37 protein-coding genes are annotated in these 57671 nt (G+C 31.3%); 14 read left to right on the top strand and 23 right to left on the bottom strand.

Going from position 1 to position 57671, the window contains the following annotated elements; genetic code table 11:
* Window positions 1-400: 400 nt before the first annotated feature.
* Window positions 401-1420 (bottom strand): hypothetical protein, encoded by a 1020-nt coding sequence (locus IKS50_RS07325; protein ID WP_292847704.1) that lies wholly within the window; start codon window positions 1418-1420, stop codon window positions 401-403.
* A 305-nt stretch (window positions 1421-1725) separates the two neighbouring features.
* Here IKS50_RS07325 and IKS50_RS07320 point away from each other — a divergent pair, with 305 nt between their 5' ends.
* Complete coding sequence (locus tag IKS50_RS07320) at window positions 1726-2358, top strand: 4'-phosphopantetheinyl transferase superfamily protein (RefSeq protein WP_292847701.1); 633 nt, start codon at window positions 1726-1728, stop codon at window positions 2356-2358.
* Between the two features lie 12 nt (window positions 2359-2370).
* Here the strand turns inward: IKS50_RS07320 and IKS50_RS07315 are convergent, their stop codons facing one another.
* Window positions 2371-2958 (bottom strand): TetR/AcrR family transcriptional regulator, encoded by a 588-nt coding sequence (locus tag IKS50_RS07315; RefSeq protein WP_292847698.1) that lies wholly within the window; start codon window positions 2956-2958, stop codon window positions 2371-2373.
* A gap of 364 nt (window positions 2959-3322) precedes the next feature.
* Between IKS50_RS07315 and IKS50_RS07310 the strand changes: the two genes are divergently transcribed.
* Window positions 3323-6859 (top strand): C1 family peptidase, encoded by a 3537-nt coding sequence (locus tag IKS50_RS07310; protein WP_292847695.1) that lies wholly within the window; start codon window positions 3323-3325, stop codon window positions 6857-6859.
* A gap of 150 nt (window positions 6860-7009) precedes the next feature.
* Here IKS50_RS07310 and IKS50_RS07305 read toward each other — a convergent pair whose 3' ends face one another.
* The 4 genes from IKS50_RS07305 to IKS50_RS07290 are packed head-to-tail and all read right to left on the bottom strand — an operon-like array spanning window position 7010 to window position 9931.
* The gene (locus IKS50_RS07305; protein WP_292847691.1) at window positions 7010-7303 is read right to left on the bottom strand and encodes a hypothetical protein; all 294 of its coding nucleotides are present in this window, start codon (window positions 7301-7303) and stop codon (window positions 7010-7012) included.
* 53 nt (window positions 7304-7356) lie between these two features.
* Window positions 7357-9258 carry a PP2C family protein-serine/threonine phosphatase gene (locus tag IKS50_RS07300; RefSeq protein ID WP_292847688.1) on the bottom strand — a complete coding sequence of 634 codons (1902 nt, stop codon included), beginning with the start codon at window positions 9256-9258 and terminating at the stop codon, window positions 7357-7359.
* The gene (locus IKS50_RS07295) at window positions 9258-9635 is read right to left on the bottom strand and encodes an ATP-binding protein (protein ID WP_292847685.1); all 378 of its coding nucleotides are present in this window, start codon (window positions 9633-9635) and stop codon (window positions 9258-9260) included. Before IKS50_RS07295 ends, IKS50_RS07300 begins: the two co-directional genes overlap by 1 nt.
* A complete protein-coding gene (locus tag IKS50_RS07290; RefSeq protein ID WP_292847682.1) occupies window positions 9632-9931 on the bottom strand; it encodes an STAS domain-containing protein in 300 nt (99 codons plus the stop codon). The genes IKS50_RS07295 and IKS50_RS07290 overlap by 4 nt, the downstream gene beginning before the upstream one ends.
* A gap of 153 nt (window positions 9932-10084) precedes the next feature.
* Between IKS50_RS07290 and IKS50_RS07285 the strand changes: the two genes are divergently transcribed.
* Both IKS50_RS07285 and IKS50_RS07280 read left to right on the top strand, forming a co-directional pair.
* Window positions 10085-19603, top strand: coding sequence for a non-ribosomal peptide synthetase (locus IKS50_RS07285; protein WP_292847679.1), 9519 nt, complete (start codon window positions 10085-10087; stop codon window positions 19601-19603).
* Between the two features lie 8 nt (window positions 19604-19611).
* Window positions 19612-21339, top strand: a complete 1728-nt coding sequence (locus IKS50_RS07280) for an MATE family efflux transporter (protein ID WP_292847676.1) — start codon at window positions 19612-19614, stop codon at window positions 21337-21339.
* A 67-nt stretch (window positions 21340-21406) separates the two neighbouring features.
* Here the strand turns inward: IKS50_RS07280 and IKS50_RS07275 are convergent, their stop codons facing one another.
* A complete protein-coding gene (locus IKS50_RS07275; RefSeq protein WP_292847673.1) occupies window positions 21407-22156 on the bottom strand; it encodes an alpha/beta fold hydrolase in 750 nt (249 codons plus the stop codon).
* A 283-nt stretch (window positions 22157-22439) separates the two neighbouring features.
* On the opposite strand from IKS50_RS07275, the gene IKS50_RS07270 reads away from it, so the two are divergent.
* Window positions 22440-22919, top strand: coding sequence for a hypothetical protein (locus IKS50_RS07270; protein WP_292847670.1), 480 nt, complete (start codon window positions 22440-22442; stop codon window positions 22917-22919).
* A gap of 128 nt (window positions 22920-23047) precedes the next feature.
* On the opposite strand, the gene IKS50_RS07265 is transcribed toward IKS50_RS07270, so the two are convergent.
* Window positions 23048-23776 (bottom strand): DUF11 domain-containing protein, encoded by a 729-nt coding sequence (locus tag IKS50_RS07265; RefSeq protein ID WP_292847667.1) that lies wholly within the window; start codon window positions 23774-23776, stop codon window positions 23048-23050.
* Between the two features lie 450 nt (window positions 23777-24226).
* On the opposite strand from IKS50_RS07265, the gene IKS50_RS07260 reads away from it, so the two are divergent.
* The 3 genes from IKS50_RS07260 to IKS50_RS07250 all read left to right on the top strand — a co-directional run bounded on the left by IKS50_RS07260 (window position 24227) and on the right by IKS50_RS07250 (window position 26478).
* The gene (locus IKS50_RS07260; RefSeq protein WP_292847664.1) at window positions 24227-24409 is read left to right on the top strand and encodes a hypothetical protein; all 183 of its coding nucleotides are present in this window, start codon (window positions 24227-24229) and stop codon (window positions 24407-24409) included.
* Between the two features lie 23 nt (window positions 24410-24432).
* The gene (locus IKS50_RS07255) at window positions 24433-25236 is read left to right on the top strand and encodes a DUF2207 family protein (RefSeq protein WP_292847661.1); all 804 of its coding nucleotides are present in this window, start codon (window positions 24433-24435) and stop codon (window positions 25234-25236) included.
* Between the two features lie 135 nt (window positions 25237-25371).
* Window positions 25372-26478 (top strand): site-specific integrase, encoded by a 1107-nt coding sequence (locus IKS50_RS07250; RefSeq protein WP_292847658.1) that lies wholly within the window; start codon window positions 25372-25374, stop codon window positions 26476-26478.
* 21 nt (window positions 26479-26499) lie between these two features.
* On the opposite strand, the gene IKS50_RS07245 is transcribed toward IKS50_RS07250, so the two are convergent.
* From IKS50_RS07245 to IKS50_RS07215, 7 genes are all read right to left on the bottom strand, one after another.
* The gene (locus tag IKS50_RS07245) at window positions 26500-26892 is read right to left on the bottom strand and encodes a type II toxin-antitoxin system VapC family toxin (protein WP_292847655.1); all 393 of its coding nucleotides are present in this window, start codon (window positions 26890-26892) and stop codon (window positions 26500-26502) included.
* Window positions 26893-26895: 3 nt separating this feature from the next.
* Window positions 26896-27174 (bottom strand): hypothetical protein, encoded by a 279-nt coding sequence (locus IKS50_RS07240; protein ID WP_292847652.1) that lies wholly within the window; start codon window positions 27172-27174, stop codon window positions 26896-26898.
* A 247-nt stretch (window positions 27175-27421) separates the two neighbouring features.
* Window positions 27422-27739, bottom strand: coding sequence for a DUF2149 domain-containing protein (locus IKS50_RS07235; protein ID WP_292847649.1), 318 nt, complete (start codon window positions 27737-27739; stop codon window positions 27422-27424).
* A gap of 6 nt (window positions 27740-27745) precedes the next feature.
* Window positions 27746-28384 carry a MotA/TolQ/ExbB proton channel family protein gene (locus tag IKS50_RS07230; protein ID WP_292847646.1) on the bottom strand — a complete coding sequence of 213 codons (639 nt, stop codon included), beginning with the start codon at window positions 28382-28384 and terminating at the stop codon, window positions 27746-27748.
* Window positions 28385-28644: 260 nt separating this feature from the next.
* On the bottom strand, window positions 28645-35208 hold the full coding sequence (locus IKS50_RS07225) for a PKD domain-containing protein (RefSeq protein ID WP_292847643.1): 6564 nt from the start codon (window positions 35206-35208) through the stop codon (window positions 28645-28647).
* 167 nt (window positions 35209-35375) lie between these two features.
* The gene (locus tag IKS50_RS07220; RefSeq protein ID WP_292847640.1) at window positions 35376-39143 is read right to left on the bottom strand and encodes a PKD domain-containing protein; all 3768 of its coding nucleotides are present in this window, start codon (window positions 39141-39143) and stop codon (window positions 35376-35378) included.
* Between the two features lie 76 nt (window positions 39144-39219).
* On the bottom strand, window positions 39220-40344 hold the full coding sequence (locus IKS50_RS07215) for a hypothetical protein (protein WP_292847637.1): 1125 nt from the start codon (window positions 40342-40344) through the stop codon (window positions 39220-39222).
* A gap of 650 nt (window positions 40345-40994) precedes the next feature.
* On the opposite strand from IKS50_RS07215, the gene IKS50_RS07210 reads away from it, so the two are divergent.
* The gene (locus tag IKS50_RS07210) at window positions 40995-43031 is read left to right on the top strand and encodes a right-handed parallel beta-helix repeat-containing protein (RefSeq protein WP_292847635.1); all 2037 of its coding nucleotides are present in this window, start codon (window positions 40995-40997) and stop codon (window positions 43029-43031) included.
* Window positions 43032-43044: 13 nt separating this feature from the next.
* On the opposite strand, the gene IKS50_RS07205 is transcribed toward IKS50_RS07210, so the two are convergent.
* From IKS50_RS07205 to IKS50_RS07180, 6 genes are all read right to left on the bottom strand, one after another.
* Complete coding sequence (locus tag IKS50_RS07205; protein WP_292847632.1) at window positions 43045-43944, bottom strand: tetratricopeptide repeat protein; 900 nt, start codon at window positions 43942-43944, stop codon at window positions 43045-43047.
* Window positions 43945-44555: 611 nt separating this feature from the next.
* Window positions 44556-45503 (bottom strand): tetratricopeptide repeat protein, encoded by a 948-nt coding sequence (locus IKS50_RS07200; RefSeq protein ID WP_292847629.1) that lies wholly within the window; start codon window positions 45501-45503, stop codon window positions 44556-44558.
* A 227-nt stretch (window positions 45504-45730) separates the two neighbouring features.
* Window positions 45731-50344, bottom strand: a complete 4614-nt coding sequence (locus tag IKS50_RS07195) for a chitobiase/beta-hexosaminidase C-terminal domain-containing protein (RefSeq protein ID WP_292847626.1) — start codon at window positions 50342-50344, stop codon at window positions 45731-45733.
* A 237-nt stretch (window positions 50345-50581) separates the two neighbouring features.
* Window positions 50582-50872, bottom strand: a complete 291-nt coding sequence (locus tag IKS50_RS07190; protein WP_292847623.1) for a hypothetical protein — start codon at window positions 50870-50872, stop codon at window positions 50582-50584.
* Window positions 50873-50888: 16 nt separating this feature from the next.
* Window positions 50889-51128 (bottom strand): hypothetical protein, encoded by a 240-nt coding sequence (locus tag IKS50_RS07185; RefSeq protein ID WP_292847620.1) that lies wholly within the window; start codon window positions 51126-51128, stop codon window positions 50889-50891.
* Between the two features lie 17 nt (window positions 51129-51145).
* Window positions 51146-51589 (bottom strand): hypothetical protein, encoded by a 444-nt coding sequence (locus tag IKS50_RS07180; protein WP_292847617.1) that lies wholly within the window; start codon window positions 51587-51589, stop codon window positions 51146-51148.
* An 811-nt stretch (window positions 51590-52400) separates the two neighbouring features.
* Here IKS50_RS07180 and IKS50_RS07175 point away from each other — a divergent pair.
* Window positions 52401-52598, top strand: a complete 198-nt coding sequence (locus IKS50_RS07175; protein ID WP_292847614.1) for a hypothetical protein — start codon at window positions 52401-52403, stop codon at window positions 52596-52598.
* Window positions 52599-53050: 452 nt separating this feature from the next.
* On the opposite strand, the gene IKS50_RS07170 is transcribed toward IKS50_RS07175, so the two are convergent.
* Window positions 53051-53755 carry an ion transporter gene (locus tag IKS50_RS07170; RefSeq protein WP_292847610.1) on the bottom strand — a complete coding sequence of 235 codons (705 nt, stop codon included), beginning with the start codon at window positions 53753-53755 and terminating at the stop codon, window positions 53051-53053.
* Window positions 53756-53898: 143 nt separating this feature from the next.
* Here IKS50_RS07170 and IKS50_RS07165 point away from each other — a divergent pair, with 143 nt between their 5' ends.
* Together IKS50_RS07165 and IKS50_RS07160 are read left to right on the top strand one after the other, a co-directional pair.
* Window positions 53899-54078 (top strand): hypothetical protein, encoded by a 180-nt coding sequence (locus IKS50_RS07165; protein WP_292847607.1) that lies wholly within the window; start codon window positions 53899-53901, stop codon window positions 54076-54078.
* 145 nt (window positions 54079-54223) lie between these two features.
* The gene (locus IKS50_RS07160) at window positions 54224-55000 is read left to right on the top strand and encodes a DUF389 domain-containing protein (RefSeq protein ID WP_292847604.1); all 777 of its coding nucleotides are present in this window, start codon (window positions 54224-54226) and stop codon (window positions 54998-55000) included.
* Between the two features lie 50 nt (window positions 55001-55050).
* Here the strand turns inward: IKS50_RS07160 and IKS50_RS07155 are convergent, their stop codons facing one another.
* A complete protein-coding gene (locus IKS50_RS07155; RefSeq protein ID WP_292847601.1) occupies window positions 55051-55704 on the bottom strand; it encodes a site-2 protease family protein in 654 nt (217 codons plus the stop codon).
* A 231-nt stretch (window positions 55705-55935) separates the two neighbouring features.
* On the opposite strand from IKS50_RS07155, the gene IKS50_RS07150 reads away from it, so the two are divergent.
* Entirely contained in the window at window positions 55936-57087 is a 1152-nt protein-coding gene (locus tag IKS50_RS07150) for a TMEM175 family protein (protein ID WP_292847598.1), read from the top strand.
* A 26-nt stretch (window positions 57088-57113) separates the two neighbouring features.
* Window positions 57114-57581, top strand: a complete 468-nt coding sequence (locus IKS50_RS07145) for a hypothetical protein (RefSeq protein ID WP_292847595.1) — start codon at window positions 57114-57116, stop codon at window positions 57579-57581.
* The last annotated feature ends 90 nt before the right edge of the window (window positions 57582-57671 follow it).

Genomic DNA, 57671 nt, shown 5'->3' with positions numbered 1-57671 from the left:
TTTTTGATTTAAATTCTTAAATTGGGAGTGTATAAAATTTAACTGATAGTATAACTTTTATTTATTGTATATAAGTTGTTACTATCTTTATTTTACATATATAAGAATATATTAACTAATTTTTTAAAATAAATCTAATAGTATTTCCTTAGTTTTACATTGATTTTAAAATAAGGTTTAGTATTGCTTAAAATTTAAAATGTTAATCAGAAGTTATGGTGGTTATACTTCAGTTAATCTCTGTCATTGAATTTCATATTTTTTTAATTTTTCATGAAATTTTTTCAAAACTCGGGCTAAAATTCTTAAAAATAAGCAGGTAATTTAAAATGTAAAAATAAAAAAAGAAAAGGACTAGGAAAAAATCCTAGTTAATTAAACATAATAATTTCTTGTTATATTATAACTGTACAGGAAATCCGGTACCTATGAAAGCCAAATCTTCAATGTTACCTCCCTGTTCATGCATAACTTTTATTTCAGTAAAGAAAAGGAAATACTGCAGTGAAGTAAACTGGCTGTTATCTGTTTTGATTGATGCATGCATCATTTGATTAACGGTATCTTCTATAGATGCGGCAGTGACATTGTAACCGCAATTCTGCAATGTATGGGTAGCAATCAATATTGTTTCTTCAATGCTTGTATGATTCCTGTAAATTTCTAAAATCAAATCAAGATATGAGTAACGAAGATTTGGAATGTCAATAAAAGCCTTTCCATTCTTTTTATTGAAGAGGTCTATGTATTTTTTGGATTCGTTGTTGATTGACTTGTGTAATTCATCTGCTTTGTGCATTTCATTCTTATAGTAGGAACCGTTCATTTCTTTGGAACCTGTATATACTGATCCGTCAATCATTTGGTACATCATGGCTTCCACTTCACTGAAGGATATTTTTAATCCGTTATCCCTTAATACGTGGGTTGCGATTATTACAGTGTCTTCAAATGAGTAGTGTTTGTAAATCTCTAAAATCAAGTCCATTTTAGAGAATTGTTTACCGTTTGACATTGTTTTTAAATGATTATTTTGGAAGTATCTGTTATATTTTGCAATGTCTTTTTTAAGAGAATTCTGATTTTCAGGACTTAAATCAATAGGTTTTGGATTTTTTACACCAACGGTTGGAACTACTTTTTGGTCTAAAGGATTTTGATTTGAATTCCCAGTTGCAGCGGTGGAACTGTTGCTATTGACAATAGTGCCATTAACATCTGCATCATTTCCAACAGAAATAATGCTGTTATCATGGGCGTCATTTTGAACAGTATTATTTATTTCATCTACACTACATTGATGATCAATTGCATGAATGGATGCATCATCAATGGTACCATTAATATCGGTTGCTGAAGCAATGCCAACACCGATAATTAAAATCAATAATGAGATTGTGATTAATGCAAATTTTTTCATATTAAAACCTTTTTTATTTTTAGAAACTTGTATTTTCTACTGTTACTTTATTCAAGACCATATATAAAGTTTTTCGAATGTAAGTGCTCACTTGCATCTTAAAATAATAAAATAAAGAAAAATAATGATTATTTTAAAGAAATAACTTATTTAAAAAAGTAATATTTGTTTTAATCACTATAAAATCATATTTAAAATTTGAATTATATGTAAACACTTAACTATTTAAATTATTTCAAATAGAGTCTATTTAATGGAACATGCCTTGAATGAAGTTGAGAGACATTATTGTATTTTACGATAACATGATTAGATTAGCTTATTGTAATGTGGAAAATCTGGATTTGGAAAATGCTTACGATTTGGTTTCCAAAAATCGTCAGGAAAAAATCGATTTTTACAGATTTGAAAAGGACAAAAAGCTAAGTGCCGGAGCTTATCTGCTTTTGAAAAAATTATTGTCGGAAGAAAACATCACAGATCCAATCTTTAAAACTGAAAAATACGGCAAGGCATACATATCCAATCATGAAAACATTCATTTCAATTTAAGTCATTCCGGCAAAATGGTTTTATGCGCAATATCCGATAAGGAAGTTGGAGCAGATATTGAATATATTGACCATGCAATTGATTTAAACATAGCTAAACATCACTTCTACAACGGCGAATATGAAAACATCATGAATGCCAAAAACAATTATGAAGAATTTTTCAAATACTGGGTTTTGAAGGAAAGCTACATGAAATATACTGGTCTCGGTATGAATCTGCAACTGGACAGTTTTGAAATAATGATTGAAGATACAATCAGACTAAAAAATGACAAAAATAATTTAAAATTTAATCTGTTTGACATTGAAAACTATAAAATTGGAATTGCCAGCCACTACGATGCATTGGAGTTACGGGAAGTAACTGTTGATGAATTATATTAAAAATAAATTTGGTTATGGATTTATTCCTTCAAACATTATATTTATCAGGTCATCTGCGTAATAGTTTGTTTCAAACTCAAGATTCTTATTATATATCTTCCATAATATAACTGACTGGAATAGCATGCCAAAACACATTATCGCCAATGCTTTCGGATTGACTTGTCTAATTATGCCTTTTTCCATTTTCAATTTGAAAAATTCTTCCAATTTATTTAATATCACATCAGTGATTTCAGATATTAAAAGTTGATTCTCAGGATTTTCTCTTACTTCTTCCATAGCTACTCGAATTATACTGAAATCTTCATCTGAAAGACTTAAAATGCCGAAAAAAGAAATTTTGAGATATTCTTCGATTCCTTCATCTTCCCCAAATTCAAATATCTCCTCTAATTTGCTAATTAGTAACTGCAGATAATAATTTTTTGTAATCTCAACCAAATTGTTCTTATTTTGAAAGTTTCTAAAAATTGTTACTTCATTCACGCCCGCTTCGGCAGCAATCTTTTTAGTTGTTGCTTTTGTAAATCCTTCCCTTTGAAGAATTTCAAATGTGGCCTTAATAATCTTTTCATCAGTGCTGCTAAATTCTTTCATGGCTATAAATATATTGCTAATAATATATATAATCCTATATTGCACAATCCACAGTTTTTAATATTATCTCCCTTCAAATTCATTGTTTTTAGCAAATACAATTTATTATTTGCTTTAAGATGTATTGAGCACTTACATTCTAAAAACTTTATATGTGGTCTTTTATGATGTAATGAAAAAAACATACTTCACATTACACAATGAAAAAAATTAGATTAACAAATCTGCCTTATTAGAATAGTCTAGTTTGAGTATCAATATAACTTGGCTCTGAAACTTCTTTTACAACATTACTATATTTAATTTTGCTTCTAAAATTTATATGTAGGGTAATGCATATACTTTATATGGAGGTTAATTTTTTATGAAAAAAGGGAAAATGATGGTCATTTTGCTTTCTACATTGATTGTGCTGATTTCTATTAGTGCAGTCAGTGCAAATAATGCAACGCAAGATACTCTTGAAATAAATGATTCAACAACTATGGCCATTGATAACAATGAAATTTTAACTGTTGAAAATGAAAATGCTTCATTAACTGCTTTAAGTTCAGATATAAACAATTCCGATGATAAATTGGACATTCAAAGGAATTATGTTTATGAAGACGGAGATGATACTGATGGGGTTATTGTTAAAAAGGATAACTTTGTCATTAACGGTAATAATTATGTAATTGACGGTAAGAACAAGACAAGGCTGTTTAAAATTGATGCAACTAATCTCACAATCAATAATCTTGTTTTGAAAAATGGAAACTTGCCTTCAATGATTTTGGGAAAAAACATCGTTACAAACAATGTGACATTTATAAATTGTAGGGGCATGCGTGGGGGAGCATTATATATCAGTAATTCTACCTATGCCAGTTATAATGATAAATTCATAGACAATTATGCAAATTTTGGTTCAGCAATCTATTCTTCATTGTCAAATGTAAGCGTCAGCAATGGAATTTTTAAAAGTGAAGATGACATTAATTGGAGTTTGATTTATTCATACGGCTCAGATATGGAAATTGCAAATTCCACTTTCACCAACACCACCTCTAAATATGCAACTGCCATTTACAATATCTATGGAAACCTTACATTATGGAAATCAAGATTTGTCAATTTATTTGCAATGAATACTGCCGGAGCAATTGCATCTAAGGAAAGATACAATGACATTATTGAAGGGTGTGAATTTATTAATGTTTCATCATCCAAAAATGGTGGAGCAATATTTTTTGATGGTGGAGAAGTTCAGGAAGGCAATGCATTAATCAGCAGTGCCTTGTTTGAAAATTGTTCATCAGAATTTGGAGGTGCCGTCCTTTCATTGGCCATGGCTCTTGAAATCAGAGATTCAACATTTATCAATAACTCTGCCGATTATAAAGGGGGTGCATTTTTCACTTCTGCAATGGAAGGAAAAATTATCAATTGTAGTTTTAAAGACAATTATTTGAAGGTTCCAATTGATTATCTGACATACGGAGGAGGAGCCGCATACATAGACAACTCAATAATAACTGTTAATGACTGCAAATTCATTGATAATCAGGCACTCAATGGTGCTGGATTATATTTCTATGACTGTGAATATCATATTGACAATTTGGAGTTTAACGGAAACGGCAATGCAATCATTACTTTTTTCGATGACAGCTGTGAGAAAGGTAAATTATTCGGAAACGATACTATATTGAAAAGTGATTTTAACAATGTATATTATCCAAGTGTAGTAAGCGGTATTGGAAAACAGTTGGCTTTAATAAACAATACAGTAAACATCACAAATATCCCTTCGAGATATAGTCTAAAAGATGAGCATTTGCTCACTCCTGTTAAAAATCAGGGAAATATGGCTTCATGCTGGGCATTTGCAATTGTTGGCTCTTTAGAGTCTGCTCTTTTAAAGGCAACAAATGTTACATATTGTCTTTCAGAAAATAATGTTCAAAATTCAATGCTGATGTATTCCCTGTACGGATCAAATTCAGTATATGAAGCTGCAGACAATATGGTGGGTTTAGGTTATGTTTTAAGTTGGTTTGGAGTATATCCATATAATTATGATGATTACGATGAACTTGGAAAAATTTCACCAATAATAACTTCTCCTGAACATATTCATATTCAGGATGTTGTTTTGGTGCCATATGCTCCTGGAAATTTGGATAGCGCAGCAACTGTCAAACAGGCCATTCTCAAATATGGTGCTTTAACAGGTAATTTATTATTTGATGACGAGTACTATAACGAAACAACATATGGATATTATTATCCTGAATTTGAAAATGCAAACCATGCAATATGTGTTGTCGGATGGGATGACAATTACTCCAAAGACAATTTCAATACTCCTGCCCCAGGTGATGGCGCATGGATTATTAAAAATAGCTGGGGAACTGAATGGGGGGATGAAGGATTATTCTATGTCTCATACTATGATCAAACATTAAATCCATCCCAAGACCACTATGGTCCTGCCTCTTTTATCGGTTTTATCATTGAAAATACTCTTCCGTACAACAATAATTATCAGTATGACTTCAGCGGAATTTCGGACTATCAGGAAGACTTCAAAGAATATATTTATCTGAATTATTTTGAAGCTTATCAGGATGATGTAATAGCAGGTGTTGGAACCTATTTTGATGATGAAAACGTTTCATATAAAATCGAGGTTATTGTAAACGGACAATTGGTTTACACTCAAAATGGCGTTTCACCATTCTTTGGGTATCATACTGTCAAATTGGACAAATATGTATCAGTAAAAAAAGGAGATAACTTTTCCGTTGCAATAACTTCCGATTCACTTCCTCTGTGCCTGTTTTCAAGAGCTCATTATAACGAGGCAACTTCACAATCATATATGGGAGGTTATTGGGAGGATGAGTCTGTAGGAGGTTCAGTTTGCTGTTTAAAAGTATATACTTTATCCAATCCTTTCATTACAGAGAATATTGCTGAATGTTATTCTCAGGATAAGGTATTTGCTGTTAATGTTAGTGAAAGCAATGTTACTGTGATGGTTTCTGTAAACGGAGTCAATATTACAAATATTTCAGATGAAAATGGAATAGCCAATTTCAAGCTGCCTTTATTAAAGCCAGGATTTTATACAATCACAACATATGTCAACGGCACAGCTGTCATCAACACAATCAATATATCAAGCAGTATAGGTGTTGATGAAAAAATCACTGTCGGCTACAATTCCAATTCAAAATTCACTGTTAACTTTTATGATGCTGGATGCAAGGTAATAAGCTCAGTAACCATTCCTATATATAATCATATAGGCTCATATAAAATAACTTTCAAAAATTATCTCACTTCAGAAACTGTAACTTCAACAGTCAATGTTGTATCCAGACTCAGTGGCAATAAAAATATCAATATGTTCTACAATGGCCAAAATACCTATTCAGTTAAGGTATTCGGTGCGGATGGCAAGGTTGTTGGCAAAAATGTAATTGTCACCATTAAAATCAATAAGAAAACCTTCAGGGTAAAAACCAATGCAAATGGTATGGCAATTTTAAAAATACCTAACACAATAACTCCCGGAACATATACAATAACTGCTACATATGCCGGTCAAACTGTTAAAAACACTTTAAAAGTGAAACAGGTGCTTACCAGTAAAAAAACAGTTAAGGTCAAAAGGACTTCTAAAAAACTGGTTTTAAAAGCAACTTTAAAACAGGGAAAAAAGGTAATTAAAGGCAAAAAAATAACATTCAAATTCCAGAGTAAAACCTACAGTGCAAAAACCAATGCTAAAGGTATTGCTAAGATAACCATCAAAAAGAATGTTATTAAAAAGCTTAAAAAAGGCAAATCTTATGCAGTTAAGATAACATATCTTAAAGATACAATAAAAACAACAGTAAAAGTTCAATAAGGATTTTTAATCCTTATTTCTTTATTTTTTAAATGCTTTGTCATTGTGTACTATTAAATATAATTCTTAATTCTTATCTTACTAGATAAATTATTTCAGCATGATTTAATAGCTATTCAAATTCGGCATCATGAACATTTTTCCAAAAAATTAAGTAAAAACATCAAATAAAATTCCTAACAAAGTTGGCTGAAAAGTACGCATAAGAGGTAGAACTTTTTCGTGAGTTTCAATATAGCTAGGATCCGAAATTTCTTTTACAACATCACTATCTTTAACATCACCAATCAATAGCAGTGAATCCGGATCATACAATTTTTGATTTCTTTTAACCAGCACCATGTTACTGTTTGCATAGTTGTAAAAGAAATAATGTATATTATGAGGATTTTGTAAAATGTTTTTCAAGTTAATTTTAAATATTCCAGTATAACATCTACACAAATTTTCTTATAAAATATTGGCACAAAACTATTTTACTTTATGCTAATGTTTATTTAATCCTCTTTGATTTTTAGGTACAATAAGGTCATATCATCGAACTGCTCTGCATCTTGTGTAAAACCATGAATGTCATTTAATAATGGTCGTATTGGATCATTATCACTTTTAAATTCATTAAAGAAGTTTAAAAGTCTGTTTTCCCCATACATTTCATTGTCGTTATTGTTTGCATCGGTTATTCCATCGGTGTATACTACAAGTTCATTTGTTAATGTTATTTCTTCATTTGTATAGTCAAAGTCTTCCATTATTCCCAAAACAATTCCAGAATCAATATTCAGATATTCAAATATATCATTTTCTTTTATTAATGGAGGGTTGTGTCCTGCATTTGAAAATGTTAGCTTTCCAGTTGCCGTATTGTAGACTCCAAGCCATAATGTGAGAAACATTGATTCGGAGTTGTTTTCACATAACTGATTATTCAGTAAATATAATGCTTTTGAAGGGTTCACTTCACTTTTAATCAACTGTTTTATCATGACTTGAGTAATCATTGCAAGGATAGCTGCTGGAACTCCCTTGCCTGATGCATCACCGATTACGATAACCAAATTATCTTCATCTATCGGATAATAATCGAAAAAGTCTCCTCCAACCTCTTTTGCAGGTTTTGAATATCCGTTAACAATATAATCATCATTAACTATAGCTTCAGTCGGAAGGTTTGCGGCCTGAATTCTTGTTGCAATATTAAGTTCAGCTTTGATGCGTTCCTTTTCACCTTCAATCTCATGAATATTTTCAATATAGCTATTGTTGAAGTTAATCAGATCAGTGTATGAACGGGCAAGTGTTCCAATTTCAGTCTCTTCATTAACATATTCAGAATAAATACCTACCAATTTGTCGGATTCTATCTTTTCATTTTCATGTATGAAATCCTCAATTTTTGAAAATGAAATGATAGGTTCAATGACTTTAATCTCAATGTATTTCAAAACAGAAAAAGAAGGTATGAAGAAAATTAAAAGTAAAATGTCCACAAGGATCATCATCGAAATCATGATTTCATTTGCATTTATTGGAAGGAAATCATCAATTGCAGTAATTAATAGATGGTCATATGATATTAAAATTCCAATGATGATTATAAACAGTATTGCCAAATGGAAAATGTTCATTATCTCTTCTGGAATGGATTTGGAATTTTTAATCATAATATCTGAAGTAATAGGCTTTGTTAAGTAAGCAAATAGAATTGCAGTAATAACAATCAACTCGAAAGCGGCAATGTAGTTATTTAAAAGATTGCCATAATCAGGTACTGCCGCTAATAACATAGTAATAAGCAATAATATTCCAAGTATTTTATATACTTTCTCTTTAGATTCATTATCGGATTTTTTGGGAATATGTACAAAATCAATTTTATTTGAAAGCCATAATCCGATAATTCCAAAAACAAATGCTGAATTGATAAAATTAAGGAAGTATCTGGTTTCAATAATGAAATGTATAGGAACTGTATCGGGATAAAATAAATAAAATAATTTTCCGTTCAATACGGAAAATAAAAGTGCACAGATGAGAGTTATTACTATAAATAAAATGATGTTATAAGTATTGTTTAATTTCGGCCGAGTTATTTCCAGTCTGCCTTTGTAATTGCCATACCATAATTTATATGCAAGATAGGATATTGCAAAACCTATAATTTCGGACAAAACGGAAATTGTCAGGCTGTATCCTCTTACAAGGTCACATAAAAAAGTTCCAAGGGCTGATCCGAGTGCACCGTATGGTCCAAAAAGCAACCCTGAAATTAATAATAATCCAACATGTGGGCTCAGACCCTCTCCGAAATTTTGCCAACCATTCAAATAATAAATTCCCAAATTAAATATTATCATTAATATGAAAGGAATTCCAATTTGTTTTAGCTTATCGTTCATCATTCCACTTTTTTAATAATCTTCAAGTGATTTTCACTATTGACATAAGTATAATCCAATTCATCCGCTATCTCTTTAGTTAAAAAAATTCCCAACCCTCCAATCTGAGCCTCATCGATATCATCTGGTAGGGGAGGATTTTCTTTTAAAAGGGGATTGAATTCAATTCCGTTGTCAATAAATTCAACTGTTAATGTTGGTTTTCTGAATTCGGCATTGACAATTATAAAGTCTGTTTTTGAGTAATCGACAATATTGACGAATACTTCTTCGACAATTAAATCGACTTGAATGTTTTTCTCTCCAAGCTCATTTAAAATAAACTCATTTAAAGAATATAATTCGCATATTTCGGGTTTTAGAGTTATTGAGTTCATTCTATCTTAAGGATTTTGTCAAAACCGGACATTCTGAATATTTCACCAACTGCATCATTGATGTTTTTGATAACAAACGGTATGTTTTCAGGTTTCAATTTCTTTTGTGTTGCAATCAGGACTCTAAGCCCAGCACTTGAAATGTATTCCAGGTCTGTAAAATCCATAATTAATGAGTCAAAATTACCAAATTCTTCATTAATCTCTTTATCAAGGTCTTGTGATGTGATAGTGTCAATGCGGCCTTCAATTGATAATGTCAATTCTTTTTCATTGTAATTTTTAACAATATTCATGATAATCACTATTATTATTATATAATTCATATTAATTTTAAATATTTTGTTTAGACTATAAAGAAGAATGGCAATTTATTAGTTGATATTAAATATCATGTAAATAATAAATAATAACAATATTAATTATCGTTTAAAAACATGGTGATTATTATGGAAAATTTACAAGGATATAATAATTGTTTAACAAATATACCTAATGTGAATGAATCAACATTCAATCAAATAATTTTAAATTTCGAAAAGAATATTGATGAATCTTTTTTTGCATCTGTAATGTCTGTTTATTTATCTAGAATAAATCAATCTGAAGGCATTGTTTTTAAGATTTACAGAAATAATAAAGAAATTCCCCTAAAAATCGAGTATAATGAGAATAGCTCAGTTAATTATTTATTATCTGAAGTTGATGAATTGATAAATAATTTACAAGAGGAAAATTATATTTTTGATAATGAACTTTTGCATGCCTACTCTATTTTTAACATGAAAAATAATGATGAGTTTGTTCCTCATGAAAAATCTATTTTAAACTGTTTGTTTGATGAAAATTCCGTTAAATTCGTTTATAATGACAGTATTTTTTCACAAGTTCAGATGGAATTTTTAATTGACAATATTAAGGATTTAATTAAACGCATGGGTGAAAATCCCGGCATTCCATTAAAAGATTTAAATATAGTCTCAAATAATGAAATGGAATTGTTAAAAAGATTTTCAAAAACTGATAGATTGGATTTCGATGAAAATGAAACAATAATGAATTATATCCATAATAATGCTTTAAAAACACCAAATCAAATAGCCATCTCCGATACAATAACTGATATAACTTACGGTGAATTTGATAGATATATTAATGCTTTATCAGCAATATTGCATAATTTAGGTGTTGAAAAAGGTGAATGCGTTGGTGTTCTGCTTCCAAGAATTCCTATGTACATTGTCTCTTGTATGGGAATTACAAGAAATGCTTCCGTTTTTGTCCCTCTTGATTTAACATACCCAAAGGACAGAATTGATTATATTATTGAAGCCAGTGATATGAATTATATCATATCTTCAAAAACTGTTGATTTTGCTTCGCAATTTGAAGATAAAAATATATTATACATTGAAGATTTGGATTTGGACGCCGATGAAGTGTCTCCAAATAATGCGGTTGCTAGCGATCCGGCAGTAATTTATTTCACATCAGGGTCAACCGGAAATCCAAAAGGAGTTAAATCATCCCATTACACTTTCTTACTTGAAGCATTATACTCTTCAAAATATTTAACATCCGGTTCAGACATTGCATGTTACGTTAACTTCACATTTGCATTTTCAGTTGTGCTATATTCTGCTTTTGTTAAGGGAGCCAATTGTATCATATTAAATGAGCATTTAAAAGAGAATGTTCCTGAATTAATTGAATTTTTACAGGTAACTCCACTTGATGCCTTAATTTTACCTACCGTTCTTGGGGCAACCATATTGGAGAAAACAGAAATTAAAACAAAGAATATGATTATTGCAGGTGAAAGATTAAAAGAAGCAACACCAACTATATTAAGTCGTAAAACTGATTTGATTAACTGTTATGGTTCTTCTGAAGCTTTAGTAATTGCATATCAGGACGTCAAAAAAGCATCACAATTGGATGAAATCCCAGTGGGTTTCCCTGCAGGAAATACGTGGGTTTATATAGTGGATAAAAATAACATGCCTCTTCCAATTGGAGTTCCTGGTGAAATCGTTATATCTGGTTTAAAATTAGCGTTAGGATATCATAATAATGAATCCCAGACTAATGAAAGTTTTGTTGAAAATCCGTTTTCTGATTGCTGGGAAAATGAAAGAATGGTTCACAGCCGAGACCAAGGATACTTCACTTTTGATGGTGAACTTGTGGTTAAGGGAAGAATCGACAGGCAAATCAAGCTTAGAGGTTTAAGGATTGAGCCCGGAGAGATTGAAAATGTTGTTTTAAATTATTCACCATCAATTACAAATGCAGTTGTTGAACTTAGAAATGATAACCTTGTATGCTATTATATTAGTGATGGCGAAATTGATGAGGATGACTTAAATGAGTTCATTAAGAGTAAAGTGACACCATATATGGTTCCTTCATTTTATATGAAAATGGACGAGTTCCCACTTAACCTGAATGGAAAAGTGGACGTCAAAGCTCTTCCAACACCAGAATTTGCTATCGAAGAAATTATCGAACCAAAAACAGAGATTGAAATTAAATTATTCGAAATTATCTCAAAAGTGTTAAAAACAGATAAATTTGGTGTCACTACCGATTTAATTAAATTAGGTTTGACTTCACTTTCATCAATAAAAATTGCTTATGAAATAGCATCCAATTGGGGAGTGCAACTCAGCATTAAAGAGCTTAGTGAATCAAAAGACATTCAAACCCTGACAACTTTAATTGACACTCCAATTGAATCTGCAGAGGCATCTCATGAAAAGCAAGACCTGTATCCTTTAAGCCAAAATCAGTTGGGAGTTTACTTTGAATCCATAAAGCATCCTGACAAATTGATTTATAATACAACCTCTGCCGTTGATTTTGGATCCAACATTGATGTGGAAAAACTTAAAAGATCAATAGTTAATCTAGTAAATAAATATACTTACCTTAAAAGCATATTATTTGAGGAAAACGGTAAAACATATCTTAAAAGACAGGACGATGAACCTGTGGCTGTCGATATCTTTGAAAGTTTAGCTACAGATGAGATTAAAAACAGTTTTGCACGGCCATTTGACTTGTTTAAAGGACCATTGTATCGTTTTGAAATTTATTATACAGAAGATAAAACCATATTGCTTATGGATGTTCACCATATATTATTTGATGGAACTTCAGTAAATCTATTTATTAATGAGTTATTAGATGAATATGATGATGTTAATGATGCAGAAGAAGTCAGTTCTGGATTTGACTTTATTTTAGATGAAAAAGAACTAGAAGGAAGTGAAAAATACCTTAAAGCTAAAGAGTTCTTTGAAGACAGATTGGTAGATATTGAAAATGTCACTTCAGTCGAGCCTGACATTATCGGTGAAAAAGATTTGGGTTCTCTTAAAGAGGTTTCAGTTAAAATCAATAAGGATGATATTTTCGAATTCTCCAAAAGGAACAGTATAACTCCAAACAGCTTGTTTTTATCTTCAGCTCTTTTAACATTGTCTAAATTCTCATACACCAAGGACATGCTTTTAACTACAATTTCCAATGGAAGAATCAATCCTAAGTATTTCAAAACATTGGCAATGATTGTAAGGTCTCTTCCAATTGCAATGACTATTGATACCAATCAAAGTGTTTTGGATTACATTAATTCCGTGAATGATGCTTTTGTCGATACAATTGACAATGAATCTTATCCGTTTACCAAAATATTTGAAGAATACAATTTTGTTCCGGAAATTTATTATGCATATCAAGTGGGATTATTTGATGAGAAAGTATTGAAAAACGGAAATAAAGTTAAAGTTGAACCCTTGGAACTTGATTATCCTAAATTCAACATTTGCATATATGTTGAAGAGGATTTGGAAAACATTAATCTCATCATACGTTATAATGACCAATTGTATTCACATGAACTGATGAAAACGTTAGTTGAAAGCATTGATTTAGTATTAAATAAATTCATGGATTCTTTAACTCAAAATGCTTCAGACGTTTCACTTTTAACTAGCCTTGAAGAAAATGAAATAGCTAAAAAGGAAAATGAGTTAACATTAGACATCCATGAACCATTATTGAAAGATAAATTTGAATACATTGCCCCTAAAAAAGCAGATGATATTGCAGTTTATGCAAATGACACCAATTTAACTTTCGGAGAACTTAACGCAAAAGCAAATGTATTTGCAAATTCATTAATTGATAGGGGTTTGAAAACAAATGATAAAATCATTTTGAAATTAAATAGAACTTCTAAATTGATGATAGCACTTATAGGTGCTTTGAAAGCGGGTGTTTCTTTTATCCCAGTGGATCCGAAGTATCCTCAAGAGAGAATCACTCATATTCAGGAGGATAGTGGATGTAAGATGATTATATCCGATGACCCGCTTACTGGTGAAGTTGATATTGACAGTTTACTTGACGGAACAAATACTCAAAATCCAAAAGTGGATTTAAAAAATGATGACATTGCACTACTAATTTATACATCCGGTTCAACAGGTCTTCCGAAAGGGGTAATGATAAAGCAGGACAGCATTACAAATTATATTAAGCCTACTCCTGAAAACTCTCCTATAAATGCAATAGCTTGTGATGTTTCAAAAATGTTATCCATAACGACCGCTTCATTTATCGCATTCCTGCGTGAAGCCTTCGCATCTGTTATGAATGGAGTTCCGATGGTTCTTGCGGATGAGGAAACATCAATGAATCCAATTAGATTGGCAGCCTTAATTAAAAAATATGAAATTGACGGAATGTCAGCAACACCATCTAGACTGCAGCAATATTTAACAATTGATGATTTCAAAAGGGTTATAAAAGACATTAAGGTCATTACTATAGGTGGTGAAAAGTTCATCGAATCATTATATCCTACATTAGTCAAATACACTGATGCTGAAATTTATAACTCCTATGGTCCGACAGAAGTAACTATTGCATCTCATGCAAAACTGATGCAGGATAACATTGTATCTGAAGGAAAACCTATTCATAACACTATCGATTCAATCGTGGACATTGACAATAATCCATTACCTAACAATATTGTAGGAAATATTGCACTTGGTGGAGTCGGAGTTTCTGCAGGATACTGGAACAAACCTGAGCTAACAGAAGAAGTATTCTATACTAAAAATGGTATTCCTTATTACAATACCGGTGATTTAGGTTATAAACTTGACAACGGTGAATTAGTGGTTGTAGGTAGGGCAGACTCACAGATTAAACTTAGGGGTTTAAGAATAGAAACCGGTGAAATTGAAAATGTCATACTAAAAAACAGTATTATTGATTTGGTATTTGTTAATGTACAGGTCATCAATGATACTGAATATTTATGTGCATATTATGTTGCAGATTCGCAAATTGATGCCAATAAATTAAAAGAGGACATTTCACAGGAATTAACAGATTACATGATTCCAACATTCTTTATTCAATTGGATGAATTGCCTTTAAATCCTAACGGTAAATTGGACAGGAAAAAATTGCCCCTTCCATCAGTTGATGATGAGATAACGGAGGTTGTTGAGGCGTCTAATGAATTGGAACAAAGTGTATTGGATATGTGTAGGGAAATTATTTCCAAAGATGACTTTGGTGTTACAACCAATCTGTTCAGCATTGGTTTCACATCACTTACCGTCATTCAGCTGCTTGCAAGGATTTCCGAAGAGCTAAAAGTTGATGTAAGTATAATGGACATGATGAAATCAAAGAATGTTATGGAAATTGTTGATCTGATAAATGCTGCTGAAGAAGTATCCGAAACTGAAGAGGTTGAATTGAGAGAATACTATCCTTTAACGCACAATCAACTGGGAGTATACTTTGACTGTATTAAAAATCCTGATAAAATAGGTTACAATTTACCGAAAATCATTAGATTTGATAACAATGTAGATTCAGCCAAATTAAGGCAAGCAATCATTGATGCCATTGATTTGCATTCTTATCTAAAAATGGAAATTGTTCAAAAAGATGGTGAAATATTACAGAAAAGAAATGACGGCTTAGATGTTTCAGACTTAATAACAATTACAAAACAGGATGTGGAAGTAACACAAGATGACATCGACAAGTTTATACGTCCGTTTTCATTATCTGAAGACTTCTTATTCAGGTTTAAAATAATCGAAACTCCTACAGAAGTTGTCTTGCTCAATGATTTCCACCATTTAATTTTAGACGGAACATCAGCAAATCTCTTCTTTAGAGACATTACCCTAATTTATGATGGTAAAATCGATGAAATTCCGCAAGAAACGGTTGATGCCTTTGAATATAGTTTAATTGAAAGTGAATTGGAACAATCAAATAAATACAAGCAAGCTGAAGCATTCTTTGATAGGGAAATTTCTGAATTTGAGGAATCAACTGTAGTTACACCTGATCTTGAATCTGATGAAGAAGGTGTTTTATGCACAAATGAACTATCCTTAAATGCCAGTGATATTCATAATTTCTGCAGAAAAGAGGGCATAACTGAAAACAATTTGTTCCTGTCAGCTACAATTTTGGCATTATCCAAGTTCACTTTTACTAGAGATTTATTGATTTCAACAATATCAACAGGCAGAACCAATCCAAAATATCGAAATACTATTGGAATGCTTGTAAAAACACTTCCTTTCACATGCCATATCAAATCAGACAAATCCATTAAAGATTTGCTTGAAAATGTTAATGAAAACTGGTTGAACACTTTGAATTATGAGTTTTATCCATATACTAAAATTGCAAACAAATATGATTTGGCTCCCGAATTCCTATATGTCTATCAGGGAGAAATTATTGAAGATTTGAATATGAACGGCAAAACCTATGAAAGAGAAAGAATCGATTATGATTCATTAAGGTTTAAAATATCATTCAATATCTTGGAGGAAAAAGGAGAGTTGAAATTAATCAACCAATATGATGATTCCCTTTATTCAAGCCATATGATTGACTTATTCAATAGTGCTGTTAAGACAATTATTGAAAAATTCATGACCTGTGACATATCTGAAACAAAAGTCAAGGATGTTGCCATTATAGATGAACCTGAACTTGAAGAATTTGATTATTCATTCAATCCGTTCCTAAACGAAGTGTTCCATGAGACTGTTGAGAAAAATAAGGATAAATTGGCATTAATTGCTGAAGATGGTGAATTTACATATGATGAACTGAATCGCAAAGCTAATCGTATTGCCAATGCTTTAATTAAAAAAGGAGTTAAACCGGGAGACAAAGTTTTATTCAAACTTAAACGTGACAGTAACTTAACTGCATCCATGTGGGGTATCATCAAAGCGGGAGCAGCATTCATTCCAGTTGATCCAGAATATCCTGAAGAACGTATTAATTATATTTACAGTGACTCTGAAGCGGATTATATCATTTCTGATTTTAGTGATTCCACTACATTAAATGTATTTGATTTATTAAAAGAAGAAAATGAAACCAACCCTATTGTTGAACTTGACCCTGATAATCTTGCATTTTTAATTTACACATCAGGATCAACAGGTAATCCTAAAGGAGTTATGCTCACCCACAGAAATATTACAAACTATCTGCTTGTAAAACCTGAAAACAACTATATTACTGATGTAGTAGAAAATAGAAAACGTGTTTTAGGAATTCAGACAGTAACATTTGATATTTCTGTCTGTGATGTTTTAGTGCCGTTAACACACGGTTTAACATATGTATTTGCAAGTGATGTTGAGGCAAAAGATGTACTTGCTCTTGCGAAATTAATTAAACGTACAAAAGTTGATGCAATGGCGGGAACCCCTTCAAGAATGTTCCAATACCTTGATTTAGAGGAAATGCAGGAAGCATTCAAAAATCTTAAATCCGTTTCTCTAGCTGGAGAACCATTTAAACCACAATTATACACTAGAATCAAATCCATTAATCCTGATGTTAACTTATACAATGGATACGGACCATCAGAAACCACAATACATACAAACCATAAATTACTTACAAGTTCTGAAAATATCACAACAGGTAAACCACATTACAATGTGATTATGGATATACGTGACATTGACGGCAATTTAGTTCCTGATGGAGTAATAGGTGAAGTATGTATTGGAGGATTAGGTGTAGGAAAAGGTTATCTGAACAAAGAAAAACGTACAAAAGAATCATTCATTGAAATCAATGGTATTAACTATTATAAATCAGGGGATTATGGTGTAATTGACCCTGAAGGTGAAGTAGTAATTCATGGAAGAATGGACAATCAAATTAAACTTAATGGTTTGAGAATTGAGTTGGGAGAAGTTGAACAGGTGATCTTAAAATTCGGTGATATCAAAGAAGTTGTTTGTGCAATTAAAAAGATTAATGATAATGACCATTTATGTGCTTATTACACTTCAGATGAGGAAATCGATAAGGACGAACTAAAAGATTTCATTTCTCAATCATTAACAAGATATATGGTTCCATCTGTTTTCGTCCAGCTTCAGGAATTGCCTTGGACACTGAACGGTAAAATTGAAGTTAAGAAATTACCTATTCCTGAAATATCCAATGAATATGTCAAACCAACTAACAATGTCGAAGCGTTCTTTGCATCTGCATTTGAGGAGATTTTAGGCCTGAATAAAGTTGGAGTTACAGACAATTTCTTTGACATTGGTGGAACATCTCTGCTTGTGACTAAACTCACTATCAGTGCTTTAAATGAAGGTTATGAAGTTCAATATGCGGACATATTTAATTATCCTACTCCAAGAGATTTGGCGGAATTTATTTCAGGAACAGAAATTGTTGAAAGTGAGGAAAGTCAATATGATTATTCAAGAATTGATGAGCTTTTAAGTCAAAATACTATGGATAACTTCATAAATGGTGATTTGCGAGATTTGGGTAACGTTTTAGTTACAGGGGCAAGCGGATTTTTAGGAATCCATATACTTAAAGATCTCATAGAAAATGAAGATGGATTTATTTATTGTCTGCAACGTGCCGGAAGAGGCCTTACAGCTGAAGAAAGATTGAAATCTTTACTCTTTTATTACTTTGATGAAAATTACGAAGATTTATTCGGTAAACGGATTTTTGTCGTTGAAGGTGACATTACAAACATTGAAGATTTCAAGAAACTTGAAAGCTATCCTATTGACACAATCATTAACTCAGCGGCTAATGTAAAACACTTTGCTGAAGGCAGTCAAATCGAAGATGTTAATATTTTTGGGGTACAAAATGGATTGGAATTTGCTAAACGCATTGGTGCTTGTTATGTTCAAGTTTCTACAACCAGTACTGCTGGTGAGAGCGTTAATAATTTCCCACCTAAAGACACTGTATTTGATGAGCAAACATTGTATGTTGGTCAGGCATTGGACAATAAATATTTATCCAGTAAGTTTGCAGCCGAACGTCTGGTTCTTGAGCATGTTGTTGAAGGGGGCGAAGGTAAAATAGTTCGTGTAGGTAACCTGATGGCAAGGGAGGCTGATGCGGAGTTCCAAATCAACTTTGAGTCAAACGGTTTCATTAACCGTTTAAAAGCATATGTTACTCTGCATGCAATGCCATTCGATTTGCTTGTTGCGCAAACAGAATTCAGCCCTATTGATATTGTAGCAAGATCTATTATTGCTTTAGCTAAAACACCAAAAGAAAACACTGTGTTCAATGCATATAACAGTCATTATATTACTTATGCTGATGTCTTACATACAATCGTTGCTCAAGGCTATGAAATGAGTAAAGTGGAAATGGATGAATTCAATGAATTATTAGATGAAGCCAGAAAAGATGAATCAAAGCAAGAAGGTATTTCAGGACTTGTTACACAAGTTGGTATGGGTAAAGCCAAAAACAGAAGCATAGTCAATGTATCAAATACATTCACTACCAATATTTTAAATCATTTAGATGTATATTGGCCTTTAACAACCTATGACTACTTGAATAACTTTATCAATTACCTTAAAGGAATGGGATTTTTGGAGTAGATGTCTAAATGTATGAACGTAATTATGATTTATTAAGAAGTAAATTCAAGGAATTTTTTCTGCCTACGCTATTCACTTCAATGGCGGGAAATATTTGCCTGTTTGTTGATGGGTTAATTGTAAGTTTTTTACTGGGTGCTGGTAACCTATCAGCAATCCAAATTGTAGCTCCTGTGTCTACATTCATCAATCTCATTTATTGGATGATTGGATTAGGCGGAAGTGTACTTTGTTCTGTAGCAAAAGCAGAATTTGATGATAAAAAGAGTAACGGTTATTTCACTGTTGCTCTCATATCCTTATTAACAATAGGAATACTAATCGCAATTTTTGGTTTGGCATTTTCCGGGTCAATTGCACAATTCTTATGTGCTTCACAACCTGAATTGGTTCCTGAGGTTACAAGTTTTTTCTCTGCATTTGTAATTGGAATGCCATGTTTATGTTATATGATGAGTCTATCTTATTTCATAAGGGCCGATGGTATTCCAACACTACCGTTTAGAGCAATATTGTTGGCGAACATAATTAACCTTTGCTTTGACTTTATTTACATTAAATTCTTTGCAATGGGTGTTGGCGGTGCTGCATTAGCGTCTTCAACAGGTTTTTTAATGGGCTCTATATTTATTTCATATTATTTCTTCAAATCAGAACGCACATTGCAGTTCATAAAATTGAAAATGGGTGAATTCTTTGGTTATATTAAACAAATTGTAACTTCGGGATTTTCTTCTTCATCAACACAATTGTACTTAACATTAAAATTATTCATCATTAACATATTAATTGGGATATATATTGGAAAATCTGGACTTGTTGCATTCAGCATCTGCTATAACAGTCTGTTTATATTATATATTTTCTTAATTGGGACTTCTCAAACAATGTCTCCTATTGTTTCAGTTTACTTTAAAGAAGAAGACTATTCTGGAGTTAATTATATAATTAAAAGGTCTCTAAAAATCGTTCTTGTTGCTAGTTTGGCATTGGCAATATTATTTATAGTTTATCCTCAATCCTTGTTGTTACTGTATAGTGTTAAAAATCCTGCCGATGTGCCTGTTGTCTTAAATGCTTTAAGAATATTTGCAATTAGTTATGTTGGAACTGCAATTACATTTTTATACACTTTCTATGCTCAGGCAATTCAAAAAAACAGGTTATCTACAATTATTTCACTACTTGAAGGTTTTATCTGTCCAATTGGTTTTGCAGTTGTATTGTCTTTCTTTATTGGAGGAAATGGAATTTGGATTTCATTTGCAATTGCTGAAGCAGTTACAATACTGTTCATCATTGCCTATTCAAGACATATTGGTAGAAAAACTAATGGAGAATACTTAGGATTCTTCATTAATAAACATAATGATGATAAAAAGGTATTTGAGCATACAATTAATGGTGATGTTAAGGAGGCTGTTAATTTGGCTCGTGAAGTCCAAAAATATTTATCTGGAAACAAATCAGCTACTTTAGTCAGTTTGGCTATTGAAGAAATGCTTGTAAATATCATTGACACCAATGAAAGCATTGATGCTATTGATGTTATTGTTAGAAATAATGATGATAACATATTGATATCCATTAAAGATACTGGAATTGACTTCAATCCTGTAATTGAAAATGATAATTTGAAATTCGACAACATCAGTGTTTTAAATAAGATTGCAGATAAGATTGATTACTCAAGAGTATTGGGCTTAAACAGTACTGTAATAACTATAAAAAATTAAACCCCAACTAATAATGTTAGGGTAAGATTTAAAAATAGGCCATTCTGGATGAGATTAACTTTTTAGTTTAAAAGAATTCCTTTAGAATGGCTAATATCTTTTCATTGTTTTTTCCAACTAGAAGATTGTGTTTTGTATTATCAAATACAATCAATTTTGAATTTCCAATCCTTTTTTGCAATTCTTTTTGCATATCCAAAGTGGAGATTTCATCGTACTTTCCTGCTAAAATTAGTGTAGGCACGTTAATTTGCGATACATGTTTTTCAACATTGAAATTTAAACAGACATCAACGGCTTTAATATAAGCTTCAATGTTGGCATTTTGTGAAGCCATGTCTTTTAACAGTTCTAACTCCTTTTTATTGTCATCAATGACCTCCGGACATAATACCATTGGCAGAATATTGTCATAGAATTCTTCAAAGCCAAGATTTAAGCTATTTTTAAATTGATTTAAAGTACTTCTTAACGCCTCATCCACTTTGTAAAAACTAGACATTAACACTATTGAATCCACTTTTTGCGAATATTTAATTGCAAAATCAAGTGCGACAGCACCACCAAGTGAAAACCCGATTAAATTAACTTCTGATATATCCAATTCCTCTAAAAGATTATTCAAATCATTGACATAGGTGTCAATCGTGATCTCTTCATTTCCTAGTTCAGATTCTCCATGCCCTCTTAAATCGACTCTTAAGACTTGATAGTCATGTTTGAGATTGTTTACAAAAAATTCCCAATACAACAGACTGTCTGAAAGTCCATGAATGAAGATCAATGTTTTCCCGTTTCCGTCAAGACCATAATTCATGGAATAATTTCTATTGAAAATACATTAAATAATTAAGTGTTGATTTAATCTAATTAGCAGAGTTTTAATATCATGTGAAGTTTTAAAATGACTATAGCTTTTATAAATCAATTGTTTTTTTAAAATATTTCTTATTTTTCTTTATTTTATTGTTTTGGGATGCAAGTGAGCATTTACATTCGAAAATCTTTATATACTGCCTGTTTCATATTATTAATTGTGCTTATGAATTGAATTTCAAAAAATCAGGCACAAATTCATAATTTAACTTTAAGGTGATAAAATGGACTTTAAAAATATTCTGTTATTATTATGCATTTCTTTTCTTTTATTCGGCACAGTCTGTGCACAAAAAACCGTAAACGACTTTCAAGTAGATGAATCATATAATAATGCATACAATGGAACTTCCAATTCATTGTATCTAAATGAAAAACAAGATTCCGGAATCACTATCTACAGATATTTGGCAGGTGATGTTGACGACGACAATGATGCTTATGATGATTTAATCCATGATGAGGGTAAAGATTATTTGACTCCGGATGACGATTTTAAAATAGATAAAAACGCAGACAATACTGCTAATTTCACAGACATTGACCATGCACAACATGGTGTTGTTGAAGTTGTAAATGTCGATGGTGAAGATTTTGTTATAGTATTCTGGGCAAAAGATACCAGTAATGTATCAAACTCAGATTTAATTTCCCAATTAAATGAATTCAATAAGGATAATAATGTTAAAGCTATTGCATTCTAATTATCCTTTACTATTTTTTTTAATATTTTTGTCATGCAGCATTCAAGAAGCAATATTTCCATAAGTAACTGCAGTTCAAAAAAGTTAATGAAATGATTTGAGAATCATTTCTAAAATTTAATTTTTAGTTATTTGGTTTTAATTGATGTTATCAAAATTGTAAAAAGTGAAAGAACAATTAAAGCCATTGGATTTCCAGCAGTATAGCTTGAAACAATAGATTTTTTTGCATATGCGTTTACTTCATGTTCAAAAACATCAATTTCCTCTTCCTCATAGCTTTCATTTTCATTTAAATTGTATGTATCACTTGTTACTTTTGCCTTGTTGATTTTTTTCCCAACTGAGAATGCTTGGGTGATAATATTTAAGAATACTTCACCATCACTTATGGAAAGATTTCCAATAGACCATATTCCAGTTTCAGGATCAAATGTTCCTTTTGTCGTAGTATGTTTGATGTATTTTAGGCCATCAGGCAACTGGTCATAAACTTTCACGTTTTTAGCTGTGTCAGGCCCTTTATTTATAACGCTAACTATCCAAGTAACGTAATCTCCAATATAAATATTCTCTATGTCCGCATCATTGTCCAGTATAAGATATGATTGGGATTGTGAATCTGATTTTGCTTCACTAGTTGAAAGTAATTCACCTGATGTTGGTGTGGAATCACCGGCTTCCTCTGATATTTCTAACATTGTTTCACTTGTTGAAAGTGCATCACTTGATGTTAGTGCGACATCACTAGATTCTTCTGATATTTCTAACAATTGTGAATCGCCTTGATTTAAATCAGATTCATCCAAATCGTTAGCATTAACGCAAGCCAAACTCAATAATGATATTATAACCATCAGAATCAAAGCTTTTTTTCTAATTTAAAAACCTCCTTTAATTTCTAGTTATATGATTTTTATATAAGATATGCTTTATATTGTTTAGTATTATAATTAATCTAAAATCAGCATGCCAATAATTTCTTAAATACATCATATACTATAATAAAAGATTTATTTAAGTTATTTTTTAAAATAAACTTTTATTATTTATTTTTTTATTAATTAGAGATGCAAGTGAGTACTTACATTCGAAAATCTTTATATACTGTCTGTTTCATATTATTATTTGTGCTTATGAATTGAATTTTAAAAAATCATGCACAAATTCAAATTAACTCAAGGTGATATAATATGGAATTCATAAATAACTTTTACTTCAAAAACATACTATTCTTATCAGTCAGTTCCCTACTTTTATTTGGAGCTGCTTTAGTCTAAACATTAATATTATAGGAGAATCGAAAAATGAAGATGCATAAAATTTGTCCAAGATGTGGATCTAGAAATGTCGACTGGATTATCCCTCAAAACTGGTCACAATGCGTTTGCAGGGACTGCGATTATACCGGACCAATCATTGAAGGAAACGATGAATTGGCCGAAGAGATTCATGAAGCTTATGTGGAATCCTTAAAAGATGATGAATAAAAAAATATTTGGAGTTGAGCAATATGTTAGGTTTAGGCAATAAAAATCAAGCTGATGAAACAATCAAAAATCCACCTAGTGATGATTCATATCCTATGATATCAATATTGTTTTCAAAAAATAACAAAGTGGGTGTAAGTGCATTGTCACTTACAATACTTGATTTAATCGATAAAGGTCAAATCAAATGCGACATTGATTTGGGCGATTCATATGATGTAGGCAAGAAATTAACCTCTGATGATATGGAAGTCATGAAAAAAATCACTCTTAGAATAACAAATAAAGGAGAGCTGAAGACTTCAGAAACACAGTCAATCAAGCTGCTCAAAAACATGAACAAGAACAAAAAATTCAACTTGAAGGCAATGGCAAAACAAAGCAACATTACTTCAGTTGCCAATAAGTTTGAAGATGACCTTAATGAATTTGTCAGTGCACTTAAAAGTGAAAACGGATATGGCGGTGAAAACTATAGTGATATCCTGCAAAAATCTAAATTGACAAGCAAAGGAAAGCAAATCAAAAAGGAATGGAAATGCTTTCGGAGTTATTTGAAATCAAAGGACCTAACAGAAAAATATCCTCCAGAGTCTGATGAGGAAAATTCAGCACAAATAATTTATGCAGCATGCTTCGACATTGAAAAAGATGCATTGGATATAAGGGAAAACAACACGTCACTAACAGATTTCATCGATAAGGACGGATATAAACTATTGAACATAATATTCAATAATGCATTATTAAATGTAAACAAAAAAAGAAAAGGCACCGGTATATTTTACGGTGTTAACGATAAGTATACAATTCCTGGAGGAGGATGAATCCTCCAACTAACTTATTTTAATAAATATGTTTTTGGAAACAATAAATTTGTATTATAGTGTACTTAGCATAAATTGTTAGTTTTGGCTCTTTTCAAAAATGTTTTTACAAACACTTTATGGAGCTGAAAAACTATGAAAAACAATGAACTTTTAAAAGCAATATTTGTAACATACAACCATTCACCGGGCACACAACGACTGTATGTCTATGCACTGGAGAAATATTCCACATATTATGAAATGGGCTTGGATGAACTTCTAATGGAAGCGGAAAGCGAGGAAAATAAAGGAATTAAATGGAAACGCCGCAGAATCAAAACCAGACTTCTGGAATTCAGACAATACCTTTTGGAAAACTATGCTTTAAACACTGTTAAATTAGTTATGATTAATGTCATCAAGTTCTACAAGTTCTATGATGTTGAAATCTATGAACTGCCGAAAATCAATGAAAAATCAGTCCAGAAACCTCAGCCGATTTATTTCAGCGATCTGCCGGATAAGGAAATCATCAGAAAGGCTTTAGGCATTGCAAGTCCGGTCATGAAGGCAGCAATACTTTTTATTGCATCCAGCGGTTGTGCAAGAGCAGAAACACTAAGTTTAACAATACAGGATTACATCGATGCACTGTCAGAATACCTTCCACGAAGAGATATGAATATCTTTGAGGTTATTGATTTGATTGAGGATGATGAGACAGTCATTCCCACTTTCAACATTCGCAGAAAAAAGACCAACAAGTATTATACTACCTACTGCAGTCCAGAGGCGGTAAAAGCGATAAACGCACATATATTATCACGTAGCGATAAGGTAACCAACGAATCAAAACTGTTTAAGATGGGCGTCAACTATTTCACTCTCAGTTTTCAAAGAATCAATGATGATTTGGGTCTTGGAAAAATCGGACCCTACAACAGATTCAGAAGCCATATGCTTCGTAAGTTCCACGCATCTGCACTATATAATGACGGCATGAGTCTCGATGATGTAAACGACCTGCAAGGTAAATCCAAAAACAAGACTGATCAGGCATACTTCATGATAAACCCTGAAGATTTGAAATACCAGTACATCGAGCATTTGTCTGCTGTAACCATCAGCATGGAAGTCAAAAAGCTGCATGTCAAATCGCCTGAGTTTGTTAAAATTGAAAATGAGAAAAACGAACTGATGCTTGAACTGGACAGGCTTAAGTTTGACATTGACAGTCTTAAAAGCATGATCGGGAAATAAATATTTCCCATGCTATTTTTTTTATAAGTAGATTCTTCTTATTCCATTGATTTTGTCAAAGTCAGAATCGAATGACACTACAACGGAAACATTGTTGTCTATCATTGTCTTTAGGATTGTGCAATCGGAATAGTTAACGCTTAGATTATAATACTTAAATAACTTAAAGCTTTCATCATAATCCTCATCAGTTAGAAAAACAACCTTATCCAATCCCAGTAATGCATCCATTATCTCATCAAGTTCAAGTTTATGATTGTTCTTTTTCAGGCTGTTGAGTACTTCAACCAGCACGGTATTGTTTATAAGTTTTCTTTCCCTGTCGATGACCGGCCTTAGCTGATGCGCCTTTTCGTGATAGTCATCATTATCAATCATCAATCCGATTAAATATGTGCTGTCTAAAAATATCATGTTTTACCTGTAGCTGTTTTTCTTTAACTCAACGCTGTTTGTCGGCACATCAGAGTGCAAGACCCCATCCAACTTTTCCAGGTTTTTATCTCCTTCAGGTTTATCAAATGACAGCATTGCTTCAATGTCGCTGATGCTCATCATATTGCTTGGAGTGTCATCCTCTTTAAGGCCTTTTAGAATATACCTGTTTGCCAAATCAAATTGAGTTATTCCGGTTTCAGCACTTCTTAATTTCAAAAGTTGCTTAACCTCTTCATTAATCCTAATTGTTGTTGCCATTCAAAATCACATCCAAAAATCTAATGTATATTTGTATACTAATATATTTTTATAATAATATATTAATCTTTTGGAAAAATAAAATATGGGAAAAATAGTTGAGTTAATCCTACATTGACTTGTAAAAAAAAGTTACACTTTAAAAATAGTATTAAAATAATTACTTAAATGATTGATTAAAAAACAAGTTATTCATTAAAGTATACGAATATTTAATCCTAAAAATAAAATAAATAAGGGTTGCGCGTCAACCCTCAACCATAATTAATTTTCCCGTTGCCGGATCCTTATACACCTTACCCATTTCAGTATAACCCTGACCTGAGCTGTTACTGGTATCAGGTGCTTGGTCTAACTGTTGGCCCTGATCGATTTCTGTTGTAGTCTTCTGCATCTGCTCCTGAACACTGGTGTCAGGATCAATCATCGCCTGCATATTCCAAGAGATAATAACAAACACCAGAAAACCAACAGCAATTACAAGCATCGCATCCACAAGGTTACTGGTACCTGCCATCGGGTCTTCTTCCACTCTCTGACGCCTTGCATTTTTTCTTCGAACCATCTCTAATCAATCCATATAATCCAATACCGCATCAGATAGTGCATCCAAATCCGCCAAGTATCTATCATACCATGATTTTCTGATTTTTCCTAAAACGTAGCATAAAGCTCCTGAACCGATACCTACAATTGTTGTGTTGAACGCCAATGTCAAGGAAGTTGCAAGAGTGTTGATATCTCCCGCACCTAATGCAGCTAGCCCCGGACCCATTGGAATCAATGTTCCCATCAAACCTAAAGTCGGGCCTATCCTTGTTATGATATCAGTCTTGTTTAAGTTCTTGTCGATTTTTTCCTCTTCCATTTCAACCAGACGCCTTGCAGCAGCCTCACGTGAAGACTTTTTCATTGCATGTGTGTCTGAAATTTTTGTTAAAATTTTCTTTTGTGTGTCCGCAATATTGGAACTCATAATTATTGACTGTAAATGCTCAATTGACGCTGCATTGGAGATTTTAAAAATCAAATCATAAATCTCTGAAACTTTTACTTTCTTGTTTTTAAAATACTCCGCTATTATTTCACCCAATAAAAAGAGTGAAGCAACCACAATAATCAAAAGAATAATCAAAACCGGAACGGTTAAGCTTTGAGAAATAATATTCATTGCTGAAGAAATTAAAGTATCACCCGGAAAAGAAACCATCCATCATACCTCCCCCAATATTTATTTATAAAAATAGGATGAAAAATGGGAAAATACCCCCACTTTTAAAATATCCTATCCTTTTTTTACGTGTTTTAAACTTTTCAGATTTTTTAAAATCCAAATGTCATTTTTTTAAAGGAGAAAAAACTCTATTTAAATTCAACAAAATCACAGATTAAACCCCCTCCATTCAATCTGGAGGAGGAGTAATCCGGTGAGAAAAAAACATAATATTTTTTCCCAATTTTTACACATTTTTAAAATTCATCACCATCCTTTTTACCCCTTCTATAACCATAACCTAAAATTATAATTACAGCGAATAAAATGACAGCTGCCACAAATTGCCAATTACTTTCATCAACATTAATTACTTTACTAACTTCGTATGCGTTTACTGTTTCACCATTACCGGCATCAGAACCGCCCTCTCTGGAACGGTCCATACCTTCACTATCATCTGAACTTTCAGTAGTTGTTGCCTCACCGATTTCAGAAGAATCCTCAACATTACTGATAACATTCTCACTTTTAATCTCATCTGTAATGTTTTCAGCAGAATCCCCAATCATACCTGGAGTATCACTGATAATATCAGTTAAAATATTTGAAGTTCCGTTACCGAAACTGCCTGAAGAACCGTTACCGTCACCGGTACCTGTGCCCTGACCAGTTCCATTACCCTGACCATTGCCGGTACCATTACCGTAACCTGTCTCCGGCTCTTCGGGAACAACAGGAATAACTGGATTAACTGGATTAGTTGGATTAACCGGTTTATAATCATCCTCTTCAGGAGGAATTTTCGGAATTACAGGATCAGGATTATTATAAGCCTCACCACGCTCAAAACCCGGATCATATGGTCTGTTGGTTGATGAATAACCTTCACTAATAGGAATATCAAAGTGGGCAGACTTTCTGATTTCACCTGAAATAATAGCCTCAATATCACTGACTGCCATAGCAACATCAAATTCTGCAATTGCAGAATCATTAATAAACTTAACAGTCTGAGTAAAACCACCAGCAGTGAAAATCACATCAAACTCAGGAATCTCAGACAAGTAATGATCATCCAATCTGTTGATTAACCTTAAGCGGAATTTTGCATCACCAATACGGTCAAGTACCAAATCGACCTTGCCTTCATGATAACTGGTAGCACCACCGAAATCGGTTAAGCTGTAACTGGAAGAACCATCCATCAGGTTATAACCGTAACTGTCACAGCCGGCATCAATATAACCAGTATATTTCCTTGCCTCCCAAGACCTGTGTGATAACCTGATAACAACATTATCAACAATAATAGTATTGCCCTCATCGAAATTACGTGCAGGATAAGAAACCTGAATACCATTATTTCGATGATTAAAGAACTGATCACCAGGGAAATATGTTTCATAAACATAACCTGCCATCTGTTCGATTATAACGGGATAATTATATAAATCTCCGTCGTGAGCATGCAACAATTTAATAGTATTCTGTTTAATAGTTACATTTTCACTGTATCCCATAAAGTCAATACCATTATAACAGCCATCAATCAGATTATGAGTAATATTCACATTCAGATATCTATTTGAAAGAAGAATTGCATCACCAACACACTCATAAATAGTATTCCTATCAATGACCACTCCATCAGTATTGTGGTATAATCGAATCCCGAAATACCCTCTGTTAATGGTATTGTTGAGTATATTAGTGTTTGATGAATCATCTATTAAGATATTGTTGGCTCTGCTTTGTGATGCCGGAACATTGACTACAAATCTCAAACCATTAATACCATCAGCCATAAACATATTGCCACGGTTGACTTTATAAGGATCTTTACCATTATCCTCAACAACAGAATTGACAACACTAGTATTTGTTGACTGGTAAATCCAAATACCATCACTATAACAGTCAATGACATGAACATCATCCAATACAGTAGAATCGGACTTATTAACAATAATACCTTCCTCACAACCACAGACCTCTGTGGACTTGACTGTAATGTTTTCAGTGTTAATGATATTAATTCCAATGCCATCAGATACATTTACCCGACAATTTTTAACAGTAATATTACCAGTATCCTTAATTAAAATACCGCTATTAGTATTGTTAATGGCAAAACCATTTAAAATGGAACCTTTGGCATTTTCAGTAAATGTAAATACCGGCTGATTGCCATTACCTATAAGTTTAGTATTATTATTTGAAATAATATTCAACGGTTTATTTACAGTGAAATTAGCACCCTCAACAACACCATACTCAAACAATATCTTACTGTACGGTTCAGCATTATCCAACAATGATTGAATCTCACTAACTAGTGTAGATTCCACATTTACCACATCAGTAATATTAAATAATACTTCACTAACATTACCCCAATTGCCGGCAGAATCAACTGCAACAGCTTTTAAAATAGTATTTACCTCAACTTCAATCAAGGCATTGTAAGTTCGGGTTGTAGAACTATTTACTGGATTGGAACCGTCAACAGTATAATAAATAACAAAACTACTGTATCTATCACTAGCATTCAAAGCCACATATTGTGTCTGGTTAAAAACACCACCACTAGTCTGTGTATTGTTAATGTAATAGGATACATTGCTTGGAGGAGTAATATCATGGAAAATGACTTCAATGGTAGTATTACGCATCAAATCAACATTACCATTATGCTCCACAAGTAAAACAACATTATATTTACCTCCAGAAGCATAAGCATGAACCGGATTCTGCTCACGAGAAATATTACCATCACCAAACATCCAATAATACCTATTAGTACCATTAGTAGACTTATCAATGAATTGAATAGTTGCTTCAGTACCATTCACATGCTCATAGGTAAAATCAGCAGCAAGATCCCGGAAAGCATAAATGCCCTGATTAGTAGTAACAATTAATGTGCCGTCATTTGATAATGTTGGACTGGAAAAACTAATCGGATCACCATACTTACTTCCAACCATAGTATACTGCCAGATTAAATCACCTCTCAAATTAAATGCATAAACCATATTATTACTGGTAACATATAGAATTTCATTATTACTGACTAATGGAGATGAAGCAGTCAAACCGCAATGAGAAATCGGTTTCATCCACAATATATTCCCATTAGAAGCATTAACAGCAATCAAATTATCATTACCTGTAATATACAATACCCCTTTATAATAAGTAGGAGTACCTGAAACATCTTCTCTAAATTCAGGTGTTAAATATCCTTTAATTCCATCAAACTGGATATAAGTAGACCATTTGCAAGTTCCATTAGGATAAAATGCATTTACTATAAAATGATAGAAGTAACCACTATCATAACTATCCTCATATCGTCCACTACTATAAGCTTCAATATAAATTGAACGATAATAATTCAAAACATATATTGTTCCATCATCACCAATACTAACAGAAATCTGCGTATTCTGATTATCAGAAGTCACCATCGCATTAGAATCAATTAAAATTGCCTGATTCAAAGAACCATCAAAATTCAAAATAACTAACTCATGTCTTGCTGAAACCAAATACAACAAACCATCATTAGAAACAACAGGAGTAGAACCAGAAATAAAAGGAATAGTATGATTTTCAAGTAAAACACCCTCCTTAAAAACATACATATTACTGTATACTCCATTAGAAGTCAATACATATAACCTGTTATCTAAACCAAATACCGGACTAGAACCAGTATTATAATCACCAAGATTATATTTCCAAATCAATTCACCTTCCGGTGAAATACAGTACACACTACTATTCATCCAATTACTGAAATAAATATTATCATCAGCGCCAATTGTTGGAGTACAGATAATACGACTAGTAGTACCATACCTCCAAATAACCTGACCCAATTTATTTAAATAATATAAATAACCGTCACTACCTCCAATAACAATGCGTCCTTTATTATCCACTACAGCAGAACCGGAACTAAAAACATTATTATTAATCCAATGTGACTGATTAGTCAAAGGACCAGAATAATTTGTTACACCAGCATTATTAATGTCCCCCTGATATTGACTCCAAACAGCATCAGGACTATGCAAAGTGGAATTTTTAATATAATTAACACTAAAATCAAGTGAATAAAAATACAAATATACATCATTTAAAATAAGATAATATTCACCATAATCCTCATAACCACTTTCAGCAAAAGTAAAAATCTCAGTTGGTTTAAATACAACAAAAGGATGATAATAATAATTCCAACCATCAATATTACTAATTCCATCATTACCCTTGAATTTAGATCCATCTAATGAATAATATATATTTCTACCCGGTGAAAATACTTCTACAAAAACATCTTGTTTAATGAAACTAATATAATTATGCCTAATTGAATCAATAAGAGTCTTTTGAAAATTACCCCAACAATCAATAACAGTATAATGCACTGTAGTTGATTCGTTCACCACAAAAGGCTCCGTATAAACTAGACGAGTAGAACTATAAGCAGGATTACTGCCATCCAATGTATAAAAAATAACAGCATCCTCTCCCTCACAGCAAATCTCAACTGTCAAATTATCATCAAAAATAGTGTAAGGAGTAACATAAGTAATATTTGGTTGAACTGTGTTACTTGAGAGTGAAACAGTGTAATTTTTACCCAATACAGTTACATTTAAACTTGTAAAATCACTGGTCAAATAACCTAATGATAAAACACACCAACCAACACCATCGCAAATATTACAACTTTCAACACTTACTGCAGAACCTACTTTTTCAACATAATAATTACCCATACCATTATGATGGTACTCATAATAAAAATGATTAAAAATACTAGTTAAAGTTAAATTCAAATCCTTTAAATGACCTTTTATCTCATTTCCAAGATTATTATGTTTAAAATCAACTGTAAGATTATAATAAGTAATACCAGCAATGTAATACTCATAATCCAAGTATTTTGATTGAGTAATATTTAAAATTATCCAAGAGTTTAAAGGAGATTCAACTCCACCTAATTGCAAAATATCACAATCAACCAATTCAGACGAATAAACATAAAAAGGATTATTACAACCCCACCAATTATCCTCATAAACAATACTGCTAGAATTATAAACTAAACTAACATTATTTGTATAAAACATGTTAGATGATAAATTAGTGATTCCACCAGAAACATTAACACCAATATTATTACCAAATATTATATTACTTGTTATTTCCAATTTCCCACCAGTTTGAGTTATAGCAACATCAGAACCTGTAAAAATACTATTAAATATTTTTGATTCACCACCATTAACCAAAAGACCAGTAGAATTAAAAACACAATTATCAATAATACAATTAGCATCTAAAATATTAATATTAGAATTTAATAAATTTGTATCTCTAAATTCAAAATTTCCAGTAGATAAATTAATATTTCCTGAGTTTAATTGATTGATTGTTAATTTTGATGATTGATCTGTTTTTAATAATGCATTATTAAAAGAGATATTATTAATTATAACATTTGCTCCATCAACAACACTAATAACATGATTGACATCATCACTAAGTAAAGTGCAGTTAAAGAAATTCAAAGTTAAATCTTTATCAATGACAAGATTTTCCATAAAATGACTGTAAAAAATATTATTCGGAATATTAATCACATCACCACTAACCGCACTATCAATAGCCTCCTGAACACTACCAAACTCCCTACTAGACCCCACAATACTTGGAAAACTAATGGGAACATCATATCTCATAGTTTTAGTAGTATTTTCATTATAAACCGTTAAACTAACAGTATAATGTCCTGTTTTATATGAATGTGTGACATTTTGACTTTTACTTATAGTACTGTCACCAAAATCCCACAGCCAACCGTCAATCAAACCATAACTGTAATCATTGAAACTTAAAGTAAGATTATCACCATTAAGAGTGAAACTAGTTAAAGTAAAATTAACAAGAATATTATCATTTTGCATTACCTCAAAAGAATCCAAGAACCCATTTCCGCCACTTTGAGCGAACTTAAGAGTATGAAAACCAGATACGTTTGAAAAATTCAATAAAACAAATTCCCAGATACCCATTTCCAAAACATTACTAGAATATTTCTGGATAACATCATCATCCAATAAAACATTCACATAAGCGCCTTGTGTAGTGGATCTATACCAAAAACCAATATAATCCACGGTATCCAAATTAACTACTTGGGAAATAAAACCATTATTAGCAATTTGTACACATCGCCTACCGGATTTAACATTTTTTTGAAATGAATAAATTGAAGATGCAGAATAATCCCAACCTACCCATTTATTACCCTCTTCAAAATCAGGATTTGAAAGAATCTCTTTACTATAACACACATGAATAAAATCATTTTTAACAATACTATCACTAGAACCATCATTAGTGGATACTTTTAAAGTTACATTGAAATAACCGATTTGATTGTAGATATGTGTTGGGTTTTGTTGTGTACTGTTAGTTCCATCACCAAAATCCCACAACCAACCATTAGGACTGCCACTGCTAGTGTCTGTGAAATTGACAGTTAACGAATTTGTGCCTTTATTTACATCACTTGTGAAATTAGCAACCAAAGAATCATCATCATTTGATTGTAATGTATTATTTTGATTTGGATTGTTGTTTTCATACAAAGAATCATCCATAAGCACTGAATCAGCTGAAGCATTATTAACTTGTAATGTTTCATTAACTATATTATCTTCAGCGAAAACCCCACCTACAGACATTAATAGAAAAGTAATTAAAACAAATAAAACAATTAAAAACTTTTCAACATTCATAAAAACACCATTTTTACCATTAGTTTTTTTTATATAATTAAATTTTTTAAAAAATTCAACAATATATTTTGTTTTGCGGCACCCTTAGGACTCAAACCCAAACATTATGAGCACCATACACCCTTTAAAAAAAATAAATAAAAAAAATAAGAAAAGAATATTTTTTCTTATTTTTTAACATTTAATTTTACTTTCTTTGTTACTCCTTTGTAGGTATTATCACCTGCGAATTTAACAACAGCATTAAACTTACCTTTCTTGGTAACTTTAACTTTAATAGTGGCCACACCATTCTTGTTAGTCTTGGCTTTGAAAGTTTTCTTGTTAACTTTAATAGTAATGGTTTTACCAGCTACAGCTTTACCATCAGATTTTAAAGTAACTTTAATCTTTTTAACCTTCTTAACCTTCAAGGTTGCTTTTTTAACAGTTAAAGCAGCTGCTTTTTTATTTACAACAACTTTACTGGTGCTGATTGATCCTTTATACTTGTCATCACCCAGGAATGATACAACAGCATTATATGTGCCTGCACTTGCAAATTTAACATTAATGCTTGCAATTCCATTATTATTGGTGGTTCCAGTATAAGTAACTCCATTAATAATAACCTGAACGCTTTTATTAGTTAATAGGTTATTATTGGCGTCTTTAAGTGTTACCTGTATGTTTCCACTGTCTAAAGCTTTGATTGTTAAATCATTTGCACTGACAGTTGTGGAAATATCACTGGATAAGTTTTGGATTGTTTTTTGAGCTTCGTTTAATTGAACTGTTAAATTATCCAATTTATCATTCAATTGAGAAGCATTATCCTGAGCATCTTTTAATTGTGTTTGCAACTCAGAAACTGTCTTATTATCTTCCTGATTGGAAGCAATATCACTTAAAGTAATGGAATCATCAGATCCAATAGTATATGAATTACCATCATAAGATACGCTGACAGTTGCACCATTAACAGCTTTTAAAGTAAATTCGCCATCAGGGTTGGTGGTTGTGTTTTGCACTTCGTCATTACCGATTTTATAGTTGACAATGGCATTACCGAGAACATTACCTTTGGAATCTTTTAAAACTCCATGAACTGTAAGATTTCCATCAACACCAGTTATTTTAATAATACTGGTCACGATTTCTTTTACAGGAGTGTTTAAAAGATAATTATTTCCATCCACTGTTAATGTGAGGTTGTTTGCTTCAACATTAGGAGCAGTTATTGTAAATTTACCAACACCATTTTCTAAAACAGCATGATAAATATTACCATCTGAGGTGATTTCCAAATCAATAGTTTTAAGATAACCAGTGACTTTTTCACCTTTATCAGTTAATGCTTCAATGCTTACCTGATAGTCCTTGTTAGTTTCCATCATATTTTCAGAAACATTGAATGTTAATGTTAAATAAGAATTGAATAATGGACTATCTTCTCCTAACCTGTAAATATCATAGTAACTGTCGGATAAGTTTTTGCCATTGAAACTTGATGGTTCATCTTTATTTCCCCACCAGTTATTAGCGTTAGTTACATTTTCACCAACATAAACCAAACCAAATTTAGCATTAGAGTAAATAAGGTTATATTCAATGTTAGTTTTAGTACCTCCAGTTACGTTAATAGCAATATTATTATCTGTAATTACGTTACTGATGATGTCTAGTTCTCCTGCAGTTTGTGTAATAGCAACATCACAACCATTGATTGTTGTGTTGAAGATTTTAGATTTGCCATTATTGACAATGACTGCACCACTGCTAATTGTTGAATTAGCAATGTTAGTATTAGCAGCAATAGTTAAAACAGAATTATTAAATGAATCATCCAATAAATCAACATTACCTTCACTTAAAGCTAAATTAACACCAATATCAGAATCCCTAATAATTAATTTAGAATTACTATCAGTTACTAAAGTAGTGTCTTTGTCTAAACCAATATTAGTTACAGTTACAGTTGCACCTTCAGTAATGTTAAACAATGGAATTGATGTATCTTTAGCAGATAAAACTGCACCATTAAAGTTTAAAGTTAAAGATTTATTGATTAACAGATTTTCACTAAATTTATAATCCATATTAGGAATATCAATTACATCATTAGCGTTAGCTGCATTAATTGCTTCTTGTATGGTAGCATAACTATTATCTGCAATAGTTGGAAGATCCAAGTTCAAATCTTTAGTAATTGAACTCATTTTAATTCCATCACGATAAATAATTAAAGTTACAGTGTGAGTTCCTTTCTTAAATGTGAATGTCGGATTTTGTAAAGTGCTTGTATTTTCACCATCAAAAGTCCATAAGAACCCATTATAAGTACCATAGGAATTATCAGTGAATTTAACAGTAATATCTTCACCATTAATATCTGTGATAGCAGTTGTGAAGTTAGCTAAATAATAGGAATTAGTCTTTAAAGTGATAGTATCAAAATAGACTCCATCATTAGATTTTAATGTAACGTTATGGTTTCCAACTAAATTACTAGTTGAGTATGAAATTGGACTCCAACCATAATGATAAATTCCATCATGAACAACCTGATTTCCATCAATATATAAATTAATATATCTTAAACCACCAGATTCATGAGTACTGTATGCATAAAGACTAATTGAATCAATATTGTCAAAATTAATAATCTTTTCAATATATGTGTCTTCACTTAAACCAATACTATATTTTCCATCATTACCTTGATGGAAATCAGTTGATAAACTAGCGCCATCACCTAATGTCCAACCATCAGCACTATTCTCAAAACTATCAACACTAATAGGATAAGCTACTGAATTATAAAATTTAACAATGCCTTTTTTAGTAATAGAACTTGTATTTCCAAATTTATCTGTAACTGTTAATGTTACATCAAAACTTCCCAAAGCACCTGAAGAATAATAATAGAAGAATGAATTTTTGGAGTAATAAGTACTAGTTTTTCCATCACCCCAATCCCATGTCCAAGATATTGGATTACCGGATGATAAATCAGTGAAATCCACCCTATTACTATAAGGCTCATAATAATTAAAATCAGCAATAACCTTTTCAATAATATCAACAGAATAAGAAATATTTTTTGAATCAGTATCATTAGACATTGTTAATTTTGCATTATATGTTCCAATCTCTGAATAAGTATGTACTGGATTGGAGAGATTACTATATGTTCCATCTCCAAAATCCCAAAACCAATTAGTAATATTATCTGTTGTTGTATAATTAAACTTTACTGGATTATTTACATAATTATTAATTTCAACATCTGCTTTGCTTTCTTCTAGACAATATGTAAATGAATCAATACAAAAACCATCACGTATTTGTGCGGATATTAAAAATAACTCATGGACACCAGTCAAACTTGAAGTATCAATTGTATAATTAACCCATTGATTTAATGGTAACGAAGTATCTATTCTCATATTAGTTTGGACATTAATTTCATCAAAATTATACCCTACATTTTGCCCTCCTTTTTTTATTTCAAAAGTAATATTTAATATATTGGTTAAATCTATTTTTTGAGATAATGCAGATATTCTATCAATTGATGAGAAACCTCCTTGTGTATTTGATAAACGAATATAGTTTCCATGTTCATCACCATCATTTTCAACTTTTATTGTCCCTTTACCATTGCTAGCTGGAGTATAAGTCCAACCAGAGATAGATACATTTCCATTTCCATAATCTATAGCATCATCAAAATTTGGATTAGTAATTAACTCTTCTGAGGAGGTTAAAATATCTTCATTTTCACTTACAGAAATTTCATCGTTAATTGGACTAATTGACAATGAATCCATGTCTGATTCTTCTAAAAACCCATTATAGTTATCAAGAGTAATATTCTCAATATTAGAGGCTGCACTAACAGATGAAATTAAGATGAAAAAGAGAAAAAATAAAAATATACAATATTTTTTCATAAATATCACGTGAAAAAATGTTGAGGTTTGGAAGTGATTAAAATTAAATTTTTCCAACCTCCAACATCCCATATAATTAATTATTTAGGTCAACATCCCCATCACAATAATTATAATAATCAGTGCATAAATCTAATAAAGATTTCTTTATTTTTCCACATAATCTATTATAATACATGTAGAATTCACCATTTGCAGCTACAGAGAAATTAGTACCATAATCAATTGTGTATGTTGTATTAGATACAGTAGTAATATTATTATAATTAATATTCAAACTAATTACAGTCATATTAATAAATTCAATTCCAGTTTGAACACCAGTAATTGTGTTTCCAGTTATATTAGCTACAATATTACTTATTGCCCCAGGTTTCTTACCTGCAGATTGAATTCCCCAGGTAGGAGTTGACCTACCATCATTGACTACAATATTGTTATCGGAAATAACTCCTTTGAAATTACCTCCTACAAAGATACCATATTTACAGTTGGTAATATTATTTCTGGAGATGTAAGTATTTCCAAGTGTGTTAATGTTACTGTTTGAGTTAGGTTGAGCGAATGATATTCCATCATTAGTCATGCCATAAATAATATTATCTTCTACAGTCATATTGTCATATTTTTTATTAATATTGATTCCATTAGCTCCATTGTAGAAAGTATTATGATTAATATTTCCATTAGATATAAAAGAACCATAAATTGCAGAATATTCATCTGAATTATCGTTTACATTTATATTGAATCCACAGATTGTGAAATTATTTAAGTTATTTGCTAAATTGAAAACATGGTTAGATCCAGTTCCAGTTAAATTAGCTCCATATCCACTATAAACTACATTACTTTTAGTTAAGGTTAAAGTTACGCCAGTATAATTTCCAGCATCAAAATAAATAGTTGAACCATCAGCAGCATTATCAATATAACCCTGAATAGTAGTTAAATCCATACTATTATTAACGTGATATGAAGTTGTTCTAAGGTTTTCAGTTTCATCAGCTACATCTGCTTCTATATCAGATGTTGTTTCCTTTTGTTCATCTGTCAAATCTGCTGATACATCATCTACTGCGATGTCATCAGCAGGTACATCACTATCAGCGGTTATATTATCAGCTGCAGATACGCTACCTACAGCAAAGATTGCTAACACTAATAGTGCAATCAATAAACTATATTTTTTTTGAAACATAATTTTTCACCTTAAGGTTTATTAAGAACATGTATCAAATAAAATAAGTAGAGGTTTAATATAATTGGTTAATTTGTTTATTCTGCCTTTTGTTATGAATTAACATTCATTTCAATAATTAATTAAAGGAGAAAAACATAAAATGCCGTCAAACATTTTAGATTAATTTTATTATATTTTACCTCTAACTTTTTTTACATCCCGATACGAAATTCTTAATTTTTATTTTTATGATATGTAACCCAGTACATATCATTTATTATATATATCCGATGTGCATATTTAAAATATTCGCTTTAATTTACAATCCAATAGCTTAAAATTCACCATAGACTAAATGAACACTTCGGGGGGGGGGCGTTTGGAATATGGTTAAATGATTGTTTTAATCTAGAAAAAAATGAATATAGTTTTAAAACACTACTAAAAACTGAACAAAATAATTGCAAAAATTACAATCATAATTAATAAATTCACTAAAATATAGTTAATTCAAAATAGTAATCGTTATAATAATATTTATATTGAACGATTTTATAATATTATTATATGGGCAAAAACTATCATGTCACCTCCCGATGTGAACAAATAAATGCCTAAATTTACTTAAAACCCGATGCGAAAAATCTCTTAATTTGGAGATTAATAAAATGAAATACAAAAAAATTTGTATTTCCATCCTCTTAATTTGCCTTATCGCATTAACCTTAAGCAGTGTTGAGGCATCAAACCAGACAGACACATTAACATCCAATATCAATGTTGACGGCGCCAACACAACTGCAATTGAAAATGCAATAAACAAAGCCAGTGATGGAGATACAATAAACCTAGGAGACAATAAGGAATATAATCTTAAAAGTGACACTATTGACATCAACAAGAAAGTTACAATTAAAGGAAACAATGTTACCATCATAGGTAATTCAACCAGAGCAGTATTCAATATCCAGTCTGCCAGTGACATTACTATTGACGGTTTGACATTCATTAACCCGAAAGAATTACCAGGATACAATGGTGAAATTACCGGAAAAGCGATTAACGTTCATGTATCAAGTAATATCCTAATCACCAACTGCAGGTTTTTAAATTATGAGTATGGCGTTGAGTTTACCACATCTCATGATTCTACAGTGAGAAATTCCTATTTCAACGGTGCAACTACAAGTGTTAGCAGCATGGAGGGTACCGGTACCAAGGCGATTCAGCTTATGGGATCAAAGAACATGAACATCATAAACAATACCTTTGACGGTCAGATTTATGACAGTTTAAGCATTGCTTCAACTTCAAGCAATGCCCTGATTGAAAACAATACCTTCATAAACAACACTTTTGCAATATTTTACGGCGGTGCATCAACCGACGGAAATAAAATCAGAAACAACCGTTTCATTACCTGCGGTATGATTAATGAAACCTACTTCTATAACTATACTGCAGGAGGTAAGGAATACTCAGGTTATGCTACTGTCGATATACAGGACAGGCCATACATCGGTCTTCAAAAGGCATCAAGCAATATTGAAATCACCGGTAACGAGTTCATTGTCAAAAGCAACAACCGGATAATTTACTCAGAAGCTGAAAACACAGCACACGGTTTCCCGTCTGTAATAGGTGATTTAAACATTACCGGAAACACCGTTAAAAAGCTAGACACATCAGTTGATGAGGCTTCAGTAATATTCTACCATTTAATAATAGTTACAAGTCTTTCAATTGATCCTTCAGGTGACGTCATACTTAAGGACAATAACTTCACAGACATTCCGGGCATTGAAAAGTTCCGTCTGGAATTTGAAAGCATCACCTACAACGAAACCACAGGCGATCTGCTGATTCCAAAAGCCCAACTTTCAACTTATATGTCAATTGTTTATGTAAAAGACGGAAAATGCGTTGTTGAGCTTAATGATGCAGGTGGCAAAAGCATTGTCGGTGAAAAGATTTCATACCGCATAAACAGTGGTTCAAGCAAATCACAGACCACCGACCAGTACGGTCACATCTATATTGAAGGGCTTTCCAATGAAGTGAAACTGGATTTGACATATTCCGGCTCATCACAATACTACCGCACTACACTCACAACTACACTGCAGGTTAATCCTCAACAGATTATAACACAGATATCTGCAGGCAGTTTAAGTGTTAATGCAGCAAGTGCCAAAGGCAGTGTTTATAAGTTTACACTTAAGGATGCATCAGGCAAAGCCTTAGCAAGTAAAAGTGTTAGTATTAGTTTCAACGGTAAAATCTATACTGCAAATACCAACGGCAATGGTGTTGCAAGCTTTAGCCTGCCGATTAATACTGCAGGAAAATACCCTGTTACATTATCTTTCAGTGGAGATTCAACATATCATGGATGCGTTCAGACATCCACCATAAACATTGCAAAACAGGCAACTAAACTTACAGTGGCCAAAAAGACCTTTAAAAAGTCCGCAACCAAAAAGGTTACAGCAGTTTTAAAGGACAATACCGGTAAAGTTCTTAAATCTAAGAAAGTCACCATGAAGGTTAACGGTAAGACATATACTGAAAAAACAAACAGTAAAGGTGTTGCAACCTTTAAGGTTAAATTGACTAAAAAAGGAACCTTCAAGGCAACAACCAAGTTTGCAGGTGATGCATACTACACTGCAAAAAGTGTTACAAGTAAAATTGTCGTAAAATAGCTTAAATGCTATTTTACATTTTTTTATTTAATATTCTATTCTTCTGTTCTTCGATTTCTTTAGTGGGAAATTTATCATATTTTCTTAAGTATTCATCATAAATATTTATCGCTTCTGTGTATTTTCCCATTTCTTCCAATGCATACCCATAATAACTATAATACATGCTAATCATACCATGATTATCAAAATCACTAACTGAAATGCTTTTAAAACCATTTAATGATAATTCATATTCACCATTGTAAGCATGTAACAGATATTTTGTTATCTGAGACATCAAGTCATTTGGATTTTGCTTTAATACATTATCAATGCATTCAATTGCTTTTGGATAATCACCTTTGTTTTTATAGACATTTGACATTTGTAAAAATGCTGCCCCAACACAGGGATTGATTTTAAGAAGTCTGTTGAGACAATCCAGAGACTCATCATACATTTCCAGCTCATTATAATAGAGACTCATATTTAGCAACGCATCCGTATTTTCACTATCATCTGTTAAAACTTTATCAAAATATGTGAATGCCCTGTCATATTCATTTAAATACAAATAACAAGACCCGATATGATTTAGTGAAAATGGCTCATCAGGAACTGTTTCAATAATTTTATTAAAAGCACTGATTGCCAATTCATATTCTTCAAGATAATAACATGCTACCCCCTTTTTAAGATAGACATTCAAATTATTGGAATCAATTTCTAAAGCCCTATTAAAACAATCAAGAGATTCATCCTTTTCAAACAGGAACGCATGACTTAAACCCTTCAATAATAAGGCATCTAAATTATCCCTATCCAAACTTAAAAGCTTATCAAGATAAGTAATGGCTTTTCTGTTATTGAAATTATCAGAATAATGTTTAGCCTTTTTTAAAAGATATTTCGAAGAATGTTTTTTTAACATGTCAAATCCCCTCATATTTGATACTTAAAAATACTTGTCTAGCCGATTTTTCGGAAAAAGAATTAAGGAAAAAATTACAAAGAATACTGCCCAGATTAAAAAGAATGATTTGAAATTCAATGTCTTATTAAACAATTCATACTTGTTCCTGGATAAAAAATCATAAAATATTAATAAAATACTGTCTGAAAGCAAAACCATGATTATATAACACTCAATTGAACGTTGAAAAATAATGAAATAACTGGATACAATAAATATACCTAAAAATATCACAAATAGATATAAAACTAAAATATTATTTTCTTCATCCATAATGCATCATCCAAGTATCTTATATTTTTCAAGCAAAATCAATATACAAAAAAATACAGTATCAATAATGATTAATTTATAAAAAAACTCGTCCCATTTATCAATGCCCTTAAGTCTATAAGTGAAATGAATTATTAAACTCATAGCAAAATACAATAAAATCATTGATTCTAGTAATGTTTTGATAAAATCCTTTAAATTAAAATTAACGATGTTAAAGATTAAAGAAATCGATAATGATATTAAAAAGACAATTGAAACATATTTTTTAAAATTTTCTAACATGAATAAGACCATCAAATTTTTTTATCCGGAAAAATTTTTAATAACTCTTCTTGTGCAGATATTATTTCATCCTGTTTATTTAATTGTTTTAATGCTTGAATTTTGTAATCCCAAACCCAATAAATTGTATTGTCAATATCTATTATCTTGTCACATAAACATGATAAACTTTCCCAATCTTTCATATTATACAAAAGAATTAATTTATTTTCCAATACTTTTAAGTCATTATGACTCAATTTTAATGCCTCATCATATGCTTTTAGAGATTCTTCAAAACGATTTTCAGCCGCTAAAAAAGTAGCATAATTATCCCATATCTGATAATTTTCACAATCCATACTCAATGCCAACTCGCAACAATCAATGGATTCATCTGTTTTTCCTTTTTTATAATATGATGTTGCTTTATTTACAATAGCAGAAATATAATTTGAATCTAACATTAAACATTTATCAAAACACCTGATTGCATTATCCCAGTCTTCAATCGAATTATAAACCAAACCTTTACAATTCCATGAAATAGGGTCATATGGGCTTAGTTTTAAACTAGCATCTAATGATTTTAATGCTTCATCATATCTTCCCATTTCTTTTAAGCACAATCCTTTATACACCCAAGCATTATAAGTTTTAGAATTCTTTTTTAAACTCAAATCAAAACAGAATAAAGATTCGTCAAACATTTCTAATTCTAAAAAGAACTCCCCTATTGATAATGATAAATAATAATCCGGATTAGATTCTTTTATTCTTATAAATAATGAATTAAAATCCGTGCAAAGATCCATATCTTTTAAAACTTTGAGTTTGTAGAAGAATGCCCACAGATTATCAGGGTCATTATTTAAAACTTCATCAAGACATTCAAGAGCATTATCATAATCCCTTTGAAGATATAATACATATCCCTTTTGTATTAACAGTTCGTCCTGATTATATTGTTTATCATTCATTAAATCATTAATTTTATCCAAAAGAATGTCTAATGAATTCAATTCTTTATGAATAGTTATTAGATTCGATAAAACATAAAATACATGATAATTTTTTTCTAATAAACCATTAAAGATATCTAAAGCCCCATAATAATTCCCCCTCTCTAAAAAATTCTGCGCTTTATGATATTCTCTTTTATTTTTTAAACTAAAATCCCTAAACTTCATAAAACCATCAAATCCTCTTAAGGCAGATAATCCATTATAATTTTTTCATAAATTTCTATAAAAGCTTCTGAAATTTCATCACCTAAACTATTAACTACATAAGCTAGAACACAGAATGCTCCAAATGTTATCACTATTGAATTATGGAAAAAACCTTTAACATCACCATTTTTAATACATTCAATTAAATCTTGTGCTGAATCTCTTACATGTTCAGCAAGCATCTCCCATGGAGACTTTGGATCAGGAGATGGTGTATTTTTTATCTTGCTGTAAACATCATTTAAATTCGGTTGACGTGTATAATCATAATGTTTTTTAGAGAATGAAGTAACAAAATTAATTAATTTATTTAAATCAGAATTCGGATTAGCAATTGAAAATGAAATAAATTCAGGATGATTTAAAAAATTAAATGTAAAATATGAAAATAATACCATTCTTTGTTCTAATGGAATTTTGCTATTTTCTCCAAAAAATTTATAATATAATGTATCAAAAAGCATATCTAAAACATTATTATTGTAGTAATATTCTGATAAATCATATAAACCATATATTTCAAATAAATTTGCAATATCCGGACGTAACAATTCAAATGCAATAGGGACTAAAGCAATCCCGAATATGCCTATACCAGTTCCAGTAATTACTAATCCTGCCCCTTCACCAATGACTAATGATTCCCCTGAAACTAAACCAATAATAATTCCCATATTAATTGAAAAATTAGTGATATTTAACAAATCTTTAAAGTCATCACTTGATTTATCTAATGTATTATTTCCATAGTTCCAAGCATTTTCCGTAATGTTGTCATGATAACAGGGCATTGTTCCAAGCAATCCATAATAACTGAAAATATCACGAACAATACCCGTTTCCAAATCTAAAAACAATAAAGTACTGTTATCCCCTTCACGCTTAATAAAAGTATAACCATTACTGGTAAATATCTCCAAAGTCCCATTATTAATATAAGTTTCAATCAAACCAAGTGTCACACTACCAATAACCGTCGTGTTCCAGACATTATTGCCAACTAACTGCTCAACAAGACTGAAACTGAAACTTGTAGCAAAATTAAACTTCCAAACACCACTATCATTACCAGTTGCTTCCCGACCCATTCCATGATCCGATTCACCAGTAATGTACAGGCAATTATAGTCATTGCACAGTGAAACACAAACAGGACTGATACGACTCCATGTCACATTATACTTCTCAGCCGCCTCATCGGCCACACGGTCATTTTCATAAATCACCAGAAGGGAAGTTAAAAAAGTACCATAAGCGGCTTTCATCAAACCAGGTTCATAATTTTCTTTTTGGTTTAACCAGTATCTTAAGATATCATCACTTACATTTCCTTTCACAACAGCAAAGCTTCTCATACCCTCATAACCAATACTGACATTATTTTCATCCTCAATATTAGTATAATAAATGTTACTTATGCGATGAGCATAACTGGACGGTGTAGATAAAACCTTATGTTCCCCTTCAAAATCAAAATTAATGTCCGGCGTTACATCACCATGAAAATCAACCACTATCTCTACAATGTCAATGAAAAGATTTTTATGAGAGTTAACAAAACTAATTTCACTATCAGTCAAATTATAAAACAATCGAAGATAATTCAAGAATGTGTAATAAACTAACTCATAATCAGTATAATCAATGTTGGCCATTTCGGCAAAACTTAAATAATAATAATTAGGTTGCCACACTCCTTGTTTCATGCTGGCAAAAACATTGTTGAAGAATTTAATTGCCTCAAAAACTTCACTTCGATAATCATCCTTAAAAGTCTGATAAAACAAGTTAGTGATATTGAATGATTCTATAATCTCCCCATCAACAATCAGATTAATAACACCTGAATACAAACCTGTTTCAGTCCAGCTGACTGTAATCCAAGAAGTGTCATTTACAAAATCAAGAGAAGCAGTGTAGTTTACAAAGCATTCACTATCAACATCTTCGGCTGATGAGAATAAAGTAATGTCAATTGTGGCTTTCTTATTGAATGTGCGGGTAATGTTTCCATAATCGAAATGTGAAACAACATAGATGTTATTCCAGCTGCTGAATAAATCACTTAACTGAAAATCAACAAATGCCTTTCCCTGTTTTAAGTAACTGAGATTATATTTGTAATTTGCATTATTATTAAAGCAATAAATCAATGTTTCCAAACCATCTGGAAGATAACCCTCATATGATAAGTCATGACCCAGATTATTGTAGGTCATGTCCAGATAGAATTGTGCTCTTTGAACAAAACTGTTATCATCAATGGTATATGATGCGGAAAAAAGATTCATGACTATCCATGAATTCATGATTAGGTTTCCAGTAGAGTTAAATACATTTGCAAGCACATGCTGGTCAGTTGAAATCATTGGAGTATTGTCACCCCACCAATTATCATCAATAACATAAGGACATGTTGCCTGTGAGCAGAAATCATAATATAAATTATCACATAAACGATTCAGATAAAATGAATCACCAGAAGATGAAAGAGAAGGATGCAGATAAACTCCATAAATATTATTGAAAATATTATTTGATTTATAAGTATTATTTATTGAAACAAGTAAATATGCACCGCAACCATTATCGTTTAAATAATTATTATAGATTAATGAATTGGATGAAACGATAAATAAAGCAGCACTAAAATTGGAGATAGTATTTTCTTCAATATGAATATTTGAGCATGTAACATACAATCCAAAACCTTTTAAAGAATTTTTACTAGACAGCTTATTGTTTGTTATTGAAATATTATCAGAAGTAGCGTCTGTAATGATAACTCCTGCAGAATTATCATTTGAGTTTAAAAAGATAGTATTATTAAACATTGTTAAATTATCGGACTTTCTAATCGTGCATCCGGACATACCTCCAATATAATGGTCGCAGTCGATTGTATTGTATGCAATTAATGAATTCACATCACCATCGGTTTCAATTGAACTGTAAAGATTTAAAAAAGTATTCCCAATTATTGAAACATTGGATGCATTTAAAACTACAACACCGAAAGTTGAATTAACTATCTTAAAGCCATACACTAGACTGTTGCTTCCTGGATTTGTAATTCCAATAACCGGATTACTGGATGATGAACCTTTTAGAGTTGCATTGTAACCAATCAAGTTCAAATATTTATTAACGGTAATGTGTTCTTGATATAATCCTTCTTTTACTTTTATTGTGTCCCCATCATGAGTATCCGCATCACTGATTGCTGATTGTATTGTATTGAATCCTTTACCGGAATTGATGTTGGCAACATTATCAAAAATGTAATTGCAAGTAATGACATCGCTTTTAAGGCCTGCGAAATCCTCTGCATAAAACTTTAGGCAAGTAGTTGAACTGACATTAATAGGATTTGAGTATAAAATTCCATTAGTCAGTGGATTAGATCCGTCAATTGTATAATAAATTTTTGAATCATTATCCAAATTGTCCCAACAAGACAGGTTTACTGAAATAGAATCAGAGTATAAATCCGAATAATAATTACACCACACTAAAGGAGCTTTATTGTCGATTAGATAATGCTGATGTGTTATTCCGCTTCCATATTCATAGTACAGGTCATAAACACCATTACGTAATGTGAAATTAAGACTGTCAAATGACTGTATCCAATGGTTATTGTCCCAACTGTACCATATGTATTCATCTTCCAGTATTGTTAATTCAATGGTTAAATTGGACTGGTTATAGTAGCCTCCGGGATAATTGATGGTTGGATAATTGTCTTTTACCGTGATTGTTGGGCTTCCCCTTCCAATCAATGATACTGATTTTGTCAGGTATATAGGTCCGTAAAATATGCCAGGACCAACATAGATAACATCCCCATTTACTGTATCGTTGTCGTCAATGGCTGATTGTATTGTTCTAAATCCTTTTCCGGAGTTTATGTTTCCCACACGGGCGAATATGTAGTTTCGACAAACAACTGGACTTTTCAGCCCTCCAAAGTCTTCGGCATAAAATTTTAAACTTGTAGTTCGTGAAACATTAATCAAATCCTCAAATAAGATGCCGTTTTCTAAAGGATCAGACCCATCAATGGTGTAGTATATTTTGGGATTGCTGTCCAGATTGTCTGTTGCAGATAAGTTCACCAATATGGATGTGTAGTATAAGTCTGATTGATAGTTGCTTGAAAGTGAAGGTGCTACACAGTCAATGACATAATGCTCATGAGAAATTAATTCATCACTATGATAATATAAATCATATATTCCGTTTGGTAAAATAAATGAAAGAGAGTGGTTTGACTCAAGCCATGTGGTGTTATCCCAGCTATAAGTGATTGAGTTTGCATTGTTAATATTTAGCTCAAGTGTCAGATTGGATTGGTTATAATAGCCTCCATGGTAATTGACTGTAGGATAACTATTTTCTAATATTTCATTATTCGAATTTTCAAGAATTATCTCGTCTATACTGTCAGTTGAATTGATTTGGTTTATGTCACTTTGTGAAATGTTATAAGTTCCATTTCCATCAACATTTATTGCAGATACTTGAGAAATTGACGCACAAAAAATGATAAGTATTAAAACTATTATAAATTTATCAGCCTTATTCAAAATCAACTGCTCCTTGAATATTATAAATTATAGTTTATCAGATGAAATATAAAAAAGTTAAGGATATGAATTTAGATAAACATTGACAAAAAATGTCACAAATTCTTTAAAAATAATATAACAAATAAAAGAACATTCAAAGCAACCACAAAATTTGCAGGGGACAATTTTTACACTGCAAAAAGCACTACAAGTAAAATTATAGTAAAATAGCTTAAAATGCTATTTTACTTTTTTTTATTTCCAATTGTATAATTGGTCCAGTTTATGTTGGATTTCTTTTTCGATTTTTGATTTTTCATGGATGTTTAGAAAAACATCATCACCGTGATTTGTTTTCTTATATCTAATCAGTCCATCTTTATATAATTTTTTTAATCCTCTGTTGATTTCTTTGCAGGGATGTTGTGATAGTTTGTTGCAGATATTGGTTTTTGGAGTGTGTCTTTTTTGCCAGTAATTGTTTCTATATAAAAAATATAGGATATCTGCTCGGACTTCTGCTTCCTGTTCTTCGTCCAGACCCATTTAAACCACCTAAATTTTATTTTAAGTGCTGATCTAGTAATTCTTTTAATTTGAATGCTGCACTCCTGTTTAATATTATTTGGGTGTCTGATTCATTAAGGATTTCAATATTATCGCCGTCTGAGATTAAACGTTTATTGAATAGTATTAGTCTTACTTCCTCATCGTCTGCTCCGACACCTACTGATGATGCATAAATCAGTTCGGAATCAGGATCAATTATCATATTTTTATTTACTTGAATATTTTCGTTCATGCTAAAACCCTCCATAATCATACTAGTAGTACATAGTTTTCATTTACCTCTTCGATGTAGATTCCATAGCCTTCATGTGTTAGAATTTCATTTTCTATTTGCATTAAATCTACATCTGGACTGTTTTCATCAAAAATCTCATCCAATTCCCCATCACTTAGCTCATCATAAGGCTCATCTGCATAGTTCATTGCTTCTTCAATTGCAATCTTATTTAATTCATCAAGAAACCTGTTTAAGCATATTACAGTCGGTGATTGTAAATTTAGGTGATATTTTGAATTTGAATTTCTGATCACTATTTGTTTTACTGTTAAATCATCAATGAATTTGTTTAATGTGATTCTGGAGATTTCTGCCCCAACTGCAATCTGCAGTTTGGATAATTCGGCAAATGGATTCATTAATAAATAATCAATTACTTTTATTTGAGGGTAATCGCCTAAGATTTCATCTAACATAATAAACACCTCTGTATATTAAATATACAATTAGTCATTTAAATAATTTGTTATTGTATATAAAATATCCAATCATATATTTATGAAAAAAATTCCATTGCAAAACTGAAGACAAATTATTCAAAAAACTTAATAGGAATACTTGAAATAAAATTATATGAAAAACATTTGAAAAGCCAAAAAGTAAACCATAATCCAAAACTAATTGGAAACATAAAACATTGTTGTTTTAAAAAGATTTTTATCCTGAAAGATATAAGTTATTTATTATGAAAGTTTGAATCCTGTAGCATTTTTCATTACTTTACAGATGAGTTTACTGATGGCTTTGATTTTTGCAGTACCTACAGGAATGCCTGTTTGGCTTTGTGTTGTGTTATGGCCAGTCAGATTGCCGAGGGCTTATTTTTTTTGCTAACTTTATCTGCAACCCTCTGGGTTTTAAGCTTGCTGTCAGGGTTTTTAGCTTTCAGCCCGAGGAGAAAACTGGAATCTGGGATATTGTTTCATTTTTTGTTAGTCTGCAGATGAGTTTTATAGTATCTTTAATTTTTTGGTGTGACTACAAACCTGCCGTTTGACAGGTTTCTTGTGATGTGGCCTGTGCGATGGGGTGTGGTATATTGTCTGATAAATTTCATTGTGATGCCCGTGGCCTTCAGACGCAGAAAAAATATTCAATTTCACTCCGCAAGTTCAATGATTCACTTGCTTAGAGTGTGATTAAAACAGGCAATGTTGGTGTGATTAATTTCATATAATTGAAATAATAAAATGTTATATTAATTATTATATACAGGTTGTAATAGCTATGGCCAATATAAATAATACATCATCCTACATGGATGAAGACAAAAAGCAAATTATCAAAGAGTCCAATTATACATATAGGGATGCCCTTGAAGTTTTAGCCTATCTCATTGAAGCAGGCAAGTTCGAAAGATTCTACAAGGAAATGCAAATAGTTGACTTGCAGAAAGAACTTGACGAAATGGGGGACGAAGAATAGACTTCAAAAAATAAATCTCGCGTATATAACTCTTCAAAAGAAACTATTTTTCATTGGCAAGTAATAATTTATTATTACTTTTATATTTTTTTTATAATGATATGGTGAATGGTAAGATAGCTATTTATATATAATTTAAAAAAGTAAAATAGTATTAATTAAAATAATTGAGGTAATTTTATGAAAACTCATGTGATAGTTGTATTACTTTTGCCTCTCTACATTACTTTTTTTTAGAACTCCTGATAATTAAATATTTTTCATTCATCAATTATTTTCCTGTCCCCATAAATTTTATTAATTATTTTATAATAAAAAATATAATAAATATTAGTTAAATATTATTGGAGGGTTATTATGGGAATTACTTCTTTTATTACTCTTATATTGGCTCTAACTTTCAGACTTAATAAGAATGACCATTAGAAATAGTCAGCTGTTTTGGTTAATATTCAAAGATCATCAATCTTTTTATTTAATTTTTCGATTTCGGAATTTAACTCATCAATTTTTGACTTTAACTCATCCTGGTTATCCTTACTAATTCTAGACATGTAGAGTGAAGATATTACTGCTGTAATTGAAGCAAAAATTAGAATTCCACCGACCATTGCAAACATTCCAATAAGCTTTCCTAAATTAGTAGCTGGAATAACATCCCCATAACCAGTGCTGGTCATAGAAACAATTGTATACCACAAAGCGGTTAAAATATCATTGACATTGGAATCAACAATGTTAATCAAAACGGTTATGGAAAAAACAAAAATAATCATGGCAACAATTATTTTATCCAGATAAGTTTGTTTTAAAAATTTGGAAATTTTTCCTTCGGTTTCGCGAGCTAAAGCAAATAATTTAATTAATTGAATTAGTTTTATTAATCGCAATGCTCTGAAAAATATAAAATCAATCGGAAGCATTCCTAAAATACTTATTGAATTATGTTTTAAGTACTCTTTTTTATTACTGGCATGCAAATAGCTATAAATGAATTCTATCCAAAGCAGGACACACACAATTAAATCAAAGGCAAAAACATTATACCTTAATGCCAAATAACTTGGATGAACTAGTACATATGCCATTAATAACACATCTAGAACAGTTAGAAATATAAGCGCCAGATATACTAATTGTTTTTTATTTTCTCCCATGAAAAGATATTTGACATATAACACTATTTAAAATTGTTCGTTATTTGAACCAATTAAAAAAATATTTTTTTTATAAAATGTAGTGTATATATAAGATTATATCCATAATTTTAATTGGTAAGATATTAAATGGAGGTGAAACAATGAGAGGAATGGGTGGAATAATTGCTATACTTGTAGGTTTGATATTATTATTCCTCGCAATAGGACCTTTCTTTTTAAAGTTAGGCTTTAAATTGATGGGATTTGCTTTTGATTTAGTGTCCCTTTTAGGTTTAATTGCTATTATTGCAGGAATTGTTCTTTATATTAAAGGACATTAATTTTTGGGAAATTTTTAGAAGTTAAATTATTTCTAAAAATTTTTCTACTTTAATTTATAATATTTGAATATTTATGTTTTATTTTAAAAATTTATAGGATGGCATATTATATGCTATGCGTAATGAGATATGATGGAATGGGAAAATGAGTGAGCAGGATAATCAAAAAGAAACATTAAAAGATGAAATTAAAAGGATATTTTCATTATCAGAGGATTCCGCATCAAATGAGGAGATCCGTTCACGCCTTCTGGATGGCGGAAAAATCACGGGCACAAATATGTGTGTGCTGGTATGTGCAATGGTAATTGCATCAGTCGGTCTCAATGTAGGCTCAACTGCAGTGATTATCGGTGCAATGCTGGTTTCACCTTTGATGGGAAGCATTCTTGCTTCAGCATATGCGGGGGTGGCTTCTGATTATTCACTTCTTCGAAAGCATACTGTAGGTTTTGGAATGCAGATTTTAATCAGTGTTACTGCAGCAGCAATCTATTTTCTTTTATCTCCTGTTAAGGAACCGACAGCTGAATTATTGGCAAGAACAGGACCGACATTCTTTGATGTGCTCATAGCATTTTTCGGAGGACTTGCAGGAATCATCGGACAGACTCGAGAGGACAAGGCGAACACTGTTATTCCGGGTGTTGCAATTGCAACTGCATTGATGCCGCCGCTATGTACCTGCGGATATTCCATTGCAAACGGAAGATGGGACATGCTCCTTGGGGCAGGATACCTGTTCATCATCAATAGCTATTTCATTTTCATGTCTGCGGGCATTGTTTTGAGTGTTTTGAAAATTCCAAAAATGAGAGATTTGACACCAAAAGAATGGAAAACCCGTCGTTTCAGAATGTTTGTCAATACAATCATCATAATATTGCCTAGTATAGCTGCCGTTTATCTCATGATGCATTGAACAAACCCATGATGTAATAAGGTTTGGCAATAATCTAAAAGTAAAAAAAGTTATTTAATAAATGACATTGATATGATTAATTTAACCATATTCTCAGCACCTATTGATATGGATGTTAGGAGCATGATTACAGCAATGGCAAATATAATAATCCAATATTTAATGTTCCATTTTAAAACTTTTATTCCATCTAAAGTGTAAAGAGGCAATAAGTTAAAAGTGGCCAAAAAGCTATTGACGGAAAATCCAACAGTACAAATCAGATATATTAATGTTAAAGTCATTGAATGATCTTTTAAAGGATATGCTAAACTAGCAATTGCTATAAATATTAATGCGAGCGCCATATTGGCCATCGGTCCGGCAATGGAAATTTTTCCATTCATCTCATCACTCACATTATCTGCATATACCTGGGTTGATCCGGGTGCTGCAAATACCCAACCGATAAATGCTGTAGCAAGCGCGATTACCAATCCTAAAGGCCATGCCTTAAATTCAGCCTGATAACCATATTTCATTGCCACATATTTTTGTCCGAGCTCATGCAATAAACAGCCTATTCCAGCACCAACCATAACAATCGGCAAAATTGAAATGAATCCATGAACATTCAGCCCGACATTTGATATTGCAAAAGCAATTGAAATCACGATAAATGCAATAGCCAAATCCCTCATTTCATTTCTTGTAAATGTAATCATAATATTAGCTTCCTAAAATTCATTATTAAAAAATTATTTTAGTTTACTCATCTTTTAAAGTTAATATTAAATCTTTTAACAAAAACTTATGAATAATTTATTTTAACTAATATTTAAGCATTTTTGTTTAAATAATTAAATAATCTGAGGGCCTTACAAAATTATTGAACGATTATGAAGATTGTTTAGAAAAATAACATTTATTTATACCATAAAACAATATTTATAAATATGAATACTAATAGGTTTGAAACTTTTTATGATGCTGTTTTGGCAATTGTTATAACAATTCTAGTGTTAAAGATTCCTCAACCGTTAAGTCCGACATGGGGGGCTTTTTTTTCAAATTCACTGAATTTATCAACTTATTTCATAGTATTTTTAGCAATTATCAATATTTGGTACAGTAATCAGAATTTATTCCAACATATTGAATCCATCAATAACAAATCTCTAATCGCATATGGGATTTCAATTTTTTTATTTTCACTATTTCCGTATTTTGCATCATGGCTTTCATTGAACTTCTATTCTTTAGCTGCTGAAACAATTTTCGGATTAATTATGATTTTTACCAATATTTCGCATATTATATCAGTAGTCGTAGTCTTTGGAGCCAATAAATCCAGTGAGAAATTAAAAGAATTAAACATTAAAAAAAGTTATTTCATTATTCCTATACTCATTATCCTAGTTGGTTTCATTTTTTCTTACACAATATTTACTCCAGGAATCTATATAGCGAGTTTAATTTCTATACTCTTAAGTATAATTAATAATAGAAAACAAGGAAAAGAGCTGGAGGATACTGAAAGATTTGAAGCATTGATTGATGCAATCATAGCAATTATTATAACAATTATAGTGCTTGAAATTCCAATTGCAGTAAACGGTAGTCTAAACGGCCTATTAGAATTAGAACTTGAATTTATAGCTTATGCAATTAGTTTTATCGTTTGTTTTAATGTATGGAACTTCACTTATAATTTATTCAGCATTGTCAATAAGATCAATTACAAATCTATTTGGTCAATAGCCTCAGGATTATTCTTTTTATCATTAATTCCATATTTAACAACCTTTGTTGCCATGAATTTCTATGATTTTGTACCGCAATGTTTGTATGGAATAGATTTCGTGATTATTAATTTATGTTCTATTCTTGTTACATACGAAATGAAAAAAATAGATACATCCAACAAATTTTTACAAGCAGCGTTCCAAAATTATAATAATTTTGTTATAAACATCATATTTACAGCAGTTTTCATGGTTATCGGTTACTATTACTGGCCTCCAATAATAATGATCTCCTGCCTATTATCAATTATTATAACATGGATATTTATGTATAAAAAAATAAACTTGCTCAATCTCATATAAAAATAAAATTAAATTATGGTGAAAAAATGTATAAAAAAGTGATATGTGTCTTGTTATTTAGTTTTTTTATCATCGGTGCAGTCAGTGCTGCAAATGATTTTAAAATTAATGATGGTTTTGATGTAATCAACGAGTATCATTCTGTGAATGAAGAAAACGGTATGCATTTATGTATCTGGGATTATGACGATGAAATTATTCAAGAAAGTTATCTGCAAAACGATACTGATTACCGCATAACTCCTGGAGACAATAATACTTATAACGTTACATATAATAGTCATGGGACATTTGGTGCTGCCATGTCTTATGTGAAAAATGGAACTGTTACTTTAGATCATGGAATTTTGGAAGTAGCGGAAGTAAATGGGGATAAGTATATCTTTTATACTTATATTGAAAATGGAATTGAAGATGATTGGCAAAAATGTTTTGATGAGTTAATGAAATTCAATGAGAATAATAACATAAAACCTTTAGCCGATGTCGTATAATAAGGATGATTGTGTAAGATTTCTCCAATTTTCATTGGAGATTTCCTTATCATCATATTAGATGTTGCATTTAACATATTTAAATCAATT

Source organism: Methanobrevibacter sp., from assembly GCF_017539065.1.
Taxonomy (GTDB): domain Archaea; phylum Methanobacteriota; class Methanobacteria; order Methanobacteriales; family Methanobacteriaceae; genus Methanocatella.
The sequence above is the reverse complement of the archived record's forward strand: the minus strand, read 5'-3'. Positions and strand labels throughout refer to the sequence as shown.

Bases quoted from the DNA above. Each gene is read 5' to 3' on its own strand.
- IKS50_RS07255 (WP_292847661.1), top strand. From the start codon at position 24,433: ATGTTAGGTTTAGGCAATAAAAATCAAGCTGATGAAACAATCAAAAAT.
- IKS50_RS07250 (WP_292847658.1), top strand. From the start codon at position 25,372: ATGAAAAACAATGAACTTTTAAAAGCAATATTTGTAACATACAACCAT.
- IKS50_RS07310 (WP_292847695.1), top strand. From the start codon at position 3,323: ATGAAAAAAGGGAAAATGATGGTCATTTTGCTTTCTACATTGATTGTG.
- IKS50_RS07290 (WP_292847682.1), bottom strand. From the start codon at position 9,931: ATGAATATTGTTAAAAATTACAATGAAAAAGAATTGACATTATCAATT.
- IKS50_RS07320 (WP_292847701.1), top strand. From the start codon at position 1,726: ATGATTAGATTAGCTTATTGTAATGTGGAAAATCTGGATTTGGAAAAT.
- IKS50_RS07200 (WP_292847629.1), bottom strand. From the start codon at position 45,503: ATGAATGATAAACAATATAATCAGGACGAACTGTTAATACAAAAGGGA.
- IKS50_RS07145 (WP_292847595.1), top strand. From the start codon at position 57,114: ATGTATAAAAAAGTGATATGTGTCTTGTTATTTAGTTTTTTTATCATC.
- IKS50_RS07210 (WP_292847635.1), top strand. From the start codon at position 40,995: ATGAAATACAAAAAAATTTGTATTTCCATCCTCTTAATTTGCCTTATC.
- IKS50_RS07285 (WP_292847679.1), top strand. From the start codon at position 10,085: ATGGAAAATTTACAAGGATATAATAATTGTTTAACAAATATACCTAAT.
- IKS50_RS07205 (WP_292847632.1), bottom strand. From the start codon at position 43,944: ATGTTAAAAAAACATTCTTCGAAATATCTTTTAAAAAAGGCTAAACAT.
- IKS50_RS07175 (WP_292847614.1), top strand. From the start codon at position 52,401: ATGGCCAATATAAATAATACATCATCCTACATGGATGAAGACAAAAAG.
- IKS50_RS07180 (WP_292847617.1), bottom strand. From the start codon at position 51,589: ATGTTAGATGAAATCTTAGGCGATTACCCTCAAATAAAAGTAATTGAT.
- IKS50_RS07300 (WP_292847688.1), bottom strand. From the start codon at position 9,258: ATGAACGATAAGCTAAAACAAATTGGAATTCCTTTCATATTAATGATA.
- IKS50_RS07220 (WP_292847640.1), bottom strand. From the start codon at position 39,143: ATGAAAAAATATTGTATATTTTTATTTTTTCTCTTTTTCATCTTAATT.
- IKS50_RS07185 (WP_292847620.1), bottom strand. From the start codon at position 51,128: ATGAACGAAAATATTCAAGTAAATAAAAATATGATAATTGATCCTGAT.
- IKS50_RS07230 (WP_292847646.1), bottom strand. From the start codon at position 28,384: ATGGTTTCTTTTCCGGGTGATACTTTAATTTCTTCAGCAATGAATATT.
- IKS50_RS07260 (WP_292847664.1), top strand. From the start codon at position 24,227: ATGAAGATGCATAAAATTTGTCCAAGATGTGGATCTAGAAATGTCGAC.
- IKS50_RS07165 (WP_292847607.1), top strand. From the start codon at position 53,899: ATGAGAGGAATGGGTGGAATAATTGCTATACTTGTAGGTTTGATATTA.
- IKS50_RS07280 (WP_292847676.1), top strand. From the start codon at position 19,612: ATGTATGAACGTAATTATGATTTATTAAGAAGTAAATTCAAGGAATTT.
- IKS50_RS07215 (WP_292847637.1), bottom strand. From the start codon at position 40,344: ATGTTTCAAAAAAAATATAGTTTATTGATTGCACTATTAGTGTTAGCA.
- IKS50_RS07275 (WP_292847673.1), bottom strand. From the start codon at position 22,156: ATGAATTATGGTCTTGACGGAAACGGGAAAACATTGATCTTCATTCAT.
- IKS50_RS07240 (WP_292847652.1), bottom strand. From the start codon at position 27,174: ATGGCAACAACAATTAGGATTAATGAAGAGGTTAAGCAACTTTTGAAA.
- IKS50_RS07155 (WP_292847601.1), bottom strand. From the start codon at position 55,704: ATGATTACATTTACAAGAAATGAAATGAGGGATTTGGCTATTGCATTT.
- IKS50_RS07325 (WP_292847704.1), bottom strand. From the start codon at position 1,420: ATGAAAAAATTTGCATTAATCACAATCTCATTATTGATTTTAATTATC.
- IKS50_RS07265 (WP_292847667.1), bottom strand. From the start codon at position 23,776: ATGGTTATAATATCATTATTGAGTTTGGCTTGCGTTAATGCTAACGAT.
- IKS50_RS07190 (WP_292847623.1), bottom strand. From the start codon at position 50,872: ATGGGTCTGGACGAAGAACAGGAAGCAGAAGTCCGAGCAGATATCCTA.
- IKS50_RS07315 (WP_292847698.1), bottom strand. From the start codon at position 2,958: ATGAAAGAATTTAGCAGCACTGATGAAAAGATTATTAAGGCCACATTT.
- IKS50_RS07225 (WP_292847643.1), bottom strand. From the start codon at position 35,208: ATGAATGTTGAAAAGTTTTTAATTGTTTTATTTGTTTTAATTACTTTT.
- IKS50_RS07150 (WP_292847598.1), top strand. From the start codon at position 55,936: ATGAATACTAATAGGTTTGAAACTTTTTATGATGCTGTTTTGGCAATT.
- IKS50_RS07160 (WP_292847604.1), top strand. From the start codon at position 54,224: ATGAGTGAGCAGGATAATCAAAAAGAAACATTAAAAGATGAAATTAAA.
- IKS50_RS07235 (WP_292847649.1), bottom strand. From the start codon at position 27,739: ATGGTTCGAAGAAAAAATGCAAGGCGTCAGAGAGTGGAAGAAGACCCG.
- IKS50_RS07270 (WP_292847670.1), top strand. From the start codon at position 22,440: ATGGACTTTAAAAATATTCTGTTATTATTATGCATTTCTTTTCTTTTA.
- IKS50_RS07295 (WP_292847685.1), bottom strand. From the start codon at position 9,635: ATGAACTCAATAACTCTAAAACCCGAAATATGCGAATTATATTCTTTA.
- IKS50_RS07245 (WP_292847655.1), bottom strand. From the start codon at position 26,892: ATGATATTTTTAGACAGCACATATTTAATCGGATTGATGATTGATAAT.
- IKS50_RS07170 (WP_292847610.1), bottom strand. From the start codon at position 53,755: ATGGGAGAAAATAAAAAACAATTAGTATATCTGGCGCTTATATTTCTA.